The 54737-nt window shown below is 65.1% G+C and carries 61 protein-coding genes (2 of these 61 running past the window's edge); 36 read left to right on the top strand and 25 right to left on the bottom strand.

The annotated features are described in order from the left end of the window. Positions 1-543, bottom strand: the 5' portion of a protein-coding gene (locus O9320_15940; GenBank protein ID MCZ8312338.1) for a uracil-DNA glycosylase. 267 nt of this gene lie to the left of the window's left edge; the window shows 543 of its 810 coding nt (coding positions 1-543); its start codon is at positions 541-543; its stop codon lies beyond the left edge, outside the window. 81 nt (positions 544-624) lie between these two features. Here O9320_15940 and O9320_15935 point away from each other — a divergent pair, with 81 nt between their 5' ends. Further along, positions 625-2271, top strand: a complete 1647-nt coding sequence (locus O9320_15935) for an electron transfer flavoprotein-ubiquinone oxidoreductase (GenBank protein ID MCZ8312337.1) — start codon at positions 625-627, stop codon at positions 2269-2271. A gap of 21 nt (positions 2272-2292) precedes the next feature. Here O9320_15935 and O9320_15930 read toward each other — a convergent pair whose 3' ends face one another. Beyond that, positions 2293-3333 carry a DUF2125 domain-containing protein gene (locus O9320_15930; protein ID MCZ8312336.1) on the bottom strand — a complete coding sequence of 347 codons (1041 nt, stop codon included), beginning with the start codon at positions 3331-3333 and terminating at the stop codon, positions 2293-2295. Between the two features lie 50 nt (positions 3334-3383). On the opposite strand from O9320_15930, the gene O9320_15925 reads away from it, so the two are divergent. The 4 genes from O9320_15925 to O9320_15910 are packed head-to-tail and all read left to right on the top strand — an operon-like array spanning position 3384 to position 5756. Next, complete coding sequence (locus O9320_15925) at positions 3384-4262, top strand: DMT family transporter (GenBank protein MCZ8312335.1); 879 nt, start codon at positions 3384-3386, stop codon at positions 4260-4262. A gap of 11 nt (positions 4263-4273) precedes the next feature. Continuing rightward, complete coding sequence (locus O9320_15920; GenBank protein ID MCZ8312334.1) at positions 4274-4894, top strand: gamma-glutamylcyclotransferase; 621 nt, start codon at positions 4274-4276, stop codon at positions 4892-4894. Beyond that, a complete protein-coding gene (locus O9320_15915) occupies positions 4891-5187 on the top strand; it encodes a hypothetical protein (protein MCZ8312333.1) in 297 nt (98 codons plus the stop codon). The genes O9320_15920 and O9320_15915 overlap by 4 nt, the downstream gene beginning before the upstream one ends. Further along, entirely contained in the window at positions 5184-5756 is a 573-nt protein-coding gene (locus O9320_15910) for a hypothetical protein (protein MCZ8312332.1), read from the top strand. The genes O9320_15915 and O9320_15910 overlap by 4 nt, the downstream gene beginning before the upstream one ends. 7 nt (positions 5757-5763) lie before the next feature. On the opposite strand, the gene phaR is transcribed toward O9320_15910, so the two are convergent. Next, the gene (gene phaR, locus O9320_15905; protein ID MCZ8312331.1) at positions 5764-6480 is read right to left on the bottom strand and encodes a polyhydroxyalkanoate synthesis repressor PhaR; all 717 of its coding nucleotides are present in this window, start codon (positions 6478-6480) and stop codon (positions 5764-5766) included. 98 nt (positions 6481-6578) lie between these two features. Here phaR and O9320_15900 point away from each other — a divergent pair, with 98 nt between their 5' ends. From O9320_15900 to O9320_15875, 6 genes are all read left to right on the top strand, one after another. Then, positions 6579-7061: a hypothetical protein gene (locus O9320_15900; protein MCZ8312330.1), complete on the top strand. Its 483-nt coding sequence runs from the start codon at positions 6579-6581 to the stop codon at positions 7059-7061. Further along, the gene (locus tag O9320_15895) at positions 6976-8130 is read left to right on the top strand and encodes an alpha/beta fold hydrolase (protein MCZ8312329.1); all 1155 of its coding nucleotides are present in this window, start codon (positions 6976-6978) and stop codon (positions 8128-8130) included. The genes O9320_15900 and O9320_15895 overlap by 86 nt, the downstream gene beginning before the upstream one ends. A gap of 39 nt (positions 8131-8169) precedes the next feature. After that, on the top strand, positions 8170-9342 hold the full coding sequence (locus O9320_15890) for an acetyl-CoA C-acetyltransferase (GenBank protein ID MCZ8312328.1): 1173 nt from the start codon (positions 8170-8172) through the stop codon (positions 9340-9342). A gap of 50 nt (positions 9343-9392) precedes the next feature. Then, a complete protein-coding gene (gene phbB, locus O9320_15885) occupies positions 9393-10118 on the top strand; it encodes an acetoacetyl-CoA reductase (GenBank protein ID MCZ8312327.1) in 726 nt (241 codons plus the stop codon). Between the two features lie 91 nt (positions 10119-10209). Continuing rightward, the gene (locus O9320_15880) at positions 10210-10614 is read left to right on the top strand and encodes a carboxymuconolactone decarboxylase family protein (protein ID MCZ8312326.1); all 405 of its coding nucleotides are present in this window, start codon (positions 10210-10212) and stop codon (positions 10612-10614) included. A gap of 1 nt (position 10615) precedes the next feature. After that, the gene (locus O9320_15875) at positions 10616-11512 is read left to right on the top strand and encodes an EamA family transporter (protein ID MCZ8312325.1); all 897 of its coding nucleotides are present in this window, start codon (positions 10616-10618) and stop codon (positions 11510-11512) included. Between the two features lie 13 nt (positions 11513-11525). On the opposite strand, the gene O9320_15870 is transcribed toward O9320_15875, so the two are convergent. From O9320_15870 to O9320_15855, 4 genes are read right to left on the bottom strand one after another with little or no spacing between them, the layout of a single operon-like run. Continuing rightward, entirely contained in the window at positions 11526-13250 is a 1725-nt protein-coding gene (locus O9320_15870) for an EAL domain-containing protein (protein MCZ8312324.1), read from the bottom strand. 55 nt (positions 13251-13305) lie between these two features. Further along, positions 13306-13848 (bottom strand): hypothetical protein, encoded by a 543-nt coding sequence (locus O9320_15865; protein ID MCZ8312323.1) that lies wholly within the window; start codon positions 13846-13848, stop codon positions 13306-13308. 20 nt (positions 13849-13868) lie between these two features. Then, positions 13869-14192, bottom strand: a complete 324-nt coding sequence (locus O9320_15860) for a heavy metal-binding domain-containing protein (GenBank protein ID MCZ8312322.1) — start codon at positions 14190-14192, stop codon at positions 13869-13871. A gap of 46 nt (positions 14193-14238) precedes the next feature. Further along, on the bottom strand, positions 14239-17019 hold the full coding sequence (locus O9320_15855; GenBank protein MCZ8312321.1) for a PAS-domain containing protein: 2781 nt from the start codon (positions 17017-17019) through the stop codon (positions 14239-14241). A gap of 127 nt (positions 17020-17146) precedes the next feature. Between O9320_15855 and eda the strand changes: the two genes are divergently transcribed. From eda to O9320_15835, 4 genes are all read left to right on the top strand, one after another. Next, the gene (gene eda, locus O9320_15850; protein ID MCZ8312320.1) at positions 17147-17788 is read left to right on the top strand and encodes a bifunctional 4-hydroxy-2-oxoglutarate aldolase/2-dehydro-3-deoxy-phosphogluconate aldolase; all 642 of its coding nucleotides are present in this window, start codon (positions 17147-17149) and stop codon (positions 17786-17788) included. A 417-nt stretch (positions 17789-18205) separates the two neighbouring features. Next, positions 18206-18874, top strand: coding sequence for a hypothetical protein (locus tag O9320_15845; GenBank protein MCZ8312319.1), 669 nt, complete (start codon positions 18206-18208; stop codon positions 18872-18874). Between the two features lie 75 nt (positions 18875-18949). Continuing rightward, positions 18950-20557 carry an ABC transporter substrate-binding protein gene (locus O9320_15840; protein MCZ8312318.1) on the top strand — a complete coding sequence of 536 codons (1608 nt, stop codon included), beginning with the start codon at positions 18950-18952 and terminating at the stop codon, positions 20555-20557. 73 nt (positions 20558-20630) lie between these two features. Then, complete coding sequence (locus O9320_15835) at positions 20631-21710, top strand: GTP-binding protein (protein MCZ8312317.1); 1080 nt, start codon at positions 20631-20633, stop codon at positions 21708-21710. Here O9320_15835 and O9320_15830 read toward each other — a convergent pair. Both O9320_15830 and O9320_15825 read right to left on the bottom strand, forming a co-directional pair. Continuing rightward, positions 21707-22051, bottom strand: coding sequence for a hypothetical protein (locus O9320_15830; protein ID MCZ8312316.1), 345 nt, complete (start codon positions 22049-22051; stop codon positions 21707-21709). The genes O9320_15835 and O9320_15830 overlap by 4 nt on opposite strands. After that, positions 22048-23253 (bottom strand): hypothetical protein, encoded by a 1206-nt coding sequence (locus tag O9320_15825; GenBank protein ID MCZ8312315.1) that lies wholly within the window; start codon positions 23251-23253, stop codon positions 22048-22050. The genes O9320_15830 and O9320_15825 overlap by 4 nt, the downstream gene beginning before the upstream one ends. A gap of 99 nt (positions 23254-23352) precedes the next feature. Between O9320_15825 and O9320_15820 the strand changes: the two genes are divergently transcribed. After that, entirely contained in the window at positions 23353-25044 is a 1692-nt protein-coding gene (locus O9320_15820) for a dihydroxy-acid dehydratase (protein MCZ8312314.1), read from the top strand. Here the strand turns inward: O9320_15820 and O9320_15815 are convergent. Beyond that, a complete protein-coding gene (locus O9320_15815; protein ID MCZ8312313.1) occupies positions 25041-25721 on the bottom strand; it encodes a GNAT family protein in 681 nt (226 codons plus the stop codon). The two genes, O9320_15820 and O9320_15815, sit on opposite strands and share 4 nt — an antisense overlap. Positions 25722-25785: 64 nt before the next feature. Here O9320_15815 and recQ point away from each other — a divergent pair, with 64 nt between their 5' ends. Continuing rightward, positions 25786-27594, top strand: coding sequence for a DNA helicase RecQ (gene recQ, locus O9320_15810; protein MCZ8312312.1), 1809 nt, complete (start codon positions 25786-25788; stop codon positions 27592-27594). 65 nt (positions 27595-27659) lie between these two features. On the opposite strand, the gene hspQ is transcribed toward recQ, so the two are convergent. Both hspQ and O9320_15800 read right to left on the bottom strand, forming a co-directional pair. Then, on the bottom strand, positions 27660-28004 hold the full coding sequence (gene hspQ / locus O9320_15805; protein MCZ8312311.1) for a heat shock protein HspQ: 345 nt from the start codon (positions 28002-28004) through the stop codon (positions 27660-27662). Between the two features lies 1 nt (position 28005). Beyond that, positions 28006-28776, bottom strand: coding sequence for a mechanosensitive ion channel (locus tag O9320_15800; GenBank protein ID MCZ8312310.1), 771 nt, complete (start codon positions 28774-28776; stop codon positions 28006-28008). Between the two features lie 44 nt (positions 28777-28820). On the opposite strand from O9320_15800, the gene O9320_15795 reads away from it, so the two are divergent. Continuing rightward, positions 28821-29219: a hypothetical protein gene (locus O9320_15795; protein ID MCZ8312309.1), complete on the top strand. Its 399-nt coding sequence runs from the start codon at positions 28821-28823 to the stop codon at positions 29217-29219. 8 nt (positions 29220-29227) lie between these two features. Here O9320_15795 and O9320_15790 read toward each other — a convergent pair whose 3' ends face one another. Then, complete coding sequence (locus O9320_15790) at positions 29228-30007, bottom strand: 3-hydroxybutyrate dehydrogenase (protein MCZ8312308.1); 780 nt, start codon at positions 30005-30007, stop codon at positions 29228-29230. Between the two features lie 97 nt (positions 30008-30104). Here O9320_15790 and O9320_15785 point away from each other — a divergent pair, with 97 nt between their 5' ends. After that, positions 30105-30329, top strand: coding sequence for a hypothetical protein (locus tag O9320_15785; protein ID MCZ8312307.1), 225 nt, complete (start codon positions 30105-30107; stop codon positions 30327-30329). Here the strand turns inward: O9320_15785 and O9320_15780 are convergent. Then, positions 30319-30501, bottom strand: coding sequence for a DUF1192 domain-containing protein (locus O9320_15780; protein MCZ8312306.1), 183 nt, complete (start codon positions 30499-30501; stop codon positions 30319-30321). The genes O9320_15785 and O9320_15780 overlap by 11 nt on opposite strands. Positions 30502-30530: 29 nt before the next feature. Between O9320_15780 and O9320_15775 the strand changes: the two genes are divergently transcribed. Then, a complete protein-coding gene (locus O9320_15775) occupies positions 30531-31532 on the top strand; it encodes an NAD(P)H-quinone oxidoreductase (GenBank protein MCZ8312305.1) in 1002 nt (333 codons plus the stop codon). A 213-nt stretch (positions 31533-31745) separates the two neighbouring features. On the opposite strand, the gene O9320_15770 is transcribed toward O9320_15775, so the two are convergent. Beyond that, positions 31746-32162: an Ohr family peroxiredoxin gene (locus O9320_15770; GenBank protein ID MCZ8312304.1), complete on the bottom strand. Its 417-nt coding sequence runs from the start codon at positions 32160-32162 to the stop codon at positions 31746-31748. Positions 32163-32227: 65 nt separating this feature from the next. Then, the gene (locus O9320_15765; protein MCZ8312303.1) at positions 32228-32827 is read right to left on the bottom strand and encodes a helix-turn-helix domain containing protein; all 600 of its coding nucleotides are present in this window, start codon (positions 32825-32827) and stop codon (positions 32228-32230) included. Between the two features lie 153 nt (positions 32828-32980). Between O9320_15765 and O9320_15760 the strand changes: the two genes are divergently transcribed. Further along, positions 32981-33550 (top strand): ester cyclase, encoded by a 570-nt coding sequence (locus tag O9320_15760; protein ID MCZ8312302.1) that lies wholly within the window; start codon positions 32981-32983, stop codon positions 33548-33550. Here the strand turns inward: O9320_15760 and O9320_15755 are convergent. The 4 genes from O9320_15755 to O9320_15740 are packed head-to-tail and all read right to left on the bottom strand — an operon-like array spanning position 33547 to position 38070. Beyond that, positions 33547-33753, bottom strand: a complete 207-nt coding sequence (locus O9320_15755) for a DUF2783 domain-containing protein (protein ID MCZ8312301.1) — start codon at positions 33751-33753, stop codon at positions 33547-33549. The genes O9320_15760 and O9320_15755 overlap by 4 nt on opposite strands. A 2-nt stretch (positions 33754-33755) precedes the next feature. Beyond that, positions 33756-35339 (bottom strand): FAD-dependent oxidoreductase, encoded by a 1584-nt coding sequence (locus tag O9320_15750; protein ID MCZ8312300.1) that lies wholly within the window; start codon positions 35337-35339, stop codon positions 33756-33758. A 14-nt stretch (positions 35340-35353) separates the two neighbouring features. Beyond that, a complete protein-coding gene (gene pcaF, locus O9320_15745; protein MCZ8312299.1) occupies positions 35354-36553 on the bottom strand; it encodes a 3-oxoadipyl-CoA thiolase in 1200 nt (399 codons plus the stop codon). Then, positions 36550-38070 carry a 3-hydroxyacyl-CoA dehydrogenase gene (locus O9320_15740; protein MCZ8312298.1) on the bottom strand — a complete coding sequence of 507 codons (1521 nt, stop codon included), beginning with the start codon at positions 38068-38070 and terminating at the stop codon, positions 36550-36552. Before O9320_15740 ends, pcaF begins: the two co-directional genes overlap by 4 nt. A gap of 28 nt (positions 38071-38098) precedes the next feature. On the opposite strand from O9320_15740, the gene O9320_15735 reads away from it, so the two are divergent. Next, positions 38099-38902 carry a sulfite exporter TauE/SafE family protein gene (locus O9320_15735; GenBank protein MCZ8312297.1) on the top strand — a complete coding sequence of 268 codons (804 nt, stop codon included), beginning with the start codon at positions 38099-38101 and terminating at the stop codon, positions 38900-38902. On the opposite strand, the gene O9320_15730 is transcribed toward O9320_15735, so the two are convergent. From O9320_15730 to O9320_15720, 3 genes are all read right to left on the bottom strand, one after another. After that, complete coding sequence (locus tag O9320_15730) at positions 38899-39516, bottom strand: DUF4126 domain-containing protein (GenBank protein ID MCZ8312296.1); 618 nt, start codon at positions 39514-39516, stop codon at positions 38899-38901. The genes O9320_15735 and O9320_15730 overlap by 4 nt on opposite strands. A gap of 21 nt (positions 39517-39537) precedes the next feature. Beyond that, entirely contained in the window at positions 39538-41412 is a 1875-nt protein-coding gene (locus tag O9320_15725) for a gamma-glutamyltransferase family protein (protein ID MCZ8312295.1), read from the bottom strand. Between the two features lie 85 nt (positions 41413-41497). Next, entirely contained in the window at positions 41498-42253 is a 756-nt protein-coding gene (locus tag O9320_15720) for a DUF4197 domain-containing protein (GenBank protein MCZ8312294.1), read from the bottom strand. Positions 42254-42385: 132 nt separating this feature from the next. On the opposite strand from O9320_15720, the gene O9320_15715 reads away from it, so the two are divergent. Together O9320_15715 and O9320_15710 are read left to right on the top strand one after the other, a co-directional pair. Beyond that, complete coding sequence (locus O9320_15715; protein MCZ8312293.1) at positions 42386-43657, top strand: pentapeptide repeat-containing protein; 1272 nt, start codon at positions 42386-42388, stop codon at positions 43655-43657. Between the two features lie 141 nt (positions 43658-43798). After that, positions 43799-44242: an acyl-CoA thioesterase gene (locus O9320_15710; GenBank protein ID MCZ8312292.1), complete on the top strand. Its 444-nt coding sequence runs from the start codon at positions 43799-43801 to the stop codon at positions 44240-44242. Here the strand turns inward: O9320_15710 and O9320_15705 are convergent. Further along, on the bottom strand, positions 44235-45365 hold the full coding sequence (locus tag O9320_15705; GenBank protein ID MCZ8312291.1) for a hypothetical protein: 1131 nt from the start codon (positions 45363-45365) through the stop codon (positions 44235-44237). The two genes, O9320_15710 and O9320_15705, sit on opposite strands and share 8 nt — an antisense overlap. A gap of 15 nt (positions 45366-45380) precedes the next feature. After that, positions 45381-46109: a GntR family transcriptional regulator gene (locus O9320_15700; protein ID MCZ8312290.1), complete on the bottom strand. Its 729-nt coding sequence runs from the start codon at positions 46107-46109 to the stop codon at positions 45381-45383. A gap of 105 nt (positions 46110-46214) precedes the next feature. Between O9320_15700 and O9320_15695 the strand changes: the two genes are divergently transcribed. The 12 genes in view from O9320_15695 to O9320_15640 are tightly spaced (at most 48 nt apart) and all read left to right on the top strand, a layout consistent with a single transcriptional unit that may run on beyond the window. Further along, positions 46215-46499 (top strand): UxaA family hydrolase, encoded by a 285-nt coding sequence (locus O9320_15695; protein MCZ8312289.1) that lies wholly within the window; start codon positions 46215-46217, stop codon positions 46497-46499. Positions 46500-46540: 41 nt separating this feature from the next. Then, positions 46541-47749: a UxaA family hydrolase gene (locus tag O9320_15690; protein MCZ8312288.1), complete on the top strand. Its 1209-nt coding sequence runs from the start codon at positions 46541-46543 to the stop codon at positions 47747-47749. 14 nt (positions 47750-47763) lie between these two features. Then, positions 47764-48474 (top strand): succinate dehydrogenase/fumarate reductase iron-sulfur subunit, encoded by a 711-nt coding sequence (locus O9320_15685; GenBank protein MCZ8312287.1) that lies wholly within the window; start codon positions 47764-47766, stop codon positions 48472-48474. Then, complete coding sequence (locus O9320_15680; protein ID MCZ8312286.1) at positions 48471-48812, top strand: succinate dehydrogenase; 342 nt, start codon at positions 48471-48473, stop codon at positions 48810-48812. Before O9320_15685 ends, O9320_15680 begins: the two co-directional genes overlap by 4 nt. Further along, positions 48809-49156, top strand: a complete 348-nt coding sequence (gene sdhC / locus O9320_15675; GenBank protein ID MCZ8312285.1) for a succinate dehydrogenase, cytochrome b556 subunit — start codon at positions 48809-48811, stop codon at positions 49154-49156. The genes O9320_15680 and sdhC overlap by 4 nt, the downstream gene beginning before the upstream one ends. Then, the gene (locus tag O9320_15670) at positions 49157-49882 is read left to right on the top strand and encodes a sulfite exporter TauE/SafE family protein (GenBank protein MCZ8312284.1); all 726 of its coding nucleotides are present in this window, start codon (positions 49157-49159) and stop codon (positions 49880-49882) included. Between the two features lie 48 nt (positions 49883-49930). After that, positions 49931-50950: an ABC transporter substrate-binding protein gene (locus O9320_15665; protein MCZ8312283.1), complete on the top strand. Its 1020-nt coding sequence runs from the start codon at positions 49931-49933 to the stop codon at positions 50948-50950. Positions 50951-50956: 6 nt separating this feature from the next. Continuing rightward, positions 50957-51748: an ABC transporter ATP-binding protein gene (locus O9320_15660; GenBank protein ID MCZ8312282.1), complete on the top strand. Its 792-nt coding sequence runs from the start codon at positions 50957-50959 to the stop codon at positions 51746-51748. Then, positions 51741-52622 carry an ABC transporter permease gene (locus O9320_15655; GenBank protein MCZ8312281.1) on the top strand — a complete coding sequence of 294 codons (882 nt, stop codon included), beginning with the start codon at positions 51741-51743 and terminating at the stop codon, positions 52620-52622. The genes O9320_15660 and O9320_15655 overlap by 8 nt, the downstream gene beginning before the upstream one ends. Beyond that, positions 52619-53503 (top strand): fumarate hydratase, encoded by an 885-nt coding sequence (locus O9320_15650; GenBank protein ID MCZ8312280.1) that lies wholly within the window; start codon positions 52619-52621, stop codon positions 53501-53503. The genes O9320_15655 and O9320_15650 overlap by 4 nt, the downstream gene beginning before the upstream one ends. A gap of 5 nt (positions 53504-53508) precedes the next feature. Beyond that, positions 53509-54120 (top strand): fumarate hydratase C-terminal domain-containing protein, encoded by a 612-nt coding sequence (locus O9320_15645; GenBank protein MCZ8312279.1) that lies wholly within the window; start codon positions 53509-53511, stop codon positions 54118-54120. Then, on the top strand, positions 54117-54737 hold the beginning of the coding sequence (locus O9320_15640; protein MCZ8312278.1) for an FAD-binding protein. Its footprint extends 1104 nt past the window's final position; the window shows 621 of its 1725 coding nt (coding positions 1-621); its start codon is at positions 54117-54119; the stop codon falls past the right edge of the window. The genes O9320_15645 and O9320_15640 overlap by 4 nt, the downstream gene beginning before the upstream one ends.

Below are 54737 nucleotides of genomic sequence, written 5' to 3'. Positions count from 1 at the left end.
GCAGGCGGCGATTTCGGCCGGCGTCGGCTGGCGGTCGCCGGACGGGCGCCATGGGATCGCATTGGCGATGTACACGCTGCTCCGGTCGAGCCCGATCGCGGCCAGCATGCGGTCGAGCAGCTTGCCGATGTCGCCCGAAAACGGCGTGCCGGTGCGGTCGTCGTCGGCGCGCGGAGCATCGCCCATCAGCATCAGCGGGGCGGCCGGGTTGCCGTCGGCAAAAACCAGATTGGTCGCGGTGGCTTTGAGGGCGCAGCCCTCGAAGGCGGCGACCGCCGCCCGCAGTTCGGCCAAGCTCTGGGCGGCGGCGGCGGCCGTCCGGGCGGCGAGCTCGGCTTGGGCTGCCGGCTGCGGGGCGGCAAGTGTGGGGGCGGCAACAGGTGCGGCCGGTACCGGGACGACCGCGCGGGCCGGTGTCTTCGCAGCCGGGGCTGCGATCGGCGGCGGCGGGGGCAAGGCTGCAAACCGGTCGAGCGGGGTTTCGCCGATTGCTTCGTCGGCCCCGGCCTCGACCAGCCAGCGCAAGGCGGCAAGATCGTCCATCGGCCGGGACCCTATCACGACCGCCCCCGGATCGGGTAAGAGGGGAGTCTTGGCACAACCTCTTTGGAAGAGCATTTCGGCATGACCGCCCGTACGGACCGCGAACGCATGGATTACGACGTCGTCATCGTCGGCGCTGGCCCGGCGGGGCTTGCCTGCGCCATTCGCCTGAAGCAATTGGCCGCGCAAAGCGGGCGCGATCTTGCGGTCTGCGTGCTCGAAAAAGGCTCCGAGGTGGGCGCGCATATTCTGTCGGGTGCCGTGATGGAGCCGCGCGCCCTCGACGAATTGCTGCCCGACTGGAAAGCGCTCGGCGCACCCTTGAATACGCCGGTCGTCGAAGACCGATTCCTGTATCTGACCGCCGCGCGCGCGATCCGGCTGCCCACGCCGCCGCAGATGCACAATGAAGGCAACTACATCGTGAGCCTCGGCAACGTCGCGCGCTGGCTCGCCCAGCAGGCCGAGGGTTTGGGTGTGGAAGTGTTCGCAGGCTTCGCCGCCGCCGAAGTGCTCTATGCCGAAGCCGGAGCGGTCGCCGGTGTCGCGACCGGCGACATGGGGATCGGCAAAGACGGCGCACGGACGGCCAATTTCACGCCGGGTGTCGAAATCTACGGCCGGGCGACCGTGTTTGCCGAGGGCGTGCGCGGCTCGCTTGCAAAGACGCTGTTCGAACGATTTGATCTGCGCAAATCGGCGAGCCCGCAGACCTTTGGCCTCGGCATCAAGGAACTCTGGGAGGTCGAGCCGGCCAAACACAAGCCCGGCCACGTGGTGCACACGATCGGCTGGCCGCTCGATTGGGAAACCTATGGCGGGTCGTTCCTCTACCATCTCGAGAACAACCAGGTCGCCGTCGGCTACGTCGTCGGGCTCGACTACAAAAACCCCTATCTGTCGCCGTTCGAAGAGTTCCAGCGCTTCAAGACGCATCCCAAAATCCGCGACCTGTTCGAAGGCGGGCGGCGCATCGCCTATGGTGCCCGCGCCATCAACGAGGGCGGGCTGCAGGCGATCCCGGAACTCGTGTTTCCAGGCGGTGCTTTGATCGGCTGCTCGGCGGGTTTTTTGAACGTGCCCAAGATCAAAGGCAGCCACACGGCGATGAAGTCCGGCATGGTCTGCGCCGAAGCTTTGTTCGAAGCGCTGGCAGGCGAGGGCCGCATCGGCACGCTCGATGCTTATCCGGCCGCCCTCAAAAAATCCTGGGTCTACGAAGAGCTGGCGGCCGTGCGCAATATCCGCCCGGCTTTCGCCAAAGGCTTGGCGGTCGGTCTCGCCTATGCAGCGCTCGACTCGTATGTGCTGCGCGGCCGCGCCCCCTGGACCTTCAAACACCATCCCGACAACGAAAGCTTGCGCCCGGCCGCGGCCTCGACACCCATCGACTATCCCAAGCCCGACGGCAAGATCAGCTTCGACCGGCTTTCTTCCGTGTTCTTGTCGAACACGAACCACGAAGAAAACCAGCCGGCCCACCTGACGCTCAAAGACGCATCCGTGCCGGTTGCCTACAACCTTGCGCGCTACGACGCGCCCGAGCAGCGCTACTGCCCGGCCGGCGTGTACGAAATCGTACGCGATGGCAGCGGCGCCAATCCGCGCCTGCAGATCAACGCGCAAAACTGCGTGCACTGCAAAACCTGCGACATCAAGGACCCGACGCAGAACATCAACTGGGTCGTGCCCGAAGGCGGCGGCGGCCCGAACTATCCGAATATGTAAGGCGGCGGCGTTTCGCCGCCCTTATTCGAACGCCAGCGGCCGTAAACTTAGCAAGCGGAAGCGGTGCACGCTGAGCGCTCCGTCTTGGGCGGCGAACGGGATTTGCACGGTCGGCGCACCGCCATTGTTGGGGTCGTTGCGCGCCAGGAACGCGAGCGCGATTTTCAGCATGGCGGCGTTGCGCGCATCGATGGTGCCGCTCTGCGCCAAGGCATCAAGCGTTTCGCCGGCTCCGGCAATGCGCAACGTGCCCGCCCCCAAAGGGCGGCTCTGTTCGTCGAGCGCAAGGGTGGCGTCGCCATTGAGACGTAAGTTGCCCCATTCGAGGGCGAGCGCCGTCACCTGCACCGCACCACCCGCATCGCGCCAAGCTGTGAGCGCTTGGGCGAGGCTTGCCCCACGCACCGGGCCTTCGAGGCGGCCTTGGATGCCGAAGCGTTTGATGTCGCGGCCCAGCACGGCAGCGGCGGCAATGGGTGCCGGCAGGCGCAGGGCGTCGATGGTGGCCGTGAGGTCGAGCATGTCGCTCGAGGATGTGGGGACGTCGGGGCGGTGCGGGGCGAGGGTTGCGGCTACGCGGCGGGCGGACCATGGCGCGTTGGTGCCCACCTGCAATTCGACCGTCTCGAGATCGAGCTTGAGTTCGGCCACCCGGCCTTGGTCGTCGAAGCGCAAAGACCCAAGCGGATTTGCCGCGCGCAGATCGGCCGCGACGGCAAGGTCGCCTCTGCCCAGATTGAGCTTCTGTTCGCCGGGCAGCCGGAACGACACGTGTGCTAAATCGCGCGGGTCGAGGCGCGCAACAAGCCGGTCGCCCGACCAGCGCCAGCCGGCGGGTCCAGCCCCGGCCGCTTGCGGGCGTTCGAGCTCAAGCCGCCAGCCGAACGGCCAGCCTTTGAGGGTCCCCGCCTGCCAATCGAGTGCGACACCCGCGGCCGCTTGATCCTGCTGCCATTGGGCAAGGCGCGTTTCGATGTGGCGCGCGGCGTAGAGCCACACGCCCGTCCACAGCGCTACGCCCACGACGCCAACGCCGCCCGCAATCCACAGAATTTTTCTCATGGCTGGGTTTATAGCGCAGCCTCGGCTATTCTCTGCCTGCGAACTTGAATATGCCCCAAACGACCCCGCCCAGCGCTTTGTGGATTGCCGCCGCCCCCGCCGTTTTTGTGCTGCTGTGGTCGACGGGGTTCATCTTTTCCAAACTCGGCATGCCCTATACGCAGCCGCTGACGTTTCTCGTCGTGCGCTTTGCGATCGTGGTCGCGCTGTTCGGCGCTTTGTGCCTGATCGTGCGCGCACCCTTTCCGCCCCTTGCGCAATGGCCGCACGTGGCGATCGTCGGCATTGCGTTGCATGGGCTTTATTTAGGCGGCGTGTTCGTGTCGATCGACTGGGGCTTGCCGGCCGGGATTTCGGCCCTCGTGGTGGGGCTGCAGCCCTTGTTGACCGGGGCCGTCGTCGGCCGTCTGCTCGGCGAGCGTGTGGGTATCCGCCAATGGCTCGGCCTATGGTTGGGGCTTGCGGGCGTGCTCGCCGTGTTGTGGGAGAAGCTGGCGCTGGAGGGCGTGGCGTTGGCCGCCGTTTGGCCGTCGGTCGTTGGTTTGTTCGGCATCACGGTGGGCACGCTCTACCAAAAGCGCTTCTGCCCGAACGTCGATGTGCGCAGCGGGGCCGTGCTGCAATACGCGGCGGCTTTAGCCGTGCTGCTGCCCGTGGCTTTGATTTTCGAGCCGATGACGGTAATCTGGAGCACCAATATGGTGATCGCGATGGGATGGCTCGTCGTCGTCCTGTCGGTGGGAGCGGTAAGCCTGCTGATGGTTCTCGTGCGCCAAGGGGCCGCTGCGAAGCTGGCCAGCCTGTTCTATCTGGTGCCGCCCACGACGGCCGTGTTCGCATGGCTGCTCTTCGGCGAAACGCTGGGCGTGGTCGCCTTGGTCGGGATGGCCGTGGCGGCCGCCGGCGTTGCTCTCGTGCAGAAAGGCTAGGGCCGCGGCACATGCCCGATTCGAACAAGCCCGACCTCAAACACGAAACCGGCCGCCTGGCACCGTGCGAGGGTTGCCCGCCGCCGCCGGAATCGCGCGAATTCTGGGTCTTTGCCTACGGCTCGCTGATCTGGGATCCGGGCTTCCCTTACGAAGAAGCGCGGCCCGGCCGCTTGATGGGTTTCCATCGCTCGTTTTGCGTGCGCTCGACGCGCTATCGCGGCACGCCCGAGCGTCCGGGCCTCGTGTTGGGGCTCGACAAGGGCGGCTCGTGCCGCGGTATTGCCTATCGTGTCGCACCGCGCGAGGGGGCCCGCACGATGGAATATCTGTGGGAGCGCGAGATGCTGAACCGATCCTACCATTGCATGGATCTGCGCGTGACCTTGATGGACGGGCGCGAAGTGGTGGCACGCACCTTCGTGGTCGACCGCACGCAGCCGGGTTATGTCGGCAAGCTCGATTTGGGCGAAACCGCCGATCGCATTCGCCATTCGGTCGGCCAACGCGGTGCCAACCGCGCCTATCTCGAAAATACGGTCGAGCATCTCGACCGGCTCGGCATTCGCGACCGCGGCCTGTCGCAGCTGCTGGCTGCCGTGAAGGCTCCCCGCCTCGGTAGCGAGCCATGAAGCTGCTCGAATCGTATCGCACTCCCAGCGAAGACGAGCTCAAGAAGTTTTCGCTGGCCGAAGCCGAAACGCTCGACGCGCTCAACAAAGAGATCCATCTGCGCAACCGCCTGCTCGTGCACAATGCGCGCGCGATCCTGCAGGAGGTCGACCCGGCCGCCAAATTGCTGCGCGAGATCGAGGCACCCGCCCCGCCGCTCGTCTACACGCGCGTGATCCAACTGCTCGGCCAGCGCGGGGCGGCGGGGGCCACGGCCTTCGCGGCGGCTGCCGGCAAAAAACCTGCCCCATGACGCTCGATCCTGCTGCCCGCACGCGTCTGGTCGACAGCATCCACCAGCTGCGCGGCTCGGTTGTGGGCAGCGTGATGGCGCGCGGGCGCGAAGAAGACCTCGCCGAATACGGGTTGTCGCTGACGCGCTCGGGCCTGCTCAGCGAAGCGCCCGAATTGCCGACCCACGCCTATGCCCTCGATCCAACATTGCTGCCGCTGCCCAAACGCAAATTCGGAAGGAAACCGCCAATGCCAACGCAAGATTGGGCGCCGCCGGAAGACGTCGTGAAGATGCTGGCCTATCTCGAAAAATCGGTGCGCCTGGTCAATCGCGAAATCATCCACGCGCAGATCCCGGGCCTCACGCGCGAACGCTTCATCGAATTCGCGGCGGCCGTGGCCAAACTGCGCGCGGACTATCTCAATTCGGCGATGGCCTGTTTCCTCGACGACGCAAGCGAGGCTGCCGACCTTGCCGCCTTGCGCCAAAAGCGCGCGTTGTTCGAAGAGGGCGTCAAAGCCTACGAAGCGCTGCATCGCGCGCTCGAGCGCGGCTACATCGACCCGCAGGAAACCGGCAAGGCGTAAGGCCGCCCTAGCTCTTTTTTGTGAGGGTCGTCAGGCGGGCTTGCATTTCTTCGAGCTGGCGGCGCAACTCGTCGAGCGATTCGTCGCCCTTGATGTTCGCACCCGGTTCCGGCGCAGCGGCCGGTGCCGCACCTGAACCCGCCCCGCCCTCGAAGCCGAAGGGCGACCACATTTTGAGCGCGTTCTGCATCAGCGCCATGTTCTGCTTGCCGATCTCTTCGATCGAACCCAAGGGCGACCCCAACGGCGTTCCGCCCAGCGTCGAGGCGAACGGGAAAATGCCGCCGAAAGCTTGCTGCATGGCCGTGCGCATCTGCTCTTGGTTGCGCGCAAAGGCGGCCATCGAGCTTTCGAGATAGCGCGGCACAAGGGCCTGCAGATTGTCGCCGTAGAACGAGATGAGCTGGCGCAGGAAGGCGACGGGCAGCATGTTTTGCCCGCCCTTGCTCTCTTCTTCGACGATGATCTGCGTGAGCACGCTGCGCGTGATGTCTTCGCCGGTTTTGGCGTCGTGCACGACGAAATCGGTGTTCTGCTTCACCATCGCGCACAGATGTTCGAGCGTGACGTAGCTCGACGTCGCCGTATTGTAGAGGCGCCGATTGGCGTACTTCTTGATCTTCACCGGCTCTTTGCCGGAATCCGCTGCCGTATTCGGCGCAGTGGCATTCGGGGCGGCGGCGGCGGCGCCGGGCGGGGGCGGGGGATTTGTCGTATCGTTCATGGGGATAGCCTTGCATGTGCGCCGCGATTTCGCAAGCGCACGCGTGCAATGCGGCAAGCCCCTGCCGCCGGGCGTTTGCGTCTGCTAAACTTGCGCCGATGAGCGACAAACCGCCCCCCCTCGAAGGTCTGGCCCTCGACGAGCTCGCCAAGCGCTATCTCGATCTGTGGCAAGACCAGATCGCGGCCGTCGCCGCCGATCCGGATATGGCGCACACGCTGGGCCGCTATGCGCAAATCTGGGCCGCGATGGGGCCGGCGGGGCTCGCCGGGATTTGGGCGGCCGCTTCCGACGGCCTGAAGGGCGGCAACTTGAACGAAGCGGGTCAAGCTGCGAATGTCTTTGCGCATGGCGCCTTCAAAGAGTTCTACGGCAAAGACTTCTTCGCCCAAACACCTGCCGCGCGTGGGGCCGCGCCCGCTGGCGCTGCACGCGACGATCGCGGCGACGAGTTGGCTCAGCTGCGCCGCCGCGTTGCCGAACTCGAAGCAAGGCTTGCCGCAGAAACTGCCGCTCCAATGGCACAAAAGCCTCGCCCCGCGCGCAAGCGTGCTGGAAAGCGAACGCCAAAAACATCCTGAAGCGGCGTTCCGCACCGCTCTCGGCCTTGAGATCAAGCGCCGCTTGGCCGAGTTCCACGACGGGCTCGTGCGCTACCGCAAAGCCGCCTATCGCCGCGACGTGCCGGCCGCCACGATCGCCTGGCAGGAAGGGACGACCACGCTTTACGACTATGCGCCCGACGCACCCAGCCATGCGCGTCCCGTGCTGCTGGTCCCGTCGCTGATCAACCGCGCCTATATTCTCGACCTTGCAGCCGACAATTCGCTGGCGCGCTTTCTGGCAGCGCAAGGTTTCCGTCCGTTTCTGGTCGATTGGGCGGCCCCCGGCGAGATCGAGCGCGGCTTCGGCTTGACGCATTACATCGACAGCCGCTTGGCGGCGATGCTGGCATGCGTGGAAAAGACGGCAGGTGCGCGCGGCGGCAAACCGGCCGTGCTCGGCTATTGCATGGGCGGCTTGCTGGCTTTGGGGCTCGCGATGCGCTGCCAAGCGCGTTTGAGCGGGCTCGCACTGCTTGCCACGCCTTGGGACTTCCACACCGAGCGCGTCGATCTGGCGCAAGGGATCGGCGAAGCCTTCGAGCCGTGGTGGCCGTGGATCGACAAGGTCGGCGAATTGCCGGTCGACGTGCTGCAGGGCCTGTTCACGGCCCTCGATCCATTTTTGGCGGCGCGCAAATTCCGCGCTTTGGCCGGCGTGTCGGAAGACAACCCCAAATTCAAAGCGTTTGTGGCGCTGGAAGATTGGCTCAACGACGGCGTGGCCCTGGCAGCCCCTGTCGCGCGCGAAACTTTGGTCGGCTGGTACGGCGAAAACAACCCGATGCGCGGGCGCTGGACGTTGGGCGGGCGCGCGGTTTTGCCGCAGGCGATCGACCTGCCGAGTCTGTGCGTGATCCCGGCCCAGGACCGCATCGTGCCGCCGGCAAGTGCAACGGCCCTTGCCGACAGGCTTGCGCAATGCGATCGCCTCACGCCGCCTTTGGGCCATATCGGCATGGTCGTGGGCGGGCGCGGGCGTGCGGAATTGTGGACGCCACTCGCGGCTTGGCTGGCGCGCTTGCCCGCGACCAAGCGGGGCAGGTAGAGTGCGCGTCAAGATCGTTTCAAAAACCGGGAGAAAACCATGACCGATATCGTGATCGCCGCCGCCGCCCGCACGCCGGTCGGCAGCTTCAACGGGGCGCTGTCCGGCGTATCGGCGCATTATCTGGGCCAGATCGCGATCGTCGAAGCCATGAAGCGCGCAGGCGTGGCCCCCGCCGAAGTCGACGAGGCCATCATGGGCCAGATCCTCACAGCCGCACAGGGCCAGAACCCGGCCCGCCAAGCGGCCGTCGCCGCCGGCATTCCGGTCGAGAAAACCGCTTACGGCATCAACCAGCTTTGCGGCTCGGGGCTTCGCGCCGTGGCGCTGGGCTTCCAGGCGATCCGCAACGGCGACAGCAACATCGTCGTCGCCGGCGGCCAGGAAAGCATGAGCCAAGCGCCGCATGCGATGAATCTTCGCAACGGCACCAAGATGGGCTCGGCCGAAATGGTCGATACGATGCTCAAAGACGGTCTGTGGGATGCGTTCCACGGCTACCACATGGGCAACACGGCCGAGAACGTCGCGCAGAAATGGCAGATCACGCGCGAAGAGCAGGACAAATTCGCGATGGCCTCGCAGAACAAGGCCGAGGCCGCCCAGAAGGCCGGCAAATTCAAAGACGAAATCGCGCCCGTCACGATCAAGGGCCGCAAGGGCGACGTGGTCGTGGCCGACGACGAATACCCGAAGCACGGCACCACGCTCGACACGCTCGGCAAGCTGCGCCCGGCCTTCGACAAAAACGGCACGGTCACGGCCGGCAACGCTTCGGGCATCAACGACGGTGCCGCCGTTCTCGTGCTGATGACCGCCAAGGAAGCCGCCCGCCGGGGCATCACGCCGCTCGCGCGCATCGCGTCGTGGGCGACTGCCGGCGTGGAGCCTGCTTTGATGGGCTCGGGCCCGATCCCGGCCTCGCGCCTGGCTCTGTCGAAAGCCGGCTGGAAGCACGAAGATCTCGATCTCGTCGAAGCGAACGAAGCGTTCGCCGCACAAGCGATCGCGGTCAACAAGGATCTCGGCTGGGACACGGCCAAGGTCAACGTCAATGGCGGGGCGATCGCGATCGGCCATCCGGTGGGTGCTTCGGGTGCGCGCGTGCTCACCACGCTGCTCTACGAAATGGGCCGCCGCAATGCCAAGAAGGGTCTTGCCACTTTGTGCATCGGCGGCGGCATGGGCATTGCCATGTGCGTTGAGCGATAAAATACGCGGATAAAAACAGACTTCAAAAAACACAAAATAGGGAGGCGAGCATGTCGGGACGGGTAGCGATCGTGACGGGCGGAACGCGCGGCATCGGCGAGGCGATTTGCGTTGGCCTCAAGGACGCAGGGTACAAGGTTGCGGCCAACTACGGCGGCAACGACGATGCGGCCAAGGACTTCACCGCGCGTACGGGCATCCCGGCCTTTAAGTGGGACGTCTCGAAATACGAAGCGTGCGTGGCGGGCGTCAAACAAGTGGCCGAGACGCTCGGCCCCGTCGACGTGCTCGTGAACAATGCCGGCATCACGCGCGACGGCACCATGCACAAGATGACGTTCGAGCAGTGGGACGCCGTGATCCAAACCAATCTCGGCTCGTGCTTCAACATGAGCCGCGCGGTCATCGAGGGCATGCGCGCGCGCAAATTCGGTAGGATCGTGAATATCGGGTCCGTGAACGGCCAAGCGGGCCAGTACGGCCAGGTTAACTACGCGGCGGCGAAGTCGGGCATCCACGGCTTCACGAAAGCGCTCGCCCAAGAGGGCGCTTCTGGCGGCATCACCGTGAACGCGATTGCCCCCGGCTACATCGACACCGACATGGTGCGCGCCGTGCCCGCCAACGTGCTCGAAAAGATCGTCGCGCGCATCCCGGTGGGGCGCCTCGGCAAAGCGTCGGAAATCGCGCGCGGCGTCTTGTTCCTCGTCGCCGACGAAGGCGGCTTCGTCACCGGTTCGACCATGTCGATCAATGGCGGCCAGCATATGTACTGAGCCGCGCGCAACGCGTCGTCTCGAAATCCCGAGGCTCCCGGCCGCAAGGCCGGGGGCTTTTTTCTTCGCAAAGTTTTCCGGAGTCTCCGCCATGCCGCACGTGAAGCCCGTCGAATACGACGATGCCAGCCCCGAGGTCAAAGCCGTCTACGACGACATCAAAGCCTCGCGCAAAATCAGCTGGATCAACAATTTCTGGAAGGTGCTCGCAAGCCATCCGCCGACCCTGAAGCGCACGTGGGAGGCTTTGCGCGACGTGATGCGCCCCGGCGCGCTCGACGTCAAAACCAAAGAGATGCTGTTTCTGGCCGTGTCGGTCGCCAACAATTGCGAATACTGCATCGCCAGCCACATGGCGTCGGCGCGCGCGCACGGCGTGAGCGAGGCGGAACTGGGCGAACTCATGGCCGTGATCTCGATGGCGGCCCAGACCAACCGCTTCGCGCAAGGCTACCAGCCCGCCATCGATCCGCAGTTCAAGCCCAAGGGCGGCTGATTTGACGGCGACGGCCCAAGCTGCGAACGCCACGACGCGCGTCGCAACCCTCGTCGGGTTCGGCGCCATTCTGCTGTGGGCGAGCCTTGCCTTGCTGACCACGATTGCCGAACCGCCGCCGTTCCTCGGCGTGGCAGTGGCGTTCAGCGTGGCGGCGGTCTTGGGTATGGGCAAACGGCTCTATGCGCGCGAGCCCGTGTTCGCGGCTTGGCGCCAGCCGCTTGCCGCGTGGGCGCTGGGGCTGGCCGGGCTGTTCGGCTACCATGCCTGCTATTTTGCGGCACTGTCGTTGGCCCCGCCGGTCGAAGCGACGCTCGTCAATTATCTGTGGCCGTTGCTGATCGTACTGTTCGCCGGTTTGTTGCCGGGCGAGCGTCTGCGCTGGTTCCATCTGGCGGGTGCCGCACTCGGGCTGATCGGCTGCGTTCTGATCGTGGCCCCGGCGTTGGACGCCTCCGCTTCGGCCGCACGCAATCCGCTCGTGGGATACGCGGTTGCGGCGGCGGCTGCATTTCTGTGGGCGGGTTATTCGGTCTTGTCGCGCCGTTTTGCCGAGGTGCCGAGCGATGCGGTCGCGGGCTTCTGTGCAGGTACTGCAGCGCTTGCCTGGGCGTGCCATTTTCTGTTCGAGCCGCCTTTTGCGGGCGACGCTGCCGCCTGGGCCATCATGGCTGCGATGGGGCTGGGGCCGGTTGGGCTTGCGTTCTATCTGTGGGACATCGGCATGAAGCGCGGCGACATCAAAGCGCTCGGGGCGGCTTCGTATCTGACGCCGCTGCTGTCGACCGGCCTGCTCCTGCTCGCAGGTCGCGGCACCCCAAGCCTCACGCTCGCCCTCGCCGCCGCCCTGATCGTCGGCGGTGCGGTGCTGGCGTCGAAAGACATGCTGCGGCGATAGCGCCAGCGCGCCTTCAGCCGACAGCGTGGCGCCGTATGTCGGCGTCGTGGGGTTCGGGTGCGGACTGACTTTGGGCGTTGGCGCAGAGCTTGCCGATCGCTTCGGTGCTGAGCGGATGGCCAAACAGATAGCCTTGGCCGTAGCGGCAACCCAATTGGCGCAGCAGCATCGCTTGCGACTCGCGCTCGATGCCTTCGGCAACGGTCACCATGCCGAGCGCGTTGGCAAGGCTCACGATGATGCGCACGATCTCGAAGCACTCGCTTTCGCTGTCCATGCGGCCGACGAAGGCACGGTCGATCTTGATCTTGCTGATCGGCATGCGCGGCAGCTGCGACAGCGACGAATGCCCGGTGCCGAAATCGTCGATCGACAGCGCCACCCCTTGGCCGACGACCGCGTGCAAAACGTCGCGCCCGGTATCGGCATTCTGCACGACCGTCGATTCGGTGAGTTCGAGCTCGAGATGGCGCGCCGCAAGGCCCGTCTCGGCCAGCACGGTGCTGACCAAAGCCGGCACGTCGTCGCGGTCGAGCTGGCGGGCCGAGAGATTGACCGACACGTAGCCGGGTGCGGCCGTGCCGAATTCGCGCTGCCATTGGACCATCTGCGCGCAGGCCCGGCGCAGCACGAAGGCGCCGATCTCGACGATCAGGCCCGATTCTTCCGCGATCGGAATGAACACGGAAGGCGAAATCTCGACTCCGCCGTGCCGCCAGCGCAGCAGCGCTTCGACCCCGCACAGGCGGCCGTTGCCGAGCGCCACGATCGGCTGGTAGACGACGTCGAATGCGTTCGTGCGCAGCGCTTCGCGCAAGGCAAGCTCGAGTTCGAGCAGGCCCAAGGCTTCGCCGTGGCGGCTGGGTTCGAAAATCTCGATGCGTCCGCCGCCGGTGCGTTTGGCGCGCAGCATCGCAATGTCGGCGTTCGAGAGCAGGCGCTGCGGCGTGTTTTGCGCGCGCGCATCCGTGCCGGCGAAAGCGAGCCCGATCGAAGCAATTGCCGAAACCTTGCGCCCGCCGAGCGAAAACGTTTCGGCGAACACGCCGAGGGCGCGCTCGACCGCGATCGCGACGTCCGCCTCGCGTGCTGTATCGGCAACCAGGAGGCCGAACTCGTCGCCGCCCAGGCGCGCCAGCGACGCATCCGCGCCGAATTCGGCGGCAAGGCGGGCCGCAACCTGCTTCAGAAGCGCGTCGCCTTCGACGGACCCGAGCGAGTCGTTCACGGATTTGAAGCGGTCGATGCCGAGGCACGCGACGGCAACGGCCGTGCCGGGTTCGCGCTGCGCCAAGGCAGCGCCGATCCGATCGAGGAACAAGGCGCGCGCGGCAAGGCCGGTCAGCGGATCGCGCATTCCGTACGCGGCGATGCGGCGCTCGTCTTCGAGCCGCTCGCTGTGGTCGCGCAGCGTCACGACATGCAAATTCGCGCGGCGATCGCCGCCAAGGGCCACCGAAAACTGTGCAGGAAAGACGCGCCCGTCTTGCGCGCGGGCTTCGGCCTCGAAGCTGCCGAGCGCCATGCGGCGATGCGCGCGTTCGCCGAGTGCAGGAACCAGCTGCGCCAAGTCCGTGTCGACGAGCGCATCCGGCGCGGCGGCGAACAGGTCGCATGCCGCACGGTTGGCGAACTGGATTTTGCGGTGGCGATCGACGACGAAGACGGCCTGCGCGATCGCGTCCATCAGCGCGAACGGATCGGCGGCAGTCAAAGTCGAGGCGACGACATTACCCATGTCGCCTTTATCGGCTTCGATTGGTTTAGATAGGGTTAACCGCGTACCGCTGCGTTCAGGTATTGCCGCGCAGTGCTGCGAGCCCGGTCTGCTCGATCAGGCGCAGGAGGGCCGGCGCGTCGGCTGTCTCAGGCCGCTTGGTCCAGCCCTGAATGCCGATGACCGGTCCGTTGGGGCCGCACAAGACGGCGTAGACGTTGATGTTCTTGGTCTGCGGATGCAAGGCGGGCATCGTACCGGCGCAAAGCTGGGCGAAGTTCGGGCTCGTGTCCGAAGGCCCGTCGAACAGGAATGCGAGCGCGAACGTGTTGCGCGTTTTGGTCGCGTCGGTTTCGAGCTGCAACCACGGCTCGGCAATGCTTGCGCGAAGTTTTTCGACGACGCGCGCATTGAGCGCTTCAGCACTTTCGCCGAGGGCGCCGCCCAACGTGCGCACCAGCACGGCCCCGTCGCGCGACGCAGCCTGCAGCAGCTGGCGCGCGTCGATCGGCGTGCCAAAAACGAGCCGGCTCTTGGCGAAACGCTCGTAGCCGAAATAGCCGAGGATGGCGGCGAGCAGCCCCATGGCGAGCACCAGAAGTTTGAGGTTCGCGGACAAAATTGCGGCGGCTCCGGCGATCAGCCGAGTTTGATGGCCGTGCCGTTGGCCGCGACCATCAGCAGGGTTTTGCTGTCGCCGCCGACGGTCTGGTAGTCGAGATCGATGCCCACGACCGCATCGGCCCCCAGTGCTGCGGCTTGCTTCTGGAGCTCGGCCAGCGCTTCGGCCTTGGCGTCGGCGAAGACTTTTTCGTAGCTGCCCACGCGCCCGCCCACCCAGTCGCGCACGGAGGCGAAGAAGTCGCGGAACATGTTCGAGCCCAGCACCACGTCGGCCGAAACGATGCCGAGATAGGCGGCCGTCGTCCGGCCTTGGATGCTGTCGGTCGTGGTCATGATCATGGCGGGATGGACTCCGGCTGGGGGAACGGAAACGGCGGAAAACCTATCAGGCGGTCCGCGATTTGTCGCGCACGTTGCGCAAGATCGTCGCGAACAGATCGGACTTGCGATAGGGCTTGGCAAGAAAATCGTCCATGCCTGCGGCCAGACACTCGGCCGAGTGCGAGTCGAACGCGTTGGCGGTGACCGCGACGATCGGCGTCTGCGCGTTGATGTGGCCTTGCCTGCGGATGGCGCGCGTGGCCGCGAGCCCGTCCATTTCGGGCATCTGCACGTCCATCAGGATGAGGTCGTAGCGCTGCATGGTGGCGGCCGCGAGCGCTTGCGCGCCGTCTTCGGCGATGTGCGGCACCAGTCCCGCACTTTCCAGCATGGCGACCGCGACCATGCGGTTGGTCGGATTGTCTTCGGCCAACAGCAGGCGGAGGCCGGCGGGAAGATCGGGCGTGGGCGGCGGCGGCGCAGGTGCGGCCGCCGGGCTCGCGACCGCCGCGACCGGCAGCTCGAGCGCGAACACACTGCCTTCGCCGACGGAACTGGAAAGTGCGATGCGCCCGCCCATGCGCTCGGCCAAGCGCCGGCAGATTGCAAGGCCCAAGCCCGTGCCGCCGTAGCGGCGCGTGTTCGAGCCGTCGAGCTGCGCGAAATCCTGGAACAATTCGCCGTGCCGCTCGGGCGGAATGCCGATACCTGTGTCGGCGACGGAAAAGCGCAGCATGAGCGGTGCCGCTGCAGCCACTTCGACCGAGAGCGTGACCGACCCGCGGTCGGTGAATTTGAGCGCGTTGCCCACGAGATTGAGCAGGATCTGGCGCACATGGCCGCCGTCGCCGACCACGCTTGTCGGCAGATCGTCGGCGGCCGCAAGCTTTAAGGCGAGCTGCTTTGCCGACGCCCGCGGCCCGAGCAGATCGACCACGCCTTGCGCCACGTCGCGCGGGCCGAACGGTGCGTTCTCGACCGTCATGCGCCCGGCATCGAGCTTGGTGAGGTCGAGCACGTCGTTGATGATCTGCAGCAGCAATTCGCCCGACTGGCGGATCGTCTCGAGGGCCCGGCGCTGGCCCGGATCGAGATCGGCTTCGAGCAGCACGCTCGTCATGCCGATCACGCCGTTCATCGGCGTGCGGATCTCGTGGCTCATCGCGGCGAGAAAGTCGGACTTGGCGCGGCTGGCGCGCTCGGCCGCTTCGCGCGCGGCCTGCGCCTCGTCGAGGGCTGCGGCCAGGCGCACGCGCGCCCGCACGCGTTCGCTCGCCACGCGCCCTGCCCCGCGATAGCCGATGAAGCCGCCGGTTTCGTCGAACAGCGGAATGCCGGAAATTTCGAGCCATTCGATGCTGCCGTCGGGCCGCGCATAGGCGAACAGATAGTCGCGGAACGAGCGGCGCATTTCGAGATCGCGGCGATGCGCGTCGGGATCGCCCGCATCGGTGCCGTCGCCGCGCGGCTCGGCGCGGCGTTCGGGGGCCGCAAGCTCCAGATGCGTGCGCCCGATCAGCGCTTCGAAATCGATGTTGAGCTTGCCGCGCGGGTCGGCGACGAAGGTGAGGCGATGGGCGGCATCCGTCTCCCACAGCCAGTCGCTGGTGACTTGCGCGAAGTCGCGGAAGCGGATTTCGCTGTCTGCGAGGCGCGCCAGATTGCGCCGCTCCTCGGTCACGTCGCGGAACGTGGCGAGCTTGCCGCCGTCGGCCGTCGTGCGCACGCGCGTGGCCACGAGATCGCCCGATGGCATCAGAATTTCCATGTCGCTGGCGGTCGCGGTCATCTGGCGGCGCCAGGCGAGCGTCCATTCGAGTTCGGGCGCACTCGCGTCGCGCAAACCGGCCGCCGAACTGATCGCGGCGATTTCGGTGCGCGCCATGCCGACCCGGAACTTGCCGGCAAGATGCGGCAGCAGCGTCTCGAGCCGCGCGTTCCACAGCAGAAGGCGGTCGTCGCGGTCGTAGAGGGCAAGGCCTTCTGTCATCGCCGCAATGCCGTCGCGTAGGCGCTGGTCGCTGACGGCGAGTGCGGCCAGTGCCGCACGCTCGGCCGTCACGTCGCGCATGATCGAGATGCGCCCGCCGTCGGCGGTCGGCCGTTCGACGCCTTCGATCGTGCGTTTGTTGGGGAGTTCGAGCACGAAGACCGCGCCGGGCGTTCTGTGCCCGGCGGCGCTCGCGCGCCGGAACGTCTCGCGCAGGCGGTCGTGCCCGTTCCAGATCGGATCCTGCGCGAGCGTCTCGGTGACCTTCTCCAGCGTCATGCCGACTTCGACATGCCGGTAGGCGTCGCGGAAAGCGCCCATATAGCGCGCGTTCCAGGCAACGAGCCCGCCGGCCGCGTCGTAGAGGGCGAATCCCTCTTCGAGCGCGTCGAGCCCTTCGCGAAAACGACGCTCGGCGGCGTCGGCTGCGGCACGCGCCGCGCGCTCGGCACTCACATCGCGCGCCACCACCACGATGCCGCCGTCGCGCGTCGGCGATTCCAGGAGTTGGTAGATGCGCCCGTCGGCCAGGCGCCGCTCGATGCGCTGGCCGATGCGCTCGCGCCGTTTGGCGCGTTCGGCAAGGAACACCGCCTGCTCTGCCGCATCGAAACCGTGGCCCGGCCACGCGGCGACATGCGCGATGATTTTGGCGAAGGGCGTGCCCGGCCGCAGCAGGGCGGTCGGAATGTCGAACATTTCGCCGTAGCGGCGATTATGCACAACGAGCCGGTCTTGCGCGTCGTAGAGCGCAAAGCCGTCGATCATGCCTTCGATCGCGTCGGCAAACAGCGTCGGCGCCGCGTGCAGCGCTTGGTCTTGTGCTGGGTCTTGAGCGCGTTGTTGTTCGGTCATCGTGCTTTATCTTAGCCGGTTTGGCGCAGCGGCCAAACGCTCGATTGCCACGCGGCACCGCAATTTTTGCGCCGCGTTGACGCATGACCTCTCGAACCCGTATCGTAGCGTTCAGGGAGGACACGCAATGGCAACGACGATGCGCACGATGCGCGAAATTCTGGCGCGAGGGCCCGTCATGCCGATCTTGACGATCGCCGACGCAAGCCTCGCAGGCGATCTTGCAAGGGCACTCGTTGCGGGCGGCGTTTTCACCTTCGAAGTGGTGCTGCGCACGCAAGGGGCTCTCGACGCGTTGAAAGCGATGGTGGCAGCTGCCCCCGAAGCCAGCATCGGCGTGGGCACGCTGCTCAACGCCGCCGACGTGTCGCGCGCCCAGGATGCGGGGGCCGCCTTCGGCGTTTCGCCGGGGCTCACGCGCGATTTGGCGCAGGCCGCGCGCGGCTGCGGATTGCCCTTCATACCGGGGGTTGCAACGGCGAGCGAGATCATGCAGGCGCGCGAATTCGGCTTCCGCGAGATGAAGCTGTTTCCGGCGAATGTTTCGGGCGGCGTTGCGTGGCTGCAGGCGATGGGGCCGGTCTTCCCGGACGTCGTCTTCTGCCCCACGGGCGGCATCAAGCCCGCCGACATTCCGGCCTTCCTCGCCGAACCCAACTGCACGACCGTCGGCGGCTCGTGGGTGGTGCCGAAGGACAAGCTCGCAGCCAAAGACTGGGCGGGCATCGAAAAGCTCGCGGCGCAAGCGGCTGCGTTCAAGCGCGGCTAGGGACATCGTCGAAGCGGCACCGGCATGGTGCGGCCGACGTCGTGCTGGTCGCAGCAGCCGCCAAGCCGCGGCGTAAAAAGAAGTCAGATAAAACGTGAAATTTTCCTAAAACGGATTAACAGCTCAGTTCTTTAAAATACCCCTCTATTTTGCTAGCATGCGTCATCGTCGCCGGGCCCTTGTCCGGCTTCGTGCGCTGTTTGAAATGTGAAGAAAGACGCACGGGATTCCGCCCAAAAGCGGGGCTTGCAACATGTAACCTCGAATCGTCGTCGTGGTTACATCTATGGAATATCAATGGGTTAAATCGGCGACGGTCGCTGTTTGTCGCGTTTGGTAACCTATTTCCCTGGTCGCATGGGCCGGCGAATCCAAAAAAGATGGCATGCAAGCTTTGAATGCGCGAAAGTCGGCGCCGTGAAACCCCAGCGACGTCCCGCCTCAAACCCTGTTTCGCCTGCCAAAGCCCGCAGCATCGCCGTTGCCAAGCGCCCGCGCGGGCGCGGTCCGGGGGCCGTGCGCGGGCCCGATATCGCGGCGGCCTTGCGCCAGGTCATGGCCCTGTGCGCCACCGCTACGGGCGGCAAGCCGCTTGGGGCCGGCCGCAGCAAGCGTTTGGATGCGCTGTTTCGCGATCTCCTCAAGGAATCGCCGCCGCGCGACGCCGAGGAGACCGGCGATCTGATTTGGGCCTTGTGGACCAACCACGACGATGCGGCGGCAACCGATGCGATGCAGAAGGCGATCGGCCTCATCGTCGCCAAGGAAACCGCCCCGGCGCGTGCGGCCCTCGATGCGCTGTGCGACCTCTATCCCGACTGGGCCGAGGCGTGGAACAAGCGCGCCACTTTGGCCTTCATCGAATTGCGCGATGCCGATGCGGTGGCCGATATCATCGAAACCTTGGCGCGCGAGCCGCGCCATTTCGGCGCTCTCGCCGGCTTCGGGCAGATCGCCTTGCGCAACGGCTATCCGGCGGCAGCGCTTGCCGCTTACGAAACCGCCTTGGCCCTCAATCCGCATCTCGACGAACTTGCCGGTGCCGCCGAAGATCTGCGCCTGCTCTATGCATCGCGACCCAACTGAGCGCGCCATCCCGTCCAACCAATAAAAAGAAGCCTGCAACACTCTCCAGCCTCTAAAAACCAGGGAGTCCGAAGCATGAAATCCAAACTTCTGGCAGCCGCCTTGGCGGGTCTTGTCGCCGCCGCGAGCCTGCCGTTTGCGGCTGCACCCGTGGCCGCACAAGGCAAGCCCTTCAAATGGGCCAATGACGGCGACGTCAATTCGATGGATCCGTATGCGCGCAACGAAACCTTTCTGCTGACCTTCACGCAGAACATCTACGAGCCGCTGGTGCGCCGCGACGCGAACCTGAAGCTCGAAGCAGCCCTCGCCACCGAATGGAGCCAGCCTTCGCCGGAAGTCTGGCGCTTCCGCCTGCGCCAGGGCGTGCGCTTCCACGACGGCACGCCGTTCACCGCCGACGACGTCGTGTTCTCCTACACGCGCGTCACCACGGGTGGGTCGAACCTCAAGGGCAATTTCGTTTCGGCCAAGGGCATCCGCAAGATCGACGATTTCACGGTCGAGTTCGACACCAACGGCGTCGATCCGATCTTCCCCGACCAGCTCACGACCTGGGGCATCATGTCGAAGGCGTGGGCGGAGAAGAACAACGCCGTCGTCGCCGCCGACCTCACCAAGAACGAGGAAAGCTTCGCCACCCGCAACGCCAACGGCACCGGGCCGTTCGTGCTGCGCCTGCGCGAGCCCGACGTGCGCACCGTGCTCGTCCCCAATCCCAACTGGTGGGACAAGGCCGCGCACAACATTTCGGAAGCCACGTTCTTCCGCATCGGCAACGACGCCACGCGCATCGCCGCCTTGCTGTCGGGCGAGGTGGATTTTGTCTACACCGTGCCGCCGCAGGACCAGCCGCGTCTGGCGGCAACGCCGGGCCTCAAGCTCGTGCAAGGGCCGGAGCTGCGCATCATCTATCTGTCGTTCGACCAGCTGCGCGCCGAGCTCACGGAATCGCCGATCAAGGGCACCAATCCCTTCAAGGACAAGCGCGTGCGCCAGGCCTTCTACCAAGCGATCGACGTCGAGGCGATCAAGAGCCGCGTGATGCGCAACCAGTCGGTGCCCACGGGCTCGCTGGTTGCACCGGGCGTCAACGGCTTCACGCCGGAGATGGCGCGTCGGGCTGCCCCGTACGATCCGGATGCCGCCAAGCGCCTGCTCGCGGAAGCGGGCTACCCCAACGGCTTCGAAGTCACGCTCGACTGCCCGAACGACCGCTACGTCAACGACGAAGCGATCTGCACGGCCGTCGTCGCGATGCTGGCGCGCGCGGGCATGAAGGTGAATCTCAACGCCCAGACGCGCGCACGCTTCTTCGCGAAGATCAACACGCCCGTGTTCAACACCTCGTTCTATCTGCTCGGGTGGACGCCTTCGACCTACGACGCGCACAACGTGCTGATCAGCCTGGTGCACAGCCGCGACATGGCCCGCTCGCGCGGCCTGTTCAACAACGGCGGCTATTCGAACTCCGAGGTCGACAAGCTCACCGACCTCGTGGCCTCGGAAAGCGACCGGGCCAAGCGCCAGCAATACATCAGCCAGGCCTTCAAGCATCTGGCCGACGATTTCGGCTACATCCCGCTCCACCAGCAGACCATCGTGTGGGCGATGAAGCAGAATATCGACGTGGTGCAGATGGCCGACAACTACTTCCCCTTGCGTCTCGTCAACATCAAGTAGACGCGCATTGAACGGGGGCTGCGGCGTTCCTAAATCTGGCGCGCCGCAGCCTTCGCCTTTTTTGAGGATCAAGATGAGCCAAATTCCCGTCACCGTGCTGACCGGCTATCTGGGCGCCGGCAAGACCACGCTGCTGAACCGCATCCTCACCGAGGAGCACGGCAAGAAATACGCCGTCATCATCAACGAATTCGGCGAGAGCAACATCGACAACGATCTCGTCGTCGGTGCGGACGAAGAGATCTTCGAGATGAACAACGGCTGCATCTGCTGCACCGTGCGCGGCGATCTCGTGCGCATCATCGCAGGCCTCATGAAGCGCGCCGACAAGCTCGACGGCATCATCGTTGAAACGACCGGCCTCGCCAATCCCGCCCCCGTGGCGCAGACATTTTTTGTGGACGACGAAGTGCGCGCCAAGACCGCACTCGACGCCATCGTCACCGTCGTCGATGCGCGCTTTTTCCTCGATCGCCTGGCCGACAGCCACGAGGCCGAGGACCAGGTCGCGTTCGCCGACGTCGTCCTCGTGAACAAAACCGATCTCGTCACGCCCGATGAGCTCAAGGCGGTCGAAGCCAAGGTGCGCGCGATCAATCCCTACGCCAAGCAGCACCGCACCCAGAACAGCAAGATCGCGCTCGATGCGATCCTCGACAAGGGAGCGTTCGATCTGCAGCGCATCCTCAATCTCGAGCCGGCGTTCTTGAAGCACCACGACCACGACCATCACGATCCCGACCATGTGCACGGCCCCGACTGCGATCACGACGACCATGATCACCACGGGCACGACCATCACGGGCACGATGATCACGATCACCACGGGCATGCCGCACCGCACGCATCGCACGACGTCACGGTGACTTCGATCTCGCTCGGCATCGACGGCGAAATCGATCCCGAAAAATTCCAGCAGTGGATCGGTCAGGTGCTGGCCCAGTCGGGCGCGGACATTCTGCGCTCGAAGGGTATTCTTTCGGTCAAAGACGCGCGCCAGCGCTTCGTGTTCCAGGCCGTCCACATGATCGCGGATTCGACATGGGGCCACGAATGGAAGGCCGGCGATAAGCGTGCTTCGAAGCTCGTGTTCATCGGCCGCAAGCTCGACCGCGAAAAACTCAGCGCCGGCTTCGAAAGCTGCCGGGCCTAGTCGGCTTTGGCCGCCGCCATGTAGGCTTCGAGGGCGCGCACCCAGCGCCGCGACGGCTGCAGATAGCGCAAGGCCGTTCCCGCCGCTGACTGGCCGACCACGAGTGCTGCAAGCTCGAAGCGGTGCGGCGGCCGCTCGGGCCGCGCGCGCGGCAGGCGCAGCACTGCCGACACGATGCTGCCCGGTGCCAGACCCTCCCAGACGGCGTTGGCATGCATGCCCATCGCCGACAGGTCGGTGAGGCCGGCGATGCGGCCGAGAATTTCGACGCTCGCATCGCGCGGCCGATAGCGCACGGCGCGTCGACGGTCACCGGCGGGGGGCGGGGCGGGGGCGGTCACTGTGCGACCCCCGCGCGCGCTTTGTCCATGCGCGCCTGAAGCTCGGTATCGACCGAGCCGTCGATCCAGTTGGTGAACTGACGCACCATCTTGCTGCGCTGGAAGGTCAGGCCGTTCCACACTTTTTCGTTCTCGCTGGAGGTCGCGTTGGCGGGCATCGTCGGCAGGTACAGCAGAATATGCTGGATGGCGAGGTCGAGGGCGTAAGCGTCCTGCGTCTGCTCGTATTTGCGCACGCCCTCGTCCCACACGTCGACCAGGGAGTCCCAGCCGTCCATCGAAAAGGCGATTTCGCGCGAACAAGCTTTGATCGCTTCGGCCACGGCGTCGAAGTCGCGGATCACGGCCACGAAAAAGCTCAGGCGCTGCTCGATGTCGTTGAGCTTCTGGCGCACGAGTTCGACGAACTGGCGCGCGCTGAAAAGGACCAGCAAAGCCCGGTTGGCCGCTTCGTCGCGCGTGGTCTTTTCGTAGGCGGCAACGTCTTCGGCGAATTTTTCGAGCCGCGCGAAGGAAAGCGACAGATGCCCTTCCTGTTTGGCGCCGGGATCTGAGTCGAGATTGATGGCGCCGATGGGGGCGAGAATGTCGGCAAGGCTTTCGATGCGCTTGGGCACTTCGCGCTGCGGCACTTTGGCCTGCTCGGACAGGTGCGCAAACACCTTGCCCGACAGGCTCGCCATCGCCCCGTCCGCAAGCTCCGTCGGGGCCGACTGGATCGCTTGCATGAGGATGGCGCTGTTGGCGCGCGCCATGAACGCGTCGCCGCGCGCAATGCCGCATTCGCGCGTCGCTTGGGCGAGCAAGCTCACATAGGCCGTCAGCACGTCGCGGCGGCCGCCGTCGATGCGCTGCTTGGCTGCGGCCCGCTTCGCCTCGTCCTCGGCGTGTTTGTACTCGACCTGCAGCATGATCGCGCGCAAGGAAAGCGGATCGCCGCCGGCACCCTCGAAGCTCTTGCCGATCTGGTCGAACAATTCGCGGTCGCGCGGGCCCAATTGCGTCCAGTTGGGCAGATGGATCCACTGCATGATCAGATTCTGCCGTCCCGAATCGCCGGCATAGTTCTCGAACACGGCTTCCCATTCCTTGAGGCGCTGGTCGCGGCCTGCGCGCAAACGCACGGGCCGCAGCTTCGGGTTCTCGAACGGAACCAGCAAGCCGCGCGCTTCGAAGCTCGACGGGAGAAGCGTTTTCTTCATTCGGCCATATAGCCGAACGAATGTTAACATTGCATTTATACAATGCGCTTTGGCACAATACTCGCCGTAAGTCATTGCACAAAAAAGGAATAGAACGATATGGCGGACGCGCAGGGTTTCGATATCGGGCTCACCAATTACGGCGATCGCGACTTCGCGCGCTTCTTGCGCCGGTCGTTCGCGCGCTCGACGGGCCTGTCGGCGGCCTCGCTCGCCAAACCCATCGTCGGCATCGCGGCAACCCCGTCGGATTTCAACAATTGCCACCGCACGATGGACGAGCTTGTGGCGGCCGTCGTGCGCGGCGTCACGGCGGCGGGTGCGTTGGCGCGCGTGTTTCCGACCGTGTCGTTGGGCGAGGTGTTCCTCGAGCCCACGAGCCTCGTCTATCGCAATCTCATGGCGATGGACACCGAGGAGATGGTACGCGCCCAGCCCATGGACGCGGTCGTGCTGATCGGCGGCTGCGACAAAACCGTGCCCGCCCAGCTCATGGGTGCGGTGTCGGCGGACCGGCCTGCGATCCAACTTGTCACGGGGCCGATGATGACCGGCCGCCATCGCGGCCAGCGTCTGGGCGCTTGCACCGATTGCCGCAGCTTCTGGGGCAAGTACCGGGCGGGCAGCATCGATAAGCAAGAAATCGATACGGTCGAAGGCCGCCTCGCGGTCACGGCCGGCACATGCGCCGTAATGGGGACGGCCAGCACGATGGCGTGCATCGCCGAAACGCTCGGCATGTCGCTGCCGGGGACGGCCGCAATTCCGGCCGTGCATGCGGCCCGCCTGGTCGCGGCCGAAGAAACCGGCCGGGCCGCCGTCGGCCTCATCGCCAGCGGCTTGCGGCCGAGCAAAATCGTGACGCAGAAATCGATCGAGAACGCGCTGCGCGTACTGATGGCGCTGGGCGGGTCGACGAATGCGGTCGTGCATCTTACGGCTATCGCCGGGCGCTGCGGGGTCGCGATCGATTTCGACCGGCTCAATCGTATTTCCGACGAAACGCCGGTGCTGGTCGATCTGAAGCCGGTCGGCGATGGCTATATGGAAGATTTTTACGCAGCCGGCGGCGTTGGGGCCGTGTTGCGCGAATTGAAGCCGCTCCTGCATCTCGACACGATCGACGTCGAGGGCCGGACGTTGGGCGAGCGGCTCGCCGAACCGATCGACTGGGTCGACCGCAGCATTGTGAAGCCGTTCGACGCACCCGTCTCGCCGGTCGGCGGATTGATCGCCTTGCGCGGCAGTCTTGCCCCAGCAGGGGCGATCTTCAAGCGTGCGGCCGCCACGCCCGCTTTGTTCGAAACAGAAGGCCGTGCGGTCGTATTCGAGGATCTCGCCGACCTTGCCGCGCGCATCGACGATCCCGATCTCGACGTGGCGGCCGAGGATTTTCTGGTTCTCAAAAACGCAGGGCCCCATGCGGCCGGCATGCCGGAAGCAGGCTATCTGCCGATCCCGAAGAAGCTCGCGCGCCAGGGCGTCAAAGACATGGTGCGCATCTCGGATGCCCGCATGTCGGGGACCGCCTTCGGCACGATCGTGCTGCATGTGGCCCCTGAATCCGCAATCGGCGGACCGCTTGCGGCCGTGCGCAACGGCGATCGCATCCGCCTGTCGGTTTCGGCCAAAACGATCGATCTGCTGGTCGAGCCCGCCGAGATCGCGCGGCGCTTGGAAGGCCTGGCACCGCCGCCGATCCCCAAACGCGGCTACCGCAATCTCTATCGCCGCAGCGTGCTGCAAGCCCCGCAAGGCTGCGATTTCGATTTCCTCACTGGCGCGCCTTAGCGAAACGCGGCGAGCTCGCGTTTTTGCCAGCCCTTGGGATCGAAGTTCTCCGGCGCAAGCCACGCTTCGAATGCGGCTTTGATTGCGGGCCAGTCGCGGTCGATCATCGCGAACCAGGCCGTGTCGCGACTGCGGCCTTTGACGATCATATGCTGGCGGAACAGCCCTTCGTAGGTGAAGCCCAGGCGCAGGGCTGCCCGCTTCGAGGGTTCGTTCAGATCGTTGCACTTCCACTCGAAGCGCCGATAGCCCAGCGTTTCGAAGACATGCCGGGCGATCAGATACTGCGCCTCGGTGGCCGCGACCGTGCGCTGGAGGGCGGGCGTATAGAGGATCGAGCCCACCTCGATCACGCGATGCGTGCGGTCGATGCGCATCAGCGAAAGCCAGCCGACCGCACGGTCGTTTTTGTCCGCCACCGCCCAATAGATCGGATCGCCCGTTCCGGCCGCGATCTTCTGCACATGCGCGGCAAAGTCGGCTTTGTCCGCATACGGCCCCGTGAACAGATAGGCCCATTGTTGCTCTTTCGAAACGCCGTGCGAGAGCGCATAGAGCCCATCCGTATCGCGGGCCGGATCGAGCGGGCGCAAGCGGCAGTACCGGCCCTCGATCACGCAGTGTGCGGGCTGCGGGGCGGGGTGCGCCGCGATCTCGGGCCCCAGCGGAAGTTCCATGTTTATCGGCCTTTCGACAGGACGGCCATTGTGGCAGAGCGCGCGCGATGGCAGAAGAAAAAGCATGAATGCTTCGCTCGATTCGGCACGCCAGAAACTCAAGTCGATTTTCGGGTTCGACGATTTTCGCCCCGGCCAGGAAGCCGTGATCGCCGCCGTGCTGGCGGGCGAAAACGTGCTCGCGGTGATGCCGACGGGGGCGGGCAAATCTTTGTGCTACCAGCTGCCGGCCCTTGTGCGCGGCGGCCTCACGGTCGTGGTTTCGCCGCTTATCGCCTTGATGCGCGATCAGGTGGGGCAATTGCGCGAATACGGCATCGAGGCCGCAAGCCTCAACTCCTCCAACGACGCCGCCGACAATGCGGCCGTGCGCCGCGCGATCCGCGAAGACAGGCTGCGCCTGCTCTACGTGGCGCCCGAACGGCTCGTGCGCGATGACATGCGCGAATTGCTGGCCGAGGCGCACACGACACTGCTGGCGATCGACGAAGCGCATTGCGTATCGCAATGGGGCCACGATTTTCGCCCCGAATATCTGGTGATCGGGCGCATCCGTCGCGAGCTTGGCGACGTGCCGACCGTGGCCCTTACGGCGACCGCCGATGCGCCCACGCGCGCCGACATCGAGAGCAAACTTTTCTCGACCCCGCCGCGCTTGTTCGTGCGCTCTTTCGACCGGCCCAATCTGCGCCTTGCCATGCGCCCCAAACAACAGGCGCGTCAGCAGATCGCCGCGTTTCTGGCCGAGCGCAAGGGCCAGAGTGGGATCGTTTATTGTGCCTCGCGCAAGCGCACCGAGGAACTCGCCGAAGCGCTTTCCAAAACCGGCATTCGCGCCGTGCCCTACCATGCGGGCCTCGACGTTCGCGTGCGCAATGCGAACCAAGATTTGTTTTTGCAGGAAGACGGCATCGTCGTTTGCGCGACCGTGGCCTTCGGCATGGGCATCGACAAACCCGACGTGCGCTTCGTGGTGCATGCCGACCTGCCGTCGAACGTGGAGAGCTACTACCAGGAAATCGGCCGTGCTGGCCGCGACGGACTGCCCGCCGATACGCTCACGCTCTTCGGGCTCGACGATATGCGCCTCAGGCGCATGCAGATCGAACAGAGCGATGCGCCCGACGAGCGCAAGCGCATCGAGCGCCAGCGCTTCAACGCACTTGTGGCTTTGTGCGAAGCGCCGAGCTGCCGCCGGCAGTCGCTGCTCGCCTATTTCGGCGAAGCCTCGCAGCCCTGCGGCAATTGCGACCTGTGCCAAGACGGCGTCGAGACTGCCGACGCCACGATCGATGCGCAGAAGGCCATGTCGGCGATTCTGCGCACGGGCGAACGCTTCGGCACCGAACATCTTGTGCTCATTCTGACGGGTGCCGGCGGTGCTGCGATCGAGCGCTACGGCCATGCAGCACTGCCGACCTATGGCGTGGGCAAAGACCGCAGTGCGGGCGAATGGCGCTCGATCTTCCGGCAGATGTCGGCGGCCGGCCTTATCGCCCTCGACATTGCCGGGCATGGATCCTGGTCCGTGACGGAGCTCGGACGTGCGGTGCTGCGCGGGGCCGAAAAATTCGCCGTGCGCAAGGATGCGCTGTGGGCCGGCAAGGCCGAGAAGAAGGCCGCCAAGGGTGCGACCGCCCACGCCCCCGCCGACAGCGAATTGCTGGCGGCCCTCAAAGCGCTGCGCACGCGCCTTGCCAAAGAATTGCGCCAGCCGGCCTACGTGGTGTTCGCCGACCGCAGCCTGATCGAGATGGCGGCGATACGGCCGCAGAGCCTCGACGATATGCGCCTCGTGCACGGCGTGGGGGCGGCCAAACTCGAGCGCTACGGCAAGCCGTTTTTGGACGTCGTGCGCGCGCATCCACGCTGAAGCAAATTGCTTCTTTAGATTGCAACGCGACGCGCGCAAATGGGTCATCGGATTTCGCGGCCTTTTCAGTTCATCGTGGCGCCGAAGGACGAGGCGCGCGGCCGATAGAGCCCGTTTTTCGGGCCTTCGAAGGCGCGCTTGACGTCCGGATGCTCGACCGGCCCGCGCTCGGCGTCGGGCAGCAGATTCTGCTCGCTGACATAGGCCTGGTAGGCGCCCTGCTGGTCGTTGATCGCGTAGAGATGGTAGAAGGGCTGATCCTTGCGCGGCCGCAGATCGGCCGGGATCGCGTCGTACCATTCCTGGGTATTGGCGAAGATCGGATCGACGTCGAACACCACGCCGCGGAAGTCGTAGACGCGGTGGCGCACGATTTCGCCGATCCGAAATTTCGCTTCGCGCATTGCCATGTCAGCCGCCCGCAAAATTCGACTTGGAAAGATTGCGCAAGGCGAGATTCATCGACGAGCGCATCGCTCCCTCATCGGCGGGTTTGCACCAGCTGCGCAGCAGCACGGTCACGCTGTCTTTCGCGTATTTGACGATGATCGCCTCGGGTGCCGGGTTGGCAAGACAGCGCGGATCGCCCGACGCAAGCTTCACCAAACGCGCACATGCGCTTTCGACGTCGGCCTCGTCGGGCACCGTCACTTCGAAATCCAGGCGCTTGGACTGGTATTTCGAATGGTTTACGACCTTGTCGCCCCAGATCTTGCCGTTCGGGATCAGCACCTGGACATTGTCGTCGGTGCGAATGTCGGTCACGAACAGGTCGATCGCTTCGACGATGCCCTGCACGCCGCCCGCATCGATGCGGTCGCCCACACGGTAGGGGCGGAAGGCGAGCAGCATCACGCCGGCCGCGACGTTGGACAAAGTGCCCTGCAGCGCCAAGCCCACGGCCAAACCGGCGGCACCGAATACGGCGATCAGGCTCGCGGTCTGGATGCCGAATTGCGACAGGGCGGCCAGCACCACGACGACCAGAATGAGATAGCGCGAGAGGCTGGCGAGGAAGCGCGCGAGCGTGAGCTCGACCTTGCCTACACGCTCAAGCGTGGCGGCCACGCCGCGCTGCACGATGCCGGCAATCCAGCTGCCGACGACCAGAATCGCGACACCGGCCACAAAAGGCGGGCCGTAGGTCAGCAGGAAATTCTGGCCCTGCACGATCAAATCCATCGCGATCTCTCCCTGTTTTGGCGAAATTGGCTTAAGATAACGGTATGGCTGCACCCGCTCGCACGAATCTGCCGCCCAAAGGTCCCCCGGCCAAGGGCCCCGCTGGAAAGGGCCCCCCCGGCAAAGGCATGGCCGGTAAGCCCGGTACGGGCAAACGGCCGGTTGATCCGGAAGAAGAAGCGCCGGCTGCCCCGCCGCCCAACAATCGCGCGCGCTATCTGAAGCTGGCGCTGATCGCCACGGGGGTGTTGTCGGTGCTGCTCGTGGGCGGCGTTGGACTTTATATCGGCCTCAGCGGCGAACCCGCCCCGCCGCCTTTGACCGTCGAAGATGTGAGCCCGCCCACGCCCGCCCCGCGTCCCGCCGCGATCGGCCCGGTGCGCCAGGGCGACCTCAACGACGAATTGTGGCGCCGCATGGGCGTGCGGCCCGATACGCAGTAGGCGCAGGCTCATTGCGCGGTCCAACCGCCGTCGACCGAGAGGCTTGCCCCGCGAATCTGGTCGGCCGCCGGCGAGCACAAAAACGCGGTGAGACCGCCAATTTGCTCGGGCGTGGCGAATTCGTGCGACGGCTGTTTTTCGGCCAGCAATTCGATCTTGGCCGCTTCGCCTGAGATGCCTTTGCGCGCGGCGAGTGCATCGATCTGCTTTTGCACGAGCGGGGTCAAAACCCAGCCCGGGCAGATCGCGTTGGCGGTAATGCCGCTCTTGGCGGTTTCGAGCGCCACGACCTTGGTGAGGCCAATGAGCCCGTGCTTTGCCGCGACATAGGCCGATTTCTCGGCCGACGCGACGAGCCCGTGCGCTGAGGCGATATTGACGATGCGGCCCCAATTGCGCTTTTTCATCTCCGGCAGGGCCGCACGGATCGCCTGAAAGCACGAGGTGAGATTGAGCTGGATGACCTTGTCCCACATTTCGAGCGGGAAGGCATCGACCGGCGCCACGTGCTGCATGCCGGCATTGTTGACGAGAATATCGACCGAGCCCAATTCGCGCGCCGCGTCGGCCACAAGCCCTGCGACTTGCTCGGGCTTGGTCATGTCGGCACCGGAATAGGCGATTTTGGCCCCGCCCTTGCCGAGTTCGGCCTGCAGGGCCGAAATCGCGGCCGCATCGCCGAAGCCGTTCAGCATCACGTTGGCCCCTTGGGCCACGAGGGCGCGTGCAATGCCAAGGCCAATGCCGCTGGTCGAGCCCGTCACGATCGCCGATTTGCCCTTAAGCATGTGCCGATATCCTTTCCCGTTCCTGCGCGTTTGTGCCAAACAGTTCTAGCGCTTGGGCACGGCCCAAGCCAGACCGATCCAAACGTCGAATTCGCCCATGACCCAAACCCAAGCCTTGATCGTGGTGCTGTGCGGCTGGGGCCTGCCCTTGCTGCATGTGCTTTTTGCGCCCGGCATTGGCGGCTGGCGCCCGCCGCCGGGCTCGGGCTGCCCGATCGGCCATCGTTTCGGCTGGCTCGTCCTCGTGCTGCTGCTCGGGCCGATCGGTTGGCTGATGTTCGCCACACGCAAGCGGCGCCGGCGTAGCCCGCCTACTTCTTGAAAAAAGCGTCGGCGGCGGAGCGATGTTTGCCTTTGGCATCGATGGCGGCTTGCGCGCGCGCAATTTCGCCTTGGAGCCGTGCGATATAGGCTTCAAGCTCCGCAATGCCCCAGGAAGACAGGTCCTTGGGTTTGGCGAGTTTGTTTTTGGGTTCCAGATCTTCGAATTCCACCGTTTTTCTCCGCTACTAGCGAGGCTGCAATGACTCTCCCTCAAACTATGGCTGCCGTCGAGATGTCCGGCCCCGGCGGACCGGATGTGCTGCGCTTGGCCACCACAAAGCTGCCGGCGCTCAAAGACGGCGAGGTGCTGATTGAAGTGGCGGCGGCGGGCGTCAACCGGCCGGACGTGCTGCAGCGGACTGGCAAATATCCGCCGCCGCCGGGAGCACCCGATACGCTGGGCCTCGAAGTGGCCGGAAAGGTTGTGGCGGTTTCGCCTGGCGTGGCATGGCCCGTTGTCGGCGAACGTGTGTGCGCGCTCGTGGCGGGCGGGGGCTATGCGCAATATGCCGCTGCCCCGGCATTGCAATGCCTGCCGATCCCGGGGGCGTTCAGCGACATCGAAGCCGCCGCCATCCCTGAGACGTATTTCACCGTTTGGACGAACGTATTCGAACGCGGCGGCCTCAAGGCCGGCGAATATTTCATGGTGCATGGCGGGGCGTCGGGTATTGGCACCACGGCCATCCAGCTTGCCAAAGCGTTTGGCGCGCACGTGCTTGCGACCGTCGGCTCGGCCGAGAAATGTGCGGCCGTGGCCAAGCTGGGTGCGGACCGTGCTGTCGATTACAAGCGCGAAGACTTCGTCGAGGCGGCCAAGGCTTTCACCGGCGGCCACGGCATCGACCTCACGCTCGACATGGTCGGCGGCGACTATTTCATGCGCAATGTCGAAGCCGCCGCCGTCGAAGGCCGCATCGTGCAGATCGCATTTCTGCGCGGCTCCAAGATCGAGGTCGCCCTCGATCCGATCATGCGCAAGCGCCTGACCTATACAGGCTCGACGCTGCGGCCGCGCAGCGTGGCGCAGAAGGGCGAAATCGCCGCCGCCTTGCGCGAAAAAGTCTGGCCGCTGCTGGCCTCGGGCCAGGTGCGGCCGCTGATCTACAAAACCTTCCCGCTGGCCGAAGCGGCGGCCGCGCACGCGCTGATGGAGGCCGATACGCATATCGGCAAGATCGTGCTGACCGTCGGGAAATAGGTTACCAAACGCGACATAGGGCAACCGCAACCTATTTAAACGCTTGATATCGCAGAGATGTCGCCTCGGCGACGATTTCAGGTAACAGGTTGCCGAGAACCCGCTTTGCCGGTTTTGACGCGGCAAAGCGGGGCTCGCGGGTGGTCGAGGGGCGGGCATCCACATATGACAAATATATCCTAGAAAGGATAATTTATCAATGTGGATGGGGGGTTAAAGCAGCGTCAGTTCGAACGGTACGTTGCCGCGCGTGGCATTCGTGTAGGCGCACACGCGCTTGGCTTCCGCGATCACCTTGTCGCGGGCCTCGCCCGACACGCCCGGCACTTTGGCGGCAAGCTGCACTTTGAGGCCGTAGCTGCCGTCGTCGTTGACCAGCAGCGTGGCTTTGCCGTCGACTTCGACCAAGCCAATATCGAGCTTCATGCCCTGTGCGCTGAACTTGATCGAGCTTGCAAAGCAGCCTGCAAAACCGGCGGCAAAAAGCTGCTCGGGGTTCGTGGCCTTGCCGGGGCCGCCGAGCGCTGTGGGCATCGCCATCGGAACGTCGAGTAGGCCGTCGTCGGATGCGGCGCGGCCTTGGCGGCCATCCACGACATGCACGGCGGCCGTATAAAGATCTTTGGACATGGCAGAATCCTTGGGCTGGAGAGAGGGGGAGAGCCCGCCGAAAATGCTTTTAATTGATCGATCAGTCAATTAATATTTTTGATCGTTTGATTTGGCATGCCGAGGCGCGCTTTGGCGCTGGCTGCGACATGGGCAATCATCTGCGCATCGGCTCCCGCCCGGCCCAGCGCCATAATCGCGACGACGGCTCCGGTCAGCGCGTCCACTTCGACGGCGCTGTCGATCGCCGCGGCAAGCGTGCCGCGTGCTTGCGCGATCGCCAAATGGCGCGCGAAAAAATCGCGGATCTCCTGCAGTCGCCCGGCGGCGAGCGCTTTGGTCGCTTCCGAATGCCGATCGCGCTCGGCGATCGTGTTGACGATCAGGCAACCGCGCCGTTCCGGGTCTTCCGAGGCCAGGCGAACTTGCGTGTCGAGCCAGGCGGCGATGGCGTCGAGCCCGTCGCGGTCGCGCGGCAGGGTGCTGCGGAAAAGCGCTGCATAAGCCTCGAAGCAGCGGCGAAACAGCGTCTCTTTGTCGGTAAAGGCGGCGTAGAGGCTGCCCGGCTTGAGGCCGGTCGCCGCATAGATGTCGGCCATCGACGTGGCGGCGTAACCGTGTTTCCAGAACACGGCCATCGCCTGGTTCAAAACCGCATCCATGTCGAATTCACGTGTGCGTGCCATAGGGCCAATATGCGGATCGAACGATCCAGGCGCAAGAGGCGGCGCAAAGCCTTTTTAAAGATCGAACGATCAATTATATATTGACTGATCGATCAATAACTCTTACAGAGGCGCTGTTGTCCGCCCAACCCTGACCCCCGATCGGAGAAAACGATGAAGCGCCGTTTTGCTGCCCTGTTGCTTGCCGCAAGCTTCTTTGCGGCCGCCACCGGAACTGCCCACGCCCAAACCTTCACCGAGCCGACGGCACGCCCCGGCACGGTCGCCTACAATACGTGGCTGGGGCGCACCTTCAGCGAGGTGCTGCTGAACACGAAGTCGCAAGAAGAGCGTGTGCGGATCCTGAACCGCATCGTCGCGACAGACTATATCCAGCACAATCCGCTGGTCCCGCAGGGGCGCCAGGGCCTTATCGATTTCATCCCGGTGATTTTCCAGGCGATGCCCGATGCGCGCTTCATCCTGCACGACGTGTTCGCGACCGAAACGCGCGTCGTCACGCGTTGGACTTGGACCGGCACTGTGACCGGCCAAGGCTTCCTCGGCATCGCACCGACGGGCCAGAAGCTCGAATTCGACGTGATCGATGTGTGGACCGTGCGCGACGGCCAACTCTACGAACATTGGGACCAGTTCGATTGGCCGCGCGCTTTGATCCAGGCCGGCGTGCAAGGCCTGCCGCAGCCCTTCGTCGATATCGCAGCACGGCCCTATAGCCGCTAAGCGGAAGGGCTGTTCGCCCGGGCTGCTGCGGCGAGCGCTTCGTCGATCGTTTCGGGATCGCCGATATGGTTCGCCAGCAGCAGTACCAGCTTGGCGTTGAGTTTGGCCGAGGCGGCATCGTCGAGATCGCGATGCGCCTCGACCAGCTTGGCGTAGAAAGCATCGGGATCGGCAAAACCGGGTTCGCTGCGAAGTTTCGCCATCGTCACATCCCCTTGCCGCACGCACGCGCATAGGCGGTGCGGATCGCTGCCGCATCGAACTGCCGCAGGCGGCAGCACACATATTGGTCCGGCCGAAACAGATAGGCCGTGCCGGAGGTGGCGTCGTAACGCTGATGTGCAAGCCCTTGCGGATCGTCGGACTCAGCAAGTGCGACAACCGAAATCGGCAGATCGGGAAAGGCGGGCGCCGCGCCGCCGAACACGAGCAGCGTGAAGCCGCCCTTGAGCCGGTCGAGCAGCCAGCCATCTGCCAAGGGTGCGTCGCGTGCGGGCGATCCCGGTGCAGGGCCGCCCGCGAAGGCATGCGCGTCCGGCGTCGATAGGGCCGAAGCCAAATAGTGCGTAGCCTGCGACAAACGTCCGGAATTGACGAGGCCGCGCGCAAACGCATGGTGCGGGGCGAGTTCGAGCACGGCATCGCGGAACAATTTGGCGGCGGCGTTTTTGGGCGTGATGAAATCTGTGGCGCGCGTCGAATGCCCGATATTCTCGTCGGCTGCTGTCCCTCGCTCCGCCTCGTAGCTGTCGAGCAAAGCTTCGGGCGCTTGGCCGTCGAGTACGGCGCAGAGTTTCCACACGAGATTGTCGGCATCCTGCACGCCGGAATTGGCGCCGCGCGCGCCGAACGGGCTCACCTGGTGGGCGGCATCGCCCGCAAACAACACGCGCCCGTGGCGCAAGCGCTCGAGCCGCCGACATTGGAACGTGTAGACGCTGACCCATTCGAGCTCGAACGAAATGTCCGGCCCCAGCATCGCCTGCACGCGTGGGATCACGCGCGCCGGGTCTTTTTCGGCCGCCGGGTCCGCGTTGGCCCCAAGCTGGAAATCGATGCGCCATAGATCGTCGGGCTGTTTGTGCAGCAAGGTCGAGCCGCCTTCGTGGAACGGCGGATCGAACCAGAACCAGCGCTCGGTGGGGAATTCGGCCTGCATGCGCACATCGGCGATCAGAAATCGGTCTTCGAATACGCGGCCTTTGAAATCGAGCCCGAGCATTTTGCGCGTCGGGCTGCGTGCCCCATCGCACGCCACGACCCAGTCGGCTTCGATGCGATAGGAGCCTGCGGGCGTTTCGATTCCGAGGCCGACATGGTCGGCGTGCATGTCGAGGCCCGCAACCTTGCTTGCAAAACGCAGATCGAGATTGGGCAGCGCCAAGGCGCGATCGACGAGGAATTTCTCGAGCCAATATTGCTGCAGATTGACGAACGCAGGAAACCGATGGCCGCCCTCGGGCAAGAGATCGAACGCGTAAATCTGCTGCGGCCCGTGGAACACTTTGCCGACCTGCCAGGTGACGCCCTTCTCGACGATGGGGGCGGCACAGCCGAGCCGGTCGAAAATTTCGAGCGTGCGCTTGGCGTAGCACAGGCCGCGCGAGCCGTGCGACACGCTCGTGTCGTCGTCGAGCAGCACGACTTTGCGGCCGCGTTGCGCAAAATCGATCGCCGTCGCAAGCCCGACCGGCCCCGCGCCGATCACCACAACCGGATGGCGCACGGGGCGCGCGGCCGCACTGTCGGCACTCGGGCGAAATTCGTACTGCGGATAGACGAAGCCCATCGCGCCTCGCGCCGCTACGCGCGCTCGAGGGCGAGAGCGATCCCTTGGCCCACGCCGATGCACATCGTGGCCAGCGCGCGCTTTTTGCCGGTGTTGACGAGCTCGCGTGCAGCCGTAAGCGCCAGCCGCGCGCCCGACATGCCGAGCGGATGGCCAAGCGCGATCGCCCCGCCATTTGGGTTTACGTGTGCTGCATCGTCGGCAATGCCCAACTCGCGGAGCACTGCGAGCGCTTGGGCGGCAAACGCCTCGTTGAGTTCGATCACGTCGAGATCGGCGATCTTCCAGCCCAACCGTGCCAGCAATTTCTGCGCGGCCGGTGCGGGACCGATGCCCATGATGCGCGACGGCACGCCGGCCGTGGCCGCACCCACCACGCGCGCCAGCGGGTTGAGGCCGAAGCGCTTGACCATCGCTTCGCTTGCGACGAGCAGCGAAGCCGCACCGTCGTTCACGCCCGACGCATTGCCGGCCGTGACGCTGCCGCCCGCGCGGAACGGCGCTTTGAGTTTCGCGAGCGCTTCGAGCGAGGTTGCGCGCGGATGTTCGTCCGCTTCGACGCGCACCACGTCTTTGCCCTTGCGCGTGTCGATGCCGACGATCTCCTGCGCGAACCGCCCGCTTGCTTGGGCTGCCAACGCGCGCTGCTGGCTGCGCAGTGCAAACGCGTCTTGGTCCGCGCGCGCAATGCCGAAATCGGCGGCGACGTTTTCGGCCGTTTCGGGCATCGAATCGATGCCGTGCATCTGTTTCATCAGCGGATTGACGAAGCGCCAGCCGATCGTGGTGTCGTAGATCGCAGGCTCGCGCCCGAAAGCGGTTTCCGATTTCGGCATGACGAAGGGGGCACGGCTCATGCTTTCCACGCCGCCCGCTACAATCATGTCGCACTCGCCGGTGCGGATCGCGCGCGCGGCATAGGCGAGCGCGTCGAGGCCCGAGCCGCACAGCCGGTTGATCGTGGTGCCCGAGATTTCGACCGGCAAGCCTGCCAGCAGCAGCGCCATGCGCGCGACATTGCGATTGTCTTCGCCGGCTTGGTTGGCACAGCCATAGACGACGTCGTCGACCATCGCCCAATCCACGCCCGCATTGCGCCGTACGAGCTCGCGCAGCGGGGCGGCGGCAAGATCGTCGGTGCGCACGCCGGAGAGCGCGCCGCCGTAGCGGCCGATCGGCGTGCGGATTCCATCGACGATATAGGCTTCGCTCATTGTGCGGATTCCCTGGCGACGAGGCGGTTGAGGCGCGGGCTGGCGCGGTAGCGGTCTTCGCCGTAATGGCGTTTGAGATTGTCGAGCACGGACTTGACGAGGTCGAGCCCAATCTCGTTGCCCCAAGCAAACGGGCCGTCCGGGTAGTTGACGCCGAGCGTCATCGCAAGATCGATGTCTTCGGGGCTCGCCACACCGTGCTGCGCCATGTCGAGCGCTTCGTTGACGAGCATTGCGACTGTGCGCAGCACGACAAGGCCGGGCGCGTCGTCGATCAGCGACACGGCAACGCCCATCGCCTGGAAAAAACCCGCCGCCGAGGCCGCCGCCTGGCCCGTCGCTTGGTCGGCGACGGAAATCGCAATGCGGGTCGCACTTGCGTAGTCGAGGGCGAGGTCGAACAGGACAAGCTCGTTTTCGTTTGTGTCGCGCGCGCGCCGGGTCGCACTGCGCCCGTCGGAAAGATGCAAGACGGTGCCGTCGATCAGCAGACGCGGGCCTGCTTCGGTTGCCGGGCGGCGATGCACGAAGAGGCCTGCCTCTTTGGCGCGCGCCAGCAACGGCTCGAGCCGCTCGTCCTCGCCTTCGCGCGTGACTTGGGCGGGCTTGGGCGCTTCCGGCTCGCTCGAGATCGGCGGGTTTTCGGCACCCTTCCCGTAGGCGAAGAATCCGCGCCCGCTTTTGCGCCCGAAGCGCCCGGCCGCGACCATTTCGCTCTGCACATTCGAGGGCAGATATCGCGGATCGTTGAAGGTCGCGGCGTAGACGGCGTTGGTGACCGCGAAATTGATGTCGTGGCCGATCAGATCCATGAGCGCGCACGGCCCCATCTTGAAGCCGCCCGCTTCGCACATCACGGCATCGAGCGTGGCGGCATCGACCGCGCGCTCGCCCAGCAGGCGCAATGCTTCGCCGTAGAAGGGCCGCGCACAGCGATTGACGATGAAGCCCGGCGTGGAGATCGCCTTGACCGGTGTTTTGCCCCAAGCACGCGCGGTGTCGCACAAGATCTCGGTCGTGGCCGCATTGGTGCCGAGGCCCGACACGATCTCGACGAGTTTCATGAGCGGTGCGGGGTTGAAAAAGTGGAAACCCGCAACGCGGCCCGGATGTTCGAGATCGCGTGCAAGTGCCGAGATCGACAAAGACGAGGTGTTGCTGGCCAGAATGCAGTCGGGACCGACGATCGCTTCGAGTTCGGAAAACAACGCGCGCTTGGCGGCGACGTCTTCGACGATGGCCTCGATCGCAAGCGCACACACGTCGAAATCAGCGAGGCTTTCGGCGGGCTCGATGCGGCCGAGTGTCGCTTCGGCTTTGTCGGCCGCAAGTTTGCCTTTGGCCACGAGCCCGTCGAAGGTTTTGGCCATCGCGGCAATCGCCGCATCGACGGCACCGTCGCGCCGGTCGAACAGCCGCACGCGGTGCCCTGCCAGCGCTGCGACTTGCGCAATGCCCGCCCCCATGGCGCCGGCACCCACAATGCCGATCGTCCGGTCCGGTGCGATGGCGGCCATTTGCGTTTCCTTTCGCGAAAGGCGCACCATGCCAAGGCTTGATGCCGCCCGCAATCTTCCTCTCGCCGCCGCTCCGGATATCGCCATGACGCCTTTCGTGCTGACGGGTTTTGCCGTTCTTGTCGTGTGCACGTCGACCCTGTCGGGGATCTTCGGCATGGCCGGCGGCGTCATTCTGATCGGCGTGCTGCTGAGCTTCATGCCGGTCCCCGCCGCCATGGCTTTGCATGGGGCTACGCAGATCGCGGCGAACCTGTCGCGCGCTTTCATGTGGCGGCGCCATATCCGCACCGCGACGGCGTTGTTCTATGTGGCGGGCGCGCTCGGCGCGGTGCTGCTGTGGTCGCTGTTTTTGTACGTGCCCGAGCGCGCGCACGCGTTTGTGGCGCTGGGGCTCATTCCGTTTGCGGTGCGCCTCGTGCCCGATGCCTGGCAGGGCCGGCCCGAGAACCGGCTCGATGCCGTGCTCTACGGGGCGATCTGCATGACCGCCATTCTGATGACCGGCGTGGCCGGCCCGATGCTCGACGCGTTTTTCCTGCGCGGAAAATTCGACCGGCGCGAGATCGTGGCGACCAAATCGGCCGTGCAGAGCTTCGGACATTTCGCCAAGCTCGTCTATTTCGGCGCGTTGATCGACGATGTCGTGTTCGAAGAGCCGCACGTGCTGGCCGTCGCGATCGCGATGGCGGTGCTGGGGACAAGCCTTGGCGGCCTCGTGCTCGAGCGCATGAAAGACGTCGCGTTCCGCCGCTGGGCCGACGGCATCGTCAATGCCGTGAGCCTTTGGTATCTCGGCTACGGACTCTATCTGCTGTTCGTTAAGGCTTAAGTGCTGGCGCGCGTGCCGAACAGCCCCGCCAATTTGCGCAGCAAGAAGCCGACGAACTTCGCCAGATACCAAAGGGCGACGACCATCACGGCGACGAGGACGGCAAGGGCGATCAAAAACAGCGTCGGGTTCGCGGCCGCAAGATAGAGGCCGCCGAACAAGGTTGCGTCCTCCGCCAACGACGCGCCTGTTGTACCCACCACGGGCGCATGCGCATTCACGAACAAACGCCCGCTTGCCTTCGTCGCATGCGTGCCCAGCGCCAACGCGCCGCCGCCAAGCAGGGCAGCCAGATGCAAAGCGGGATCGGCTTGGCCGACGGCTGCCGCCGCGAGGAACGCGCCCGCCGGAATGCGGATGAACGTATGTAGCGTGTCCCACAACGTATCCACGCCTGGGATCTTGTCGGCGACGAACTGGACGGCATAGAGCAGCCCCGCCACGAGCATCACTTCCGGCCGTGCGACCAAGCCAAGCTCGCCCGGCAGATCGACGACGCCGAACCACTGCATCGCACCCAGCGCGAGTACTGCGCCATAGAGATTGAGCCCGCTCGCCCAGGCAACTGCCGAGGCGAGAGCGAGGACCGCGTGGCTGCCGCCGTCTTCGAGCATGGCGGCGAGCGGCTCGTGCGCCTAGCGGCCGACCGCGTAGGCTTGCTGTTGGCGCGGCGTGGCTGCGGCCTTCAGCAATTTGCCTTCGCGCTTGGCGGCGGCGTTGCGGCCCAGCGACCAGTCGCCGCCGATCTCGATGTCGTGGCCCTTTGCCTTGAGGGCGTCGACCGTTTCCTTGGAGAAGCGCGCTTCGAGCTGCACCTTGCCGGGGCGCGCTTCACGCGGGAAAAACGAGTTCGGCCAATGGTCGGTCTGCAGCATCGGCTGGTCCATCGCGGCCTGCATGTTGAGGCCGTGATCGACATGGCGGATGAAAAACTGCGCGATCCATTGGTCCTGGTTGTCGCCGCCGGGCGAACCGAAAGCGAGCCACGGCTTGCCGTCTTTCATTGCCATCGACGGCGTGAGCGTCGTGCGCGGGCGCATGTTGGGCTTGAGGCTCGAGGGCAGGCCCTCTTGCAGCCAGAACATCTGCGCGCGTGTGCCCAGACAGAAGCCGAGCTCCGGCACGGTCGGCGAAGATTGCAGCCAGCCGCCGGAAGGCGTGCAGGCCACGACATTGCCCCAGCGATCGACCACGTCGAGATGGCACGTATCGCCCTCGGCGGGGCCGCGCGCGGCACGCCCCTCGCGCGCAAAGGCGGAAGCGCCGCCGTCGCGATAGGCATCCTGCTTCTGCTGGTCGCTTTCCACGCGTGCGGGTTCGCCGAAGCCGCCCATGCCGGGGATCGCGCGCTTGGTGCCGACGACGTTGAAGTGCGGCAGCACGGCCGCGCGGCCCAAAGGCGCGCCGGGGCGCAATTCGAGCGAGGCTTTGTCGCCGATGAGCTTGCGCCGCTCGGCATTGTAGGCATCCGACAGCAACGCCTCGAGCGGCACGTCGGCGAAATTGGGATCGGCATACCAGGCTTCGCGGTCGGCATAGGCAAGCTTGGTCGCTTCGACGAGCAGATGGATGAAGTCGGGGCCGTTCGTGTCCATCGCGGGCACGTCGTAGCCTTGCAGCAACGCCAGCACCTGCAGCAGCACGGGGCCCTGGCTCCAGGGCCCGGCTTTGCAAACGGTCACGCCGCGATAATCGTAGGTCGCGGGCGCTTCGAACGTGGCCTGCCACGCGGCCATGTCGGCTCCCGTCAGCACGCCCTTGTGCGGCCGGCCCGAGACGTCCATGACGTCGGTCGTGCGGCTGAAACGGTCGATCGCTTCGGCGACGAAGCCTTTGTAATAGGCCGCGCGCGCTTTTTCGATCTGCGCTTCGCGGTCGGGACCGGCCGAAGCGCCCTCGGCCAAGATCCGCTCGAGAGTCGCCGCCAGTTTGGGCGTGGCGAACAGGGCGCCGGCCGTCGGCACGGTACCGCCCGGCATCCAAGTTGCGGCCGAGCTCGTCCAGTGGTTCTTGAAAATCTCGGCGACCGACGACACGGCACCGGCAACGCCGGGCAGCAGCGGAAAGCCGTTTTTGGCGTAGCCGATGGCGGGGGCCAGCGCTTCGGCAAGCGTGATCGTACCGTAGTCGCGCAGCATCAGCATCCAGGCATCGAACGCACCCGGCACTGTCGCCGCCAGCAAGCCCGTGCCCGGTACGAGATCGAGCCCTTCGCTTTTGTAGTGCGCGATCGTGGCGCCGGCAGGCGAGGTCCCTTGGCCGCAGATCACTTTGGGCGTGCCGTCGGCGGTGCAGGCGATGAGGACGGCGTCGCCGCCGAGACCGTTCATGTGCGGCTCGACGACTTGAAGCGTGAAGCCCGCCGCGACGGCCGCGTCGAACGCGTTGCCGCCTTTTTCGAGGATCGACATGCCGACCTGGCTCGCGATCCAATGGGTCGAAGAAACGACGCCGAACGTGCCGACGATTTCGGGACGCGTGGTGAAGGTCGATTGTGCGGCAGGCGGCATGTGCGAGGACTCCGGCGTGAAGGGCGATATCGTGCGACCATAGCGCCTCGCGGCCTAGCTGGATAGATCGGGCGCAGGCTATGGTCTAGCCGAAGACTTTGCGCAACAGCTCGGTCGTGCGCGCGGCGGGATTGGCGCGGATGTCGGCTTCTTCGCGCGCGACATAGTGGAAAATGCCGTCGAGGCCTTTGTCGCGCGTCCAGTCGGCAAGGTCGGCCGAGACGTTCGGCACGCCCGGCAGATTGCGATAGCTGCCGAGCATACGGTCGTAGGCCGCGACGGCACCGGCGTTTTTGAGTGCCTGTTCGATCGGCGGGCGCAGCTTGGCCCCGAGTTCGCTGCCCGTGGTGCGGCGCAAATACTGTGTCGCGGCGTCGGCCGGACCGTTCAGGATACCGGTTGCGTCCGACACGGTCATGCTGCGGATCGCGCGCACGAAGATATCTTTGGCGGCATTCATGGCTTGTTCGGCCGCACGGTTCATGCGCGTTTCGAGATCGTCGGCCATTCCCGATTGGCCGACGCTGCGCAACGCACTTTGCACGCGCGCGAGCTGCTCGGGCAGCGGAATGCGTACGGCTGTGTCGCCGAGAAACCCGTCGGTGCGGCCGAGCTTTGCAACCGCCGCCGTACTGCCTTTTTCGAGCGCGTCTTTGAGGCCTTGTGCGATCTCAGCGGCCGACATTCCGCGCCCGCGCGTGCTGCCGGTGCTGCTGCCGGGGACGGCGACGCCGCCTTGGTTCAGGAGGTTGCGCCCTTGGTCGAGCAGGCTTTGGGCAGCGAGCGGCGAGGCTGCGAGGGTTGCAGCACCTGTGCCCAGCAAAAAACGACGACGCTGCATCGACCTGTCTCCAATGTTGGGATTGAGCGTGCGAGCCTAGCAAATCGCGCGGTTTTACGCATCGCGAAGGTGCTAAAGGCTTGAATTAGCAGTTCTGATCGGGCAGTTTGGCGCGTGTCAAAAGGCGGTGCGATGCTCTCGACCCAGTCCTCGAAGATTCAGCGCAAGAAATATTCGCATTCGGAACTCGCGAATGCGATCGCGTTGCACGAGCGCTTTCGCACCGGCAAACCCGGCGGCGTGCGCGCACAGCTTGCGTTTGCCGATCTCTCGGGCATGGCGATGGCGGGCGCCAATCTCGCGGAAGCCGACTGCACGGGTGCTTCGTTTCGCGGCGCCATGCTGTCGGATTGCGTGTTCGACCGTGCGGCCCTGTTCGCCTGCGATTTTCGCGAAGCCGATCTCGAGGGTGCGAGCCTCGTGCGCGCCGATCTGCGCGGGGCGTGTTTGCGCGGCGCCAATCTCACGCGCGCCAATCTGATCCAGGCCGATTTGCGCGAAGGCTCGATCACGCAGAAGGACAAAGCCGGCAATCTGCACGCGTTGCGCCTGGGCAAAGTGGGGCCGGCCGAATTGCAGGGTGCGACGCTTGCCGCCGCGAACCTCTCCGAAGCGTCGATGGAAGGCATGTCGGCAGGCCAGGCCGATTTCACCGACGCGATCATGCGCGACTGCAAATTGGCGCGCGCCAATCTGCAGAAGGCGCAGTTCACGGGCGCCAATCTCGCCGGGGCCGATCTGCGCGGTGCCAACTGCACGGGGGCTTCGCTCGACGGCGCTGTGATGACGGGCGTGAAGCTTGCCGATGCCGTGATGGACGGCGCTTCGCTGGTCGATGTCGTCAACGACAATCTCGCGGGCAAAGCACTCGCCGAGCAGGGTGTCGCGCCCGAAGAATTGCTGCGCTTGCACGCACTCTGGGCGCAGACGGGCGGGGCGCAAGGCAAGGCCGCCGATCTTTCCGGCTACGATTGCCGCAGCCTGCCGCCTTTGGCGGGGCTCGTCCTCGTGGGCTTGCGCGCGGAAAAGGCGATCCTCGTCGGGCTCGATCTGCGGGGCTGCCAATTGCAGGGTGCTCGCCTTATGGGAGCGGATTTGCGCGACTGCAAACTCGCCGGGGCGGATTTGCGCGGCGTCAATCTCACGGGGGCGAAACTCACGCGCGCCGATCTGCGCGACTGCGATTTTTCGCCGCTCGTGATCGGTGCGGATCGCAGCTTTGCCGCCAAGCTCGACCAGGCGGCGTTGCGCGCGGTCGATCTGCGCGGTGCCAAACTCGGCGGGGCCAGCCTCGACCGTGTCGATCTGCGCGACGCGATCGCCGACGACGACCAACTCAAGGGCTTGCGGCTCGACACGGCCCTTCTCGATGCGCGCGCCAAAGCCCGGCTCGCCGCGGAATAGGTTTTTCTGCTGCTGCAGCGCAATATTGTTTTGTCACAGCATAATATGAATTATTTGCACGACATATTGCACTGCAGCACCGCATGTGCGATGCTCTCTTCCTGGAAGGTGGCGTCCGATTCTCCGTAGGAGGGACATTGGATGAGCTATCTCGATCAAACGCAGCACATTGCCACATCGAACCTTGCTGCACCGCCAACGCGCCATCCGCGCGGCGAATTGGCGTCGCGCACCTTGGCGATGCCGGCCGACACCAATCCGCGCGGCGACGTGTTCGGCGGCTGGATCATGTCGCTGATGGATGTTGCCGGCAAAATGAGCGCGACCCGCTATGCGCACGGCCGCGTGGCGACGGTGGCGGTCTCGAACATTGTGTTCCACCGGCCGGTCAATGTCGGCGACACGGTGTGCTGCTACACGCAGCTCGTCAAAATCGGCCGCACCTCGATTTGTTTCGACGTCGAAGTGTGGGTGCTGCGCCAGGGCCACGGCGAACGCGTGATGGTGACGGACGCGAATTTCACCTACGTCGCCCTTGACGATGCCGGCCAGCCGCAGCCGCTGGCGGCGACAAGCGTTACGTGATCTCCGGGATTCTGTAGGGCAGCGCTTCGGCTTCGAAGCCGGCGAGGTCCTGCGGCTGCAGGCCGACGACGATCGGGTCGGCCTCTTCGCGCTGCACGAGCAGGCGCGTGTTGAACAGATCGTGGTTGTAGCCGTGTTTGTCGACGATGCGGTGCACGACGAGCGGCAACGCCGTTTCGCCGACTTTGCCGCCGGTGATCTGGCTGCGGATGCGCGAAATCGCATGGCCGCCCACGGTGAGGCCTTGCAGCTTGTCCACGAGCTTTTCGGCGCGGGCCAGAAACAGGATCGTGTCGAGCTGGCGCACGACCGGCGGCTCGGTCGGGCGCACGAAACTGCCCACGCACACCTGGTTCGCCTGCGCCTTGCCGATCAGGCGCGCCAATTGGATCGTCACTTCGCCCACGAGATATTCGAAGCCGCGGGGCCTTGTTCCTTCGATCTGGTGGTAGGCGTAATGCGCCCCCACCGAAAAACACGTGCGCAAGGTCGGCACGAAATCGGCCTGGCCGCGCAGGCGGGCGACCGCATTGTCGGCCAAGATCAGCACGAGCGCCGCATAGGTGCGCAGATCGGCTTCGAAGCCGCGCGCGCGGTTCCAGACATAGAATCCGTCGCCGACGGTCGAGCGCGCGAGCTCGATATCGAGGCCGATCTCGGCCATCTTCTTGGCGGCGTTGTTGATCGAAAATTCGAGGCTCGCAAGCTGCGCCATCTGCGCCAGCGGATCGACCTTCGAAAAGCCGACGATGTCGAACAGCATCACCGCGCGATGCTCGGTGCGCGACACGCCGTAGCGGCGCACGACCTGGTCCACGACTTGCGGATCGACGTCGCCTTTGTTGTCGCCGACCGTGAAGGGCAGCTCCACGCGGATTGGGCGCGCCTGCAGCGTCTTGGCGACTTCGCCGAAAGTCTGCGCGCCCATCTGGCGGCTGCCCGACAGCACGCGTGGCACTTTGGGCGCTTCGGCCAAAACGCGCCATACGGGGGCTGCACAGATCGACACGACATTGCCCGCGACCGTCCAGCCCGCAATCATGTGCTGGCCGAGTTTCCAAGCCGCCTGCAAAGCGAAATCGAGTTCGCGCAAACCGTCGCGGATTTCGTCCGGTGTCGCCATGGCGCAATCCTACGGCTAAACCACCTCGGAAACATAGTGGTGGCGGTGGGTGGCGCAGCGCGAGACGCGCCATTCGCAGGGCCGTCCGTCGAGGGCGAAGGCGATGCGGTCGATCTCGAGCAAGGGAGCACCGCTGCGCAAACCGAGATGGGCTGCGTCTTCCGGGCTGGCGGCGACGGCCTTGAGCTTTTCGGCCGCACGCGCGACCGACACGCCGAAACGGTCCTGGTAGAGCTTGTAGAGTTCGTTGGGCAGGTCCGCGCGGTCGCGCACGTCGAGCCCCTGGAACAAAGCCGCTGGTACAACGATGCGCTCGACGATCGCGGCCGCTCCGTCGAGCAGGCGCAGGCGCTGCAGCCGCACCACGCGGGCGGACGCCGCAAGGCCGAGGCGTTGGGCCTCGTCGCGCGTGGCGGGCCCGGCCTTCAGCGACAGAACGCGGCTGCCGGGCAAGGCGCGCCTGCCGTCGTCGCCGACGAGATGGAAAAAATGGAACAAGGCGCGCGCTTGCGTGTGCTCGGCCACAAAGGTGCCGCGGCCCTGGCGGCGCACGATCAGATTGGCCTTGGCGATGTCGTCCAGCGCCCGGCGCACGGTGCCTTGGCTCACGCCGAGGCTGGCGGCAAGCGCAGGCTCGGGCGGCAGTTTTTCGCCCGCCCGCCATACGCCGCTGCCGAGTTTCTGCATCAAAGCCTGTTTGGCACGCGCATAGAGCGGCAGTGGGCGGGAGAGTTTCGAACGCATAGTCTTCTATAAGATAGAAGATACGATTGACGCAAGAACGCCGGGCGCCCTAGCGTTCGCAACCATCTCGGAAAAACCAAAAGCAACAGCATCAAGGGGAGGGACATGGCGACCCAATTCATCGTCCACGACAAAAAAGACACGGTCGGCGTGATCGTCGTCGAAGACGTCAAGCCCGGCGCCACGCTCGAAGGCTGGCTCATGGAAGGCGACGGCACGGTCAAGCTCAAGGCACTCAAAGCCATTCCGCTCGGCCACAAGATCGCCCTCGTCGATCTCAAGAAGGGCGATACGGTCCTCAAATACGGGCACGATATCGGCCGCATCGTGGCGGACGCCAAAAAAGGCGACCATGTCCATGTCCACAACATGAAGACCAAGCGCTGGTAAGCGTGCCCTTAAGCGAATCGACGAACAATAAGGAGCGGCCCATGGCCAAAGCCCCAGCTATCATCAAAAAGCGCACGCGTTCGGTCGGCAAACTGCCCTTCATGGGCTATCGCCGCGAGAACGGTCGTGTCGGCATCCGCAACCACGTCATCGTGCTGCCGCTCGACGATCTGTCGAACTCGGCCGCCGAGGCGGTCGCCAACAACATCAAGGGCACGATGGCGCTGCCGCACGCCTATGGGCGTCTGCAGTTCGGCGAGGATCTTGCCCTGCATTTCCGCACGCTCATCGGCACGGGCTGCAACGCCAACGTCGCCGCCGTGGTCGTGATCGGCATCGAGCCCGGCTGGACCGCGCGCGTCGTGGACGGCATTGCCAAGACCGGCAAGCCCGTTCAGGGCTTCGCGATCGAAGGCAACGGCGATCTCAAAACCATCGAAGCGGCCAGCCGCGTTGCCCAGCAATTCGTGATGTGGGCGACGGAAAAGCAGCGCGAGGAATGCACGATCGACGAGCTTTGGGTTTCGACCAAGTGCGGCGAATCCGACACGACGTCGGGCCTTGCCTCGTGCCCGACGGTCGGCAACCTCATCGACAAGATCGATCCGATGGGGGCCACCACCTGCTTCGGCGAGACGTCCGAGCTCACGGGTGCCGAGACCGAAATGGTCAAGCGCGCGCTCAACAAAAACGTCGCCGATAAGTTCATGGGCGTGTTCAACGCCTACCAAGGCATGATCGAGCGCTACAAGACCGACGATCTGTCGGACTCGCAGCCGACCAAGGGCAACATTGCGGGCGGCCTCACGACGATCGAGGAAAAGGCCTTCGGCAATTTCCAGAAGATCGGCCACAAGACCAAATACGTGGACGTGCTGGGCCCGGCCGAAATGCCGGCCAAGGGCAAGGGTCTCTACTTCATGGATACGTCGTCGGCGGCCGCCGAATGCGTGACCCTGCAAGCGGCAGCGGGCTTCGTCGTGCACCTGTTCCCGACCGGCCAGGGCAACGTGATCGGTAACCCGATCGAGCCCGTGATCAAGCTCACGGCCAATCCGAAGACCGCGCGCCTGATGCCCGAGCATATCGACCTCGACGTGTCGGGCATCCTGCGCCGCGAGATGGATCTCGACGAGGCGGGCGACCGCCTCATCGACGTGATGATCCGCGTGTGCAACGGCCGCTACACCTGCGCCGAAGCTTTGGGCCATCGCGAGTTCGTGATGACCAAGCTCTACCAAAGCGCCTAAGGCGGTACGGGCGGTTGGGCACGATCGAAGTCCGCGTTTGGCGGGGTACGGCGGAGGGCAGCTACCAGTCCTTCGCCGTCCCCCGCCGTGCGAACCAAACCGTGCTCGATCTCGTCACCTACATCCAGCGCACGCTCGATCCCACGCTGTCCTACCGCTTCGCGTGCCGCGTGGGCATGTGCGGCAGCTGTGCGATGACCGTGAACGGCAAGCCGCGCTGGACCTGTCGCACGCACGTGGCAAAACTTGAAGACGATGTCTTGACGATCGAGCCGCTCAAGAATCTGCCCATCGTCAAAGATCTCGTCGCCGACCTCGCGCCGTTCTTTGACAAATGGGCCAAGGCCGAAGGCAGTTTCAAACCGACGGCCGCACCCGGCAGTGATTTTGTCGCGGTACGCCCCGACACGGCAGCACGCGTTGCCGCCGATGCGGGCATCGAATGCATCGGCTGTGCGGTGTGCTATTCGGCTTGCGACGTGGCCGCGTGGAACCCCGATTACCTGGGGCCGGCTGCGCTCAACCGCGCGTGGACCTTGCAGAACGACGTGCGCGACGGCGGCAAGCAGGCGCGCCTTGCGGCGGTGGCGGGCGATGCGGGCTGCCATGCCTGCCACACGCAGCAATCCTGCCGCGCCCATTGCCCCAAAGGACTCAATCCGAGTGCCGCGATCGCAGGCCTCAAGCGGGCGGCCTTGGGCGCTTTGCTGAAGGGCGAATTGTGAGGCGCACGCGTTTCGAGGTCGCTCTATGGGCGCTGCAGCGCGCGAGTGCGGCCGTGTTGGCCTTGTGTGTCGCGGCGCATCTGGCGACGAACATCTATGCCGTGCAAGGCGGGCTCAGTGCCGCCGAAATCCTCGGCCGCACGCGCGGCTCGGTCGCGTTGGCGCTTTTCTACGGCCTGTTCGTCGCAGCCGTTGCCGTGCACGCACCCATCGGCTTGCGCACAATCTTGCGCGAAACGCTCGGCTGGCAGGGGCGCGCACTCGATGCGGCCCTTGCGGCGTTCGCGTGTTTCCTCGCTTGGTTCGGCTGGCGCGCTGTCGCAGGGCTCGTTGCATGAGCCGCAGCGCCTATCGCAATCATCCGACCTGGTGGGCCTTTGCGATCCATCGGGTCTCGGGTGTGGCGCTGGCGGCGTTTCTGCCTGCGCATTTTTGGGCCTTGGGACTGGCGCTCGAGAGCGAAGCAGCCCTCGACAGCCTGCTCGCATGGACCGCCCATCCGGCCCTCAAGCTCGTCGAGACCGGATTGGTGGTGCTGCTCGCCGCCCATCTCGCGGGGGGTTTGCGCGTGATGGCGATCGAGTTTCTGGCCTGGAATGCCGGCCAGAAAAACGCCGTCGCCTTGTCCGCGTTTTTTGCACTCGCAGCAGGGCTGCTGTTTTTGCTGAACGCCGTCGCCTGAATGGAGATCGCGGGCGATTTGTGGCTGGTTGCGGGCGCCTTCGTTGCCGCCTTCGCCTCGGGCCTTGCCGGCTTTGCATTTGCGCTGGTTGCCTCGGCCACGTTCCTGCATTTTCGCGATCCCATCGACGCCACGCCGCTGGTGCTTGCGGCAAGCCTGCTCGCGCAGTGTTTTTCGATCTGGTCGCTGCGCGCTGGCCTCGATTGGCGGCGCCTTTCTCCCTTTTTGGTCGGCGGTATCATCGGCATTCCGCTCGGGATCGCCTTGCTGAATCTCGTTCCGGCCGAACCGCTTAAACAGGCGATCGGCATATTCCTGATCGCTTATGCGAGCTTGCGCCTTTTGGCGGGCGAACTGCGCCCGATCGCGGCGGGCGGGCGCATGCTCGACGGGTTCGTGGGCTTTATCGGCGGTACGATGGGCGGGCTTGCCGGGCTTTCGGGTGCGGTGCCCACGATTTGGGCGGGCTTGCGCGGTTGGCCCAAAGACGCGCAGCGTGCCGTCTACCAGCCCTATATTCTGGCGATGCAGGCGGCAGCCTTGCTCGCCCTTTTGAGCCAGGATGCGATCGGCCCCCAGGCGGTCGCCGATTTCTGGCTGTGCCTGCCGGCCGTCGCACTCGGCGTTTGGCTCGGCCTTAAATTTTATCGAAGGATCGACGACAAACAATTCAGCAATATCGTGCTTGCCTTGCTGCTAGCGTCGGGCGTGGGTTTGGTGCTGTAATTGGCCCAACAAGAAGACTTCGTTTCGCCAAAAGGGGGAGACAACGCCATGAAGCCGATCATGCCTGCTCGCCGTGCCGTGTTGCTGGGTGCCGCGTCGCTCGTCGCCGCACCCAAAATCTTGCGCGCCCAAAGCGAGGTGCGCGAGGTGCGCATCGCCAAACAATTCGGGATCTCCTATCTGCCGCTAATGGTGATGGAAGACCAGAATCTGATCGAGAAGCACGCGCGCGCCGCGGGCCTCGAGGTCAAAACAAACTGGCTGCAGTTTTCAGGCGGTGCCCCCATCAACGACGCGCTGATTTCCGGCAGCCTTGAATTCGCGGGCGGCGGCGTGGGGCCGATGATCGTGTTGTGGGCGCGCACCAAGGGCAGCCTCAATGTGCGGGGCGTGGGATCGCTCAATTCGCTGCCGCTCTATCTCAACACGGTCAATCCGGCCGTGAAGACGGTTCGCGACTTCACCGACAAGGACCGCATCGGCCTGCCGGCGGTGCGCGTGTCGATCCAGGCGATCACGCTGCAGATGGAATGCGAGCGCGTGTTCGGGATGGGCCAGCACGCCAAGCTGGACAACATCACCGTCTCGATGTCGCACCCCGACGCAATGAACGCGATGATGTCGGGCCGCAGCGAGATCACGGCGCATTTTGGCTCGCCGCCGTTCCAGAACCAGCAGCTGCAGGATGCGCGCGTGACGCGCGTGCTGACCAACTACGAAGTGCTGGGCGGGCCCGCCTCGTTCAATTTCATGTGGACGACCGCGCGCGTGCGCGAGCAGAACCCGCGCGTCTATGCGGCGTTCGTGGCCGCACTCGCCGAAGCGCAAGCGCTCATCAACCGCGACAAGAGCCTCGCCGCCGACATCTATGCGCGCGTCGAACGCGGTGCGCCGCCCAAAGAATTTGTGATGCAGCTCCTAAACGATCCGCAGCACGTCTTCACGACCGTGCCCAACAACACGATGAAATACGCGACCTTCATGGCGCGCACCGGCACGATCCGCGAAGCACCCGCCGACTGGAAGGACATGTTCTTCCCCGAACTGCACGCAGCACAAGGGTCCTGAACGCCCATGTCCGAACCGCTCCTGAAGGTCGGTGGCGTCACGCTGCAGTACAAGACCGCCGAACATCTCGTGACGGCGACGTGGCGCGTGAGCTTTGCGGTCGAGCGCGGCGACCGCTTCGTGCTGTTGGGGCCGTCGGGCTGCGGCAAATCCACGCTGCTCAAAGGGGTGGCGGGCTTCATGCAGCCGGTCGAAGGGCGCATCGCGCTCAACGGCCGCGAGGTGAAAGCGCCCGGCCCCGACCGCATGATGGTGTTCCAGGAATTCGACCAGCTGCTGCCCTGGAAGACCGTGCACCAGAACGTGATGTTCCCGATGCTGTGTGCCGGCAAATGGAACCGGGCCCAGGCGGCCGAGCGCGCGCGCGACTTCATCGCCAAGGTCAATCTCACGAAATTCATCGATGTCTATCCGCACATGCTGTCGGGCGGCATGAAGCAGCGCGTGGCCATCGCGCGCGCGATGGCGATGGAGCCGGATATTCTGCTGATGGACGAACCCTACGCGGCGCTGGACGCACTCACGCGGCGCAAGATGCAAGAAGAGCTGCTCGAATTGTGGGACGACGTGCGCTTCACGGTGCTGTTCGTCACGCATTCGATCGAAGAAGCGATCGTCGTCGGCAGCCGCATCCTCGTGCTGTCGCCGCATCCGGGCCGCGTGAAGGCCGAGCTCAACTGCCACCAGTTCGACCATACGACGCAAGGCGGGGTCGAGTTCCAAGCGCTGCAGCGCCGCATCCACGACATGCTGTTTGCCGAAGCGGTCGAACCCGTGGAGGCCGACGCGCATGGGTAAAGCCGACAAGATCGCGCCGCATGTGCGCCCCGAATACGAAGTGACGGACGTTGCCGCCGCGCAGTTCGGCGAGGTGCAACGCCCGCTGTCGATGTTCGAGCGCATCTGGAACGTGACCGGCGTGCGGCGGTTTGTGGTCGTTGCGAGTTTGGCGATCGCGTGGGAACTCTATGCGCGTTACCTCAACAATCCGCTGATGTTCCCGCCTTTCAGCGAAGTGGTCGAGGCGTTCTACCTGGCCTTCGCCAAAGGCCCGCTGTTCGGGCGCATGCTCACCACCTTGCAGGTGCTGCTGATCGGCTACGGATGCGGCCTCGCCCTTGCGGCTGTGTTCACTACGCTCGCGGTCTCCACGCGCTTCGGCAACGATCTGCTCTCCACGCTCACGGCCATGTTCAACCCGCTGCCGGCGATCGCTTTGCTGCCGCTTGCGTTGCTGTGGTTCGGGCTCGGCCTTCCCTCGCTCGTGTTCGTGATCGTGCATTCGGTCCTTTGGGCAGTCGCGCTCAACACGCATACGGGCTTCAAATCGGTCAGCGACACGCTGCGCATGGCGGGGCAGAATTACGGCCTCACCGGCGTACGCTACGTGATGGCGATCCTGATCCCGGCTGCGTTCCCGTCGATCCTGGCGGGGCTCAAGATCGGCTGGGCGTTCGCCTGGCGCACGCTGATCGCGGCCGAACTGGTATTCGGCGTGTCGGCGCGCTCGGGCGGGCTCGGCTGGTATATTTTCGAGAACCGCAATCTGCTTGAGACCGCCAACGTGTTCGCAGGCCTGCTCACCGTCATCGTGATCGGGCTGTTCGTCGAGGGCGTCATCTTCCGCGCCATCGAAGCGCGCACGGTGCGCCGCTGGGGCATGCAGCGGTGAGCGCGTTCGCCGTCGATATTGCCGCGATCGAAGAGGCGGCGAAGTATCTCTATATCCGCGCGCTCAAAGTGCTGCCCGACGACATCAAAGCCGGTTTCACGAAACTCGACGCGGCCGAAACCGGCCACACGGCCAAAGCCGTGCTCGCGACGATGATCGAGAATATCGGCGTGGCCGAGCGCACCGACAATCTTCTGTGCCAAGACACCGGCATTCCGATCTTCAATGTCGAGATCGGCCAGGAGGTGGCGATCGACGGCTTCGCGCTCAAAGAGGCGATCGGGCGCGGCGTTGCCCGCGCTACGCGCGAATATCCGCTGCGCTCGTCGGTCGTGCACCCGCTGAGCCGCGTCAATCTGCATACGTCGTCGGGCATTCGCGTGCCGGTGATCCATATCGATTTCGTGGATCGGCCGCGCACGCTGCGCCTCGAAATGATCCCGAAAGGCTCGGGCTCGGAGAACGGCTCGTTCCTCAAAATGCTGATCCCGGCCGACGGGATCGACGGCATCAAGACGTTCGTGATCGACCGCGTGATGGAAGCGGGCGGCAAGGTCTGTCCGCCGACCATCGTGGGAGTCGGCATCGGGGGCACGTCGGATCTGTGCATGCACATCGCCAAGATCGCGGCCACGCGCCCGCTTGGCTCGGTGTGCAGCGATCCCGAAGGGGCCAAGCTCGAGAAGCTGCTGTCGGCGGCCGTCAACACGCTGGGCATCGGGCCGCAAGGGCTCGGCGGCGATTCGACGGCCTTTGCCGTGCATGTCGAAACGGCGGCAACGCACATCACGATGAATCCCGTGGCCGTCAACATCCAATGCCATTCCGCGCGCCGGGCGAGTGCGACCTTCTCGCCCGACGGGCTCGCGATCGGGTTCTAGCCGCCATGGCCCATCACACGCTGCCCATGCCCGCAAGCGAAGCCGATATCCGCAGATTGCGCGCGGGCGATACGGTCACGCTCGAAAGCGATCTTTTCGGCATCCGCGACGCGACGCAGATCCACATGTTCGACCGCGGCCGGCGCACGCGCTTCGATTTGCGCGGCCATGCCGTGATCCACACGGCCCCCAACGTGCGCAAAGTGCCGATCTCGAACGAAGCGCCCGCGGGCTACGCGCCCGTGTGCGTCGGCACCACCACGTCCGACCGCATGGAGCGCTTTACGCGGCCTTTGATGGCCGAATACGGCGTGCGCATCGTCGTGGGCAAAGGCGGTTTGCGCGAAGCTTCGCTTGCCGCATTCGCCGAGCTTGGCGGGGTCTATCTTGCGATCATCGGCGGCACGGCCGCCCTCGAGACGACGTGGATCGAGCGCATCGTCGACGTCGATTTCGACGATCTCAATCCCGAGAGCCTGTGGCATTTCAAGATCAAGGGATTCGGGCCGCTCTTGGTCGCGATGGACAGCCACGGCAACTCGCTTTACGACACGGTGCGCGCCACGGCCGAAGATCGGCGTGCGGCGGCCTTGGCGGCACTCGGGGTGAAAGCGTGAAGCGCATCGACACCGACATTTTGATCCTGGGTGCAGGCGGGGCCGGGCTGTTTGCGGCCTTGCATGCGCACAAGGCCAATCCTGCGCTCGACATAACGATCGCGGTCAAGGGCCTGCTCGGCAAGAGCGGGTGCACGCGCATGGTCCAGGGCGGCTACAACGTCGCGCTCGCCAAAGGCGACAGTGCCGTGCGCCATTTCATGGACACGATCGAGGGCGGCAAATGGCTCAACGACCAGGATCTCGCCTGGCTGCTGGTGCACGAAGCGCAAGTGCGCATCCGCGAGCTCGAGAATGAGCTCGGCTGTTTCTTCGACCGCAATCCCGACGGCACCGTGCACCAGAAGGCCTTTGCCGGCCAAACCTTCGACCGCACGGTGCACAAGGGCGATTTGACCGGCATCGAGATCGTCAATCGCTTGGCGGAACAGGTTTGGGCGCGCGGCATTGCAAGGCTTGAAGAACACCGCGCATTGGCGCTTGTCAAAACACCGGACGGGTCGGCCTTGTCCGGCGTATTGATGCTGGACATGCGCGCAGGATCCTTCGTGTTCGTGCGCGCGAAAGCCGTGCTGCTCGCCACCGGCGGCGGCCCGACCATGTATAAATACCACACA

Origin of the sequence: Magnetospirillum sp., assembly GCA_027532905.1 — a bacterium.
In the GTDB taxonomy this organism is placed as follows: Bacteria; Pseudomonadota; Alphaproteobacteria; order CACIAM-22H2; family CACIAM-22H2; genus Tagaea.
Note: the sequence above shows the minus strand (reverse complement) of the source record. Positions and strands in the feature narration are given on the sequence as shown.

Coding starts and splice junctions, on each gene's coding strand:
- O9320_15935 (MCZ8312337.1), top strand. CDS start 625: ATGACCGCCCGTACGGACCGCGAACGCATGGATTACGACGTCGTCATC.
- O9320_15930 (MCZ8312336.1), bottom strand. CDS start 3,333: ATGAGAAAAATTCTGTGGATTGCGGGCGGCGTTGGCGTCGTGGGCGTA.
- O9320_15925 (MCZ8312335.1), top strand. CDS start 3,384: ATGCCCCAAACGACCCCGCCCAGCGCTTTGTGGATTGCCGCCGCCCCC.
- O9320_15920 (MCZ8312334.1), top strand. CDS start 4,274: ATGCCCGATTCGAACAAGCCCGACCTCAAACACGAAACCGGCCGCCTG.
- O9320_15915 (MCZ8312333.1), top strand. CDS start 4,891: ATGAAGCTGCTCGAATCGTATCGCACTCCCAGCGAAGACGAGCTCAAG.
- O9320_15910 (MCZ8312332.1), top strand. CDS start 5,184: ATGACGCTCGATCCTGCTGCCCGCACGCGTCTGGTCGACAGCATCCAC.
- phaR (MCZ8312331.1), bottom strand. CDS start 6,480: ATGAACGATACGACAAATCCCCCGCCCCCGCCCGGCGCCGCCGCCGCC.
- O9320_15900 (MCZ8312330.1), top strand. CDS start 6,579: ATGAGCGACAAACCGCCCCCCCTCGAAGGTCTGGCCCTCGACGAGCTC.
- O9320_15890 (MCZ8312328.1), top strand. CDS start 8,170: ATGACCGATATCGTGATCGCCGCCGCCGCCCGCACGCCGGTCGGCAGC.
- phbB (MCZ8312327.1), top strand. CDS start 9,393: ATGTCGGGACGGGTAGCGATCGTGACGGGCGGAACGCGCGGCATCGGC.
- O9320_15880 (MCZ8312326.1), top strand. CDS start 10,210: ATGCCGCACGTGAAGCCCGTCGAATACGACGATGCCAGCCCCGAGGTC.
- O9320_15870 (MCZ8312324.1), bottom strand. CDS start 13,250: ATGGGTAATGTCGTCGCCTCGACTTTGACTGCCGCCGATCCGTTCGCG.
- O9320_15860 (MCZ8312322.1), bottom strand. CDS start 14,192: ATGATCATGACCACGACCGACAGCATCCAAGGCCGGACGACGGCCGCC.
- O9320_15855 (MCZ8312321.1), bottom strand. CDS start 17,019: ATGACCGAACAACAACGCGCTCAAGACCCAGCACAAGACCAAGCGCTG.
- eda (MCZ8312320.1), top strand. CDS start 17,147: ATGGCAACGACGATGCGCACGATGCGCGAAATTCTGGCGCGAGGGCCC.
- O9320_15840 (MCZ8312318.1), top strand. CDS start 18,950: ATGAAATCCAAACTTCTGGCAGCCGCCTTGGCGGGTCTTGTCGCCGCC.
- O9320_15835 (MCZ8312317.1), top strand. CDS start 20,631: ATGAGCCAAATTCCCGTCACCGTGCTGACCGGCTATCTGGGCGCCGGC.
- O9320_15825 (MCZ8312315.1), bottom strand. CDS start 23,253: ATGAAGAAAACGCTTCTCCCGTCGAGCTTCGAAGCGCGCGGCTTGCTG.
- O9320_15820 (MCZ8312314.1), top strand. CDS start 23,353: ATGGCGGACGCGCAGGGTTTCGATATCGGGCTCACCAATTACGGCGAT.
- O9320_15815 (MCZ8312313.1), bottom strand. CDS start 25,721: ATGGAACTTCCGCTGGGGCCCGAGATCGCGGCGCACCCCGCCCCGCAG.
- recQ (MCZ8312312.1), top strand. CDS start 25,786: ATGAATGCTTCGCTCGATTCGGCACGCCAGAAACTCAAGTCGATTTTC.
- hspQ (MCZ8312311.1), bottom strand. CDS start 28,004: ATGGCAATGCGCGAAGCGAAATTTCGGATCGGCGAAATCGTGCGCCAC.
- O9320_15800 (MCZ8312310.1), bottom strand. CDS start 28,776: ATGGATTTGATCGTGCAGGGCCAGAATTTCCTGCTGACCTACGGCCCG.
- O9320_15795 (MCZ8312309.1), top strand. CDS start 28,821: ATGGCTGCACCCGCTCGCACGAATCTGCCGCCCAAAGGTCCCCCGGCC.
- O9320_15790 (MCZ8312308.1), bottom strand. CDS start 30,007: ATGCTTAAGGGCAAATCGGCGATCGTGACGGGCTCGACCAGCGGCATT.
- O9320_15785 (MCZ8312307.1), top strand. CDS start 30,105: ATGACCCAAACCCAAGCCTTGATCGTGGTGCTGTGCGGCTGGGGCCTG.
- O9320_15775 (MCZ8312305.1), top strand. CDS start 30,531: ATGACTCTCCCTCAAACTATGGCTGCCGTCGAGATGTCCGGCCCCGGC.
- O9320_15770 (MCZ8312304.1), bottom strand. CDS start 32,162: ATGTCCAAAGATCTTTATACGGCCGCCGTGCATGTCGTGGATGGCCGC.
- O9320_15765 (MCZ8312303.1), bottom strand. CDS start 32,827: ATGGCACGCACACGTGAATTCGACATGGATGCGGTTTTGAACCAGGCG.
- O9320_15760 (MCZ8312302.1), top strand. CDS start 32,981: ATGAAGCGCCGTTTTGCTGCCCTGTTGCTTGCCGCAAGCTTCTTTGCG.
- O9320_15755 (MCZ8312301.1), bottom strand. CDS start 33,753: ATGGCGAAACTTCGCAGCGAACCCGGTTTTGCCGATCCCGATGCTTTC.
- O9320_15750 (MCZ8312300.1), bottom strand. CDS start 35,339: ATGGGCTTCGTCTATCCGCAGTACGAATTTCGCCCGAGTGCCGACAGT.
- pcaF (MCZ8312299.1), bottom strand. CDS start 36,553: ATGAGCGAAGCCTATATCGTCGATGGAATCCGCACGCCGATCGGCCGC.
- O9320_15740 (MCZ8312298.1), bottom strand. CDS start 38,070: ATGGCCGCCATCGCACCGGACCGGACGATCGGCATTGTGGGTGCCGGC.
- O9320_15735 (MCZ8312297.1), top strand. CDS start 38,099: ATGCCAAGGCTTGATGCCGCCCGCAATCTTCCTCTCGCCGCCGCTCCG.
- O9320_15730 (MCZ8312296.1), bottom strand. CDS start 39,516: ATGCTCGAAGACGGCGGCAGCCACGCGGTCCTCGCTCTCGCCTCGGCA.
- O9320_15725 (MCZ8312295.1), bottom strand. CDS start 41,412: ATGCCGCCTGCCGCACAATCGACCTTCACCACGCGTCCCGAAATCGTC.
- O9320_15720 (MCZ8312294.1), bottom strand. CDS start 42,253: ATGCAGCGTCGTCGTTTTTTGCTGGGCACAGGTGCTGCAACCCTCGCA.
- O9320_15715 (MCZ8312293.1), top strand. CDS start 42,386: ATGCTCTCGACCCAGTCCTCGAAGATTCAGCGCAAGAAATATTCGCAT.
- O9320_15710 (MCZ8312292.1), top strand. CDS start 43,799: ATGAGCTATCTCGATCAAACGCAGCACATTGCCACATCGAACCTTGCT.
- O9320_15705 (MCZ8312291.1), bottom strand. CDS start 45,365: ATGGCGACACCGGACGAAATCCGCGACGGTTTGCGCGAACTCGATTTC.
- O9320_15700 (MCZ8312290.1), bottom strand. CDS start 46,109: ATGCGTTCGAAACTCTCCCGCCCACTGCCGCTCTATGCGCGTGCCAAA.
- O9320_15695 (MCZ8312289.1), top strand. CDS start 46,215: ATGGCGACCCAATTCATCGTCCACGACAAAAAAGACACGGTCGGCGTG.
- O9320_15690 (MCZ8312288.1), top strand. CDS start 46,541: ATGGCCAAAGCCCCAGCTATCATCAAAAAGCGCACGCGTTCGGTCGGC.
- sdhC (MCZ8312285.1), top strand. CDS start 48,809: ATGAGCCGCAGCGCCTATCGCAATCATCCGACCTGGTGGGCCTTTGCG.
- O9320_15670 (MCZ8312284.1), top strand. CDS start 49,157: ATGGAGATCGCGGGCGATTTGTGGCTGGTTGCGGGCGCCTTCGTTGCC.
- O9320_15665 (MCZ8312283.1), top strand. CDS start 49,931: ATGAAGCCGATCATGCCTGCTCGCCGTGCCGTGTTGCTGGGTGCCGCG.
- O9320_15660 (MCZ8312282.1), top strand. CDS start 50,957: ATGTCCGAACCGCTCCTGAAGGTCGGTGGCGTCACGCTGCAGTACAAG.
- O9320_15655 (MCZ8312281.1), top strand. CDS start 51,741: ATGGGTAAAGCCGACAAGATCGCGCCGCATGTGCGCCCCGAATACGAA.
- O9320_15645 (MCZ8312279.1), top strand. CDS start 53,509: ATGGCCCATCACACGCTGCCCATGCCCGCAAGCGAAGCCGATATCCGC.